At 57.3% G+C, this 57,671-nt stretch carries 47 protein-coding genes, 1 other RNA gene and 3 pseudogenes (1 of these 51 only partly in view); 28 read left to right on the forward strand and 23 right to left on the reverse strand.

What is annotated here, in order from left to right:
• A protein-coding gene (locus ACP7A4_RS20180) for a CPBP family intramembrane glutamic endopeptidase (RefSeq protein WP_059762902.1) crosses the window boundary here: on the forward strand, positions 1–249 show its end. Its footprint begins 543 nt before the window's first position; 249 of the gene's 792 nt are visible here — the last part of the coding sequence; the start codon falls outside the window, past its left edge; its stop codon occupies positions 247–249.
• Between the two features lie 113 nt (positions 250–362).
• Positions 363–1,928 (forward strand): methyl-accepting chemotaxis protein, encoded by a 1,566-nt coding sequence (locus ACP7A4_RS20185; RefSeq protein WP_059762903.1) that lies wholly within the window; start codon positions 363–365, stop codon positions 1,926–1,928.
• 1,342 nt (positions 1,929–3,270) lie between these two features.
• Here ACP7A4_RS20185 and ACP7A4_RS20190 read toward each other — a convergent pair.
• The gene (locus ACP7A4_RS20190; protein WP_426248047.1) at positions 3,271–3,957 is read right to left on the reverse strand and encodes an alpha/beta family hydrolase; all 687 of its coding nucleotides are present in this window, start codon (positions 3,955–3,957) and stop codon (positions 3,271–3,273) included.
• A 73-nt stretch (positions 3,958–4,030) separates the two neighbouring features.
• On the opposite strand from ACP7A4_RS20190, the gene ccoN (ACP7A4_RS20195) reads away from it, so the two are divergent.
• From ccoN (ACP7A4_RS20195) to hemN, 15 genes and pseudogenes are all read left to right on the forward strand, one after another.
• A complete protein-coding gene (gene ccoN / locus ACP7A4_RS20195) occupies positions 4,031–5,455 on the forward strand; it encodes a cytochrome-c oxidase, cbb3-type subunit I (protein ID WP_048399153.1) in 1,425 nt (474 codons plus the stop codon).
• 10 nt (positions 5,456–5,465) lie between these two features.
• The gene (gene ccoO / locus ACP7A4_RS20200; protein ID WP_048365640.1) at positions 5,466–6,074 is read left to right on the forward strand and encodes a cytochrome-c oxidase, cbb3-type subunit II; all 609 of its coding nucleotides are present in this window, start codon (positions 5,466–5,468) and stop codon (positions 6,072–6,074) included.
• Between the two features lie 15 nt (positions 6,075–6,089).
• The gene (locus tag ACP7A4_RS20205; RefSeq protein WP_426248048.1) at positions 6,090–6,281 is read left to right on the forward strand and encodes a cbb3-type cytochrome oxidase subunit 3; all 192 of its coding nucleotides are present in this window, start codon (positions 6,090–6,092) and stop codon (positions 6,279–6,281) included.
• Positions 6,278–7,216 carry a cytochrome-c oxidase, cbb3-type subunit III gene (ccoP, locus tag ACP7A4_RS20210; protein WP_048365638.1) on the forward strand — a complete coding sequence of 313 codons (939 nt, stop codon included), beginning with the start codon at positions 6,278–6,280 and terminating at the stop codon, positions 7,214–7,216. Before ACP7A4_RS20205 ends, ccoP (ACP7A4_RS20210) begins: the two co-directional genes overlap by 4 nt.
• 480 nt (positions 7,217–7,696) lie before the next feature.
• Positions 7,697–9,139, forward strand: coding sequence for a cytochrome-c oxidase, cbb3-type subunit I (gene ccoN, locus ACP7A4_RS20215; RefSeq protein ID WP_048365637.1), 1,443 nt, complete (start codon positions 7,697–7,699; stop codon positions 9,137–9,139).
• On the forward strand, positions 9,139–9,747 hold the full coding sequence (gene ccoO / locus ACP7A4_RS20220) for a cytochrome-c oxidase, cbb3-type subunit II (protein WP_048365636.1): 609 nt from the start codon (positions 9,139–9,141) through the stop codon (positions 9,745–9,747). Before ccoN (ACP7A4_RS20215) ends, ccoO (ACP7A4_RS20220) begins: the two co-directional genes overlap by 1 nt.
• A gap of 5 nt (positions 9,748–9,752) precedes the next feature.
• Positions 9,753–9,944, forward strand: a complete 192-nt coding sequence (locus ACP7A4_RS20225) for a cbb3-type cytochrome oxidase subunit 3 (protein ID WP_080960189.1) — start codon at positions 9,753–9,755, stop codon at positions 9,942–9,944.
• Positions 9,941–10,918 carry a cytochrome-c oxidase, cbb3-type subunit III gene (gene ccoP, locus ACP7A4_RS20230; RefSeq protein WP_059764045.1) on the forward strand — a complete coding sequence of 326 codons (978 nt, stop codon included), beginning with the start codon at positions 9,941–9,943 and terminating at the stop codon, positions 10,916–10,918. Before ACP7A4_RS20225 ends, ccoP (ACP7A4_RS20230) begins: the two co-directional genes overlap by 4 nt.
• 80 nt (positions 10,919–10,998) lie before the next feature.
• Positions 10,999–11,364: pseudogene (locus tag ACP7A4_RS20235) on the forward strand (type II toxin-antitoxin system VapC family toxin); the annotation flags it as partial.
• 218 nt (positions 11,365–11,582) lie between these two features.
• The gene (gene ccoG / locus ACP7A4_RS20240; protein WP_059764049.1) at positions 11,583–12,998 is read left to right on the forward strand and encodes a cytochrome c oxidase accessory protein CcoG; all 1,416 of its coding nucleotides are present in this window, start codon (positions 11,583–11,585) and stop codon (positions 12,996–12,998) included.
• Between the two features lie 12 nt (positions 12,999–13,010).
• Positions 13,011–13,550 carry a FixH family protein gene (locus ACP7A4_RS20245; RefSeq protein ID WP_048365633.1) on the forward strand — a complete coding sequence of 180 codons (540 nt, stop codon included), beginning with the start codon at positions 13,011–13,013 and terminating at the stop codon, positions 13,548–13,550.
• A gap of 105 nt (positions 13,551–13,655) precedes the next feature.
• Entirely contained in the window at positions 13,656–16,106 is a 2,451-nt protein-coding gene (locus ACP7A4_RS20250) for a heavy metal translocating P-type ATPase (protein WP_426248049.1), read from the forward strand.
• A gap of 20 nt (positions 16,107–16,126) precedes the next feature.
• A complete protein-coding gene (gene ccoS, locus ACP7A4_RS20255) occupies positions 16,127–16,357 on the forward strand; it encodes a cbb3-type cytochrome oxidase assembly protein CcoS (RefSeq protein WP_426248050.1) in 231 nt (76 codons plus the stop codon).
• The gene (locus ACP7A4_RS20260; protein ID WP_059764055.1) at positions 16,350–17,033 is read left to right on the forward strand and encodes a sulfite exporter TauE/SafE family protein; all 684 of its coding nucleotides are present in this window, start codon (positions 16,350–16,352) and stop codon (positions 17,031–17,033) included. Before ccoS ends, ACP7A4_RS20260 begins: the two co-directional genes overlap by 8 nt.
• Before the next feature lie 355 nt (positions 17,034–17,388).
• A complete protein-coding gene (hemN, locus tag ACP7A4_RS20265) occupies positions 17,389–18,771 on the forward strand; it encodes an oxygen-independent coproporphyrinogen III oxidase (protein WP_059764057.1) in 1,383 nt (460 codons plus the stop codon).
• Between the two features lie 3 nt (positions 18,772–18,774).
• On the opposite strand, the gene ACP7A4_RS20270 is transcribed toward hemN, so the two are convergent.
• A complete protein-coding gene (locus tag ACP7A4_RS20270; RefSeq protein WP_238938337.1) occupies positions 18,775–19,254 on the reverse strand; it encodes a hypothetical protein in 480 nt (159 codons plus the stop codon).
• 150 nt (positions 19,255–19,404) lie between these two features.
• On the opposite strand from ACP7A4_RS20270, the gene fnrA reads away from it, so the two are divergent.
• Positions 19,405–20,139: a Crp/Fnr family transcriptional regulator FnrA gene (gene fnrA / locus ACP7A4_RS20275; RefSeq protein ID WP_048365628.1), complete on the forward strand. Its 735-nt coding sequence runs from the start codon at positions 19,405–19,407 to the stop codon at positions 20,137–20,139.
• Positions 20,140–20,195: 56 nt separating this feature from the next.
• Entirely contained in the window at positions 20,196–20,741 is a 546-nt protein-coding gene (locus tag ACP7A4_RS20280; protein WP_059764059.1) for an adenine phosphoribosyltransferase, read from the forward strand.
• Positions 20,742–20,912: 171 nt separating this feature from the next.
• On the opposite strand, the gene recR is transcribed toward ACP7A4_RS20280, so the two are convergent.
• The 3 genes from recR to dnaX all read right to left on the reverse strand — a co-directional run bounded on the left by recR (position 20,913) and on the right by dnaX (position 24,222).
• Positions 20,913–21,515, reverse strand: a complete 603-nt coding sequence (recR, locus tag ACP7A4_RS20285) for a recombination mediator RecR (protein WP_048365626.1) — start codon at positions 21,513–21,515, stop codon at positions 20,913–20,915.
• A 252-nt stretch (positions 21,516–21,767) separates the two neighbouring features.
• Complete coding sequence (locus tag ACP7A4_RS20290; RefSeq protein WP_048365718.1) at positions 21,768–22,106, reverse strand: YbaB/EbfC family nucleoid-associated protein; 339 nt, start codon at positions 22,104–22,106, stop codon at positions 21,768–21,770.
• Between the two features lie 76 nt (positions 22,107–22,182).
• Positions 22,183–24,222: a DNA polymerase III subunit gamma/tau gene (dnaX, locus tag ACP7A4_RS20295; protein ID WP_426248051.1), complete on the reverse strand. Its 2,040-nt coding sequence runs from the start codon at positions 24,220–24,222 to the stop codon at positions 22,183–22,185.
• A gap of 142 nt (positions 24,223–24,364) precedes the next feature.
• Between dnaX and ACP7A4_RS20300 the strand changes: the two genes are divergently transcribed.
• A complete protein-coding gene (locus tag ACP7A4_RS20300; protein WP_426248052.1) occupies positions 24,365–25,108 on the forward strand; it encodes a substrate-binding periplasmic protein in 744 nt (247 codons plus the stop codon).
• A gap of 4 nt (positions 25,109–25,112) precedes the next feature.
• Here the strand turns inward: ACP7A4_RS20300 and ACP7A4_RS20305 are convergent, their stop codons facing one another.
• The 8 genes and pseudogenes from ACP7A4_RS20305 to ACP7A4_RS20340 all read right to left on the reverse strand — a co-directional run bounded on the left by ACP7A4_RS20305 (position 25,113) and on the right by ACP7A4_RS20340 (position 37,279).
• Positions 25,113–26,810, reverse strand: a complete 1,698-nt coding sequence (locus tag ACP7A4_RS20305) for a putative bifunctional diguanylate cyclase/phosphodiesterase (RefSeq protein ID WP_059764066.1) — start codon at positions 26,808–26,810, stop codon at positions 25,113–25,115.
• 22 nt (positions 26,811–26,832) lie between these two features.
• Positions 26,833–27,324 (reverse strand): annotated as a pseudogene (locus tag ACP7A4_RS20310) (methyl-accepting chemotaxis protein); the annotation flags it as partial.
• Between the two features lie 792 nt (positions 27,325–28,116).
• Positions 28,117–28,479: pseudogene (locus tag ACP7A4_RS20315) on the reverse strand (PAS domain-containing protein); the annotation flags it as partial.
• A gap of 756 nt (positions 28,480–29,235) precedes the next feature.
• Positions 29,236–29,332: signal recognition particle sRNA small type (gene ffs, locus ACP7A4_RS20320), an RNA gene on the reverse strand.
• A 195-nt stretch (positions 29,333–29,527) separates the two neighbouring features.
• Positions 29,528–31,885: an NAD-dependent DNA ligase LigA gene (ligA, locus tag ACP7A4_RS20325; RefSeq protein WP_059764069.1), complete on the reverse strand. Its 2,358-nt coding sequence runs from the start codon at positions 31,883–31,885 to the stop codon at positions 29,528–29,530.
• A 97-nt stretch (positions 31,886–31,982) separates the two neighbouring features.
• Entirely contained in the window at positions 31,983–32,870 is an 888-nt protein-coding gene (zipA, locus tag ACP7A4_RS20330; RefSeq protein ID WP_048365620.1) for a cell division protein ZipA, read from the reverse strand.
• Between the two features lie 258 nt (positions 32,871–33,128).
• Entirely contained in the window at positions 33,129–36,617 is a 3,489-nt protein-coding gene (gene smc / locus ACP7A4_RS20335; RefSeq protein ID WP_203302752.1) for a chromosome segregation protein SMC, read from the reverse strand.
• A 2-nt stretch (positions 36,618–36,619) separates the two neighbouring features.
• A complete protein-coding gene (locus ACP7A4_RS20340) occupies positions 36,620–37,279 on the reverse strand; it encodes a GntR family transcriptional regulator (protein ID WP_048365618.1) in 660 nt (219 codons plus the stop codon).
• A gap of 234 nt (positions 37,280–37,513) precedes the next feature.
• Here ACP7A4_RS20340 and xdhA point away from each other — a divergent pair, with 234 nt between their 5' ends.
• From xdhA to guaD, 4 genes are read left to right on the forward strand one after another with little or no spacing between them, the layout of a single operon-like run.
• Positions 37,514–38,968 (forward strand): xanthine dehydrogenase small subunit, encoded by a 1,455-nt coding sequence (gene xdhA, locus ACP7A4_RS20345; RefSeq protein ID WP_426248053.1) that lies wholly within the window; start codon positions 37,514–37,516, stop codon positions 38,966–38,968.
• Entirely contained in the window at positions 38,961–41,354 is a 2,394-nt protein-coding gene (xdhB, locus tag ACP7A4_RS20350) for a xanthine dehydrogenase molybdopterin binding subunit (RefSeq protein ID WP_426248055.1), read from the forward strand. The genes xdhA and xdhB overlap by 8 nt, the downstream gene beginning before the upstream one ends.
• Positions 41,347–42,189 (forward strand): xanthine dehydrogenase accessory protein XdhC, encoded by an 843-nt coding sequence (xdhC, locus tag ACP7A4_RS20355; RefSeq protein ID WP_426248056.1) that lies wholly within the window; start codon positions 41,347–41,349, stop codon positions 42,187–42,189. Before xdhB ends, xdhC begins: the two co-directional genes overlap by 8 nt.
• Positions 42,190–42,197: 8 nt before the next feature.
• A complete protein-coding gene (gene guaD, locus ACP7A4_RS20360; RefSeq protein WP_426248085.1) occupies positions 42,198–43,496 on the forward strand; it encodes a guanine deaminase in 1,299 nt (432 codons plus the stop codon).
• A 203-nt stretch (positions 43,497–43,699) separates the two neighbouring features.
• Here guaD and ACP7A4_RS20365 read toward each other — a convergent pair whose 3' ends face one another.
• On the reverse strand, positions 43,700–44,467 hold the full coding sequence (locus ACP7A4_RS20365; protein WP_059764082.1) for a GntR family transcriptional regulator: 768 nt from the start codon (positions 44,465–44,467) through the stop codon (positions 43,700–43,702).
• Between the two features lie 230 nt (positions 44,468–44,697).
• Here ACP7A4_RS20365 and ACP7A4_RS20370 point away from each other — a divergent pair, with 230 nt between their 5' ends.
• On the forward strand, positions 44,698–45,888 hold the full coding sequence (locus tag ACP7A4_RS20370; RefSeq protein WP_203302748.1) for a benzoate/H(+) symporter BenE family transporter: 1,191 nt from the start codon (positions 44,698–44,700) through the stop codon (positions 45,886–45,888).
• Positions 45,889–45,934: 46 nt separating this feature from the next.
• Here the strand turns inward: ACP7A4_RS20370 and ACP7A4_RS20375 are convergent, their stop codons facing one another.
• Positions 45,935–46,696 carry an SDR family oxidoreductase gene (locus ACP7A4_RS20375; protein WP_203302747.1) on the reverse strand — a complete coding sequence of 254 codons (762 nt, stop codon included), beginning with the start codon at positions 46,694–46,696 and terminating at the stop codon, positions 45,935–45,937.
• A 183-nt stretch (positions 46,697–46,879) separates the two neighbouring features.
• Between ACP7A4_RS20375 and ACP7A4_RS20380 the strand changes: the two genes are divergently transcribed.
• The gene (locus ACP7A4_RS20380; protein ID WP_426248057.1) at positions 46,880–47,884 is read left to right on the forward strand and encodes an NADP-dependent oxidoreductase; all 1,005 of its coding nucleotides are present in this window, start codon (positions 46,880–46,882) and stop codon (positions 47,882–47,884) included.
• 123 nt (positions 47,885–48,007) lie between these two features.
• Here the strand turns inward: ACP7A4_RS20380 and pyrF are convergent, their stop codons facing one another.
• Positions 48,008–48,706, reverse strand: coding sequence for an orotidine-5'-phosphate decarboxylase (gene pyrF, locus ACP7A4_RS20385; RefSeq protein ID WP_162207811.1), 699 nt, complete (start codon positions 48,704–48,706; stop codon positions 48,008–48,010).
• A 231-nt stretch (positions 48,707–48,937) separates the two neighbouring features.
• On the opposite strand from pyrF, the gene ACP7A4_RS20390 reads away from it, so the two are divergent.
• Together ACP7A4_RS20390 and ACP7A4_RS20395 are read left to right on the forward strand one after the other, a co-directional pair.
• The gene (locus ACP7A4_RS20390; RefSeq protein ID WP_082149311.1) at positions 48,938–49,105 is read left to right on the forward strand and encodes a DUF2897 family protein; all 168 of its coding nucleotides are present in this window, start codon (positions 48,938–48,940) and stop codon (positions 49,103–49,105) included.
• 127 nt (positions 49,106–49,232) lie between these two features.
• Positions 49,233–49,796, forward strand: a complete 564-nt coding sequence (locus tag ACP7A4_RS20395; RefSeq protein WP_203302745.1) for a TetR/AcrR family transcriptional regulator — start codon at positions 49,233–49,235, stop codon at positions 49,794–49,796.
• Between the two features lie 58 nt (positions 49,797–49,854).
• Here the strand turns inward: ACP7A4_RS20395 and ACP7A4_RS20400 are convergent, their stop codons facing one another.
• The 7 genes from ACP7A4_RS20400 to ACP7A4_RS20430 all read right to left on the reverse strand — a co-directional run bounded on the left by ACP7A4_RS20400 (position 49,855) and on the right by ACP7A4_RS20430 (position 57,655).
• Positions 49,855–50,187: a ComEA family DNA-binding protein gene (locus ACP7A4_RS20400; protein WP_059764092.1), complete on the reverse strand. Its 333-nt coding sequence runs from the start codon at positions 50,185–50,187 to the stop codon at positions 49,855–49,857.
• Positions 50,188–50,427: 240 nt separating this feature from the next.
• Positions 50,428–51,549, reverse strand: coding sequence for an acyltransferase family protein (locus ACP7A4_RS20405; protein ID WP_426248058.1), 1,122 nt, complete (start codon positions 51,547–51,549; stop codon positions 50,428–50,430).
• A gap of 133 nt (positions 51,550–51,682) precedes the next feature.
• On the reverse strand, positions 51,683–53,152 hold the full coding sequence (locus tag ACP7A4_RS20410) for a hypothetical protein (protein ID WP_426248059.1): 1,470 nt from the start codon (positions 53,150–53,152) through the stop codon (positions 51,683–51,685).
• 1 nt (position 53,153) lies between these two features.
• Positions 53,154–53,522 (reverse strand): GtrA family protein, encoded by a 369-nt coding sequence (locus ACP7A4_RS20415; protein WP_059764098.1) that lies wholly within the window; start codon positions 53,520–53,522, stop codon positions 53,154–53,156.
• Positions 53,523–53,543: 21 nt separating this feature from the next.
• Positions 53,544–54,509: a glycosyltransferase family 2 protein gene (locus ACP7A4_RS20420; protein ID WP_059764100.1), complete on the reverse strand. Its 966-nt coding sequence runs from the start codon at positions 54,507–54,509 to the stop codon at positions 53,544–53,546.
• A 35-nt stretch (positions 54,510–54,544) separates the two neighbouring features.
• Entirely contained in the window at positions 54,545–56,539 is a 1,995-nt protein-coding gene (locus ACP7A4_RS20425; protein WP_059764102.1) for a polysaccharide biosynthesis protein, read from the reverse strand.
• Between the two features lie 93 nt (positions 56,540–56,632).
• Positions 56,633–57,655, reverse strand: a complete 1,023-nt coding sequence (locus tag ACP7A4_RS20430; protein ID WP_426248060.1) for an MraY family glycosyltransferase — start codon at positions 57,653–57,655, stop codon at positions 56,633–56,635.
• Positions 57,656–57,671: the final 16 nt, after the last annotated feature.

The raw sequence follows: 57,671 nt of genomic DNA on the forward strand, positions 1-57,671 counted from the left end.
CAAGGCGGCCTGAGTCGCTGGCTCAAACAGGTGCCTTATGGGCAAGCACTGGCGCTCTTGATCGCCAGCGCACTATTTGGCCTGGCACATATTGCCGCAGGCGGGCAGTGGATGCTGTTGGCGGGAATCGCGGGCGTCGGCTATGGTTTGGCCTACCGTTTTGGGGGGCTCGGTGCGGCGATCGCCACCCATTTGGGGCTCAACGTGCTGCACTTTGTTTTTTTCACCTACCCGATGCTGATGCCATAGGCGTCAACCGGGCCTCGTAGTGGCGCTATGACAGCGCCTCGCGACTGAAATATTAATTAAACAATTCCCCCCATGGGCCGACACCCTGTCAAAGCCTTGCGGATTGAAACGACATGCGTAATAACCAGCCCATCACTCAACGCGAACGCACATTCCCCGCTCAACAACGGTTGATTTCCACGACCGATGCCAAAGGCGTCATTACCTATTGCAACGACGCCTTTGTCGAGATCAGCGGGTTCTCGCGTGAAGAGCTGATGCGCGCTCCGCACAACCTTGTGCGCCATCCCGACGTGCCGCCTGCGGTCTTCGACCACATGTGGACCACCCTGAAAAAGGGTTTGCCGTGGATGGGCATCGTCAAAAACCGCTGCAAGACGGGCGACCACTACTGGGTTAACGCCTACGTAACGCCGGTGTTCGACGGCGAGCGCGTGGTGGGCTACGAGTCGGTGCGCGTCAAACCGACCGCCGAACAAGTGCGTCGGGCCGAAGCCCTGTACTCGCGAATCAATCGTGGCAAAGCGGCCATCCCGCAGCGCGACAAGTGGCTGCCGGTCTTGCAAGACTGGCTGCCGTTTATTCTGGTTAGCCAGTTGAGCTTCATGATCGGCGCCCTGCTCACCTCCAGTTGGGGCTTTGCCCTGGCCGCCGTGTTGTCGATTCCGCTGGGCCTGCTGGGCCTGACCTGGCAGCAGCGCGGCATCAAGCGCTTGCTGCGTTTGGCCGAGCAAACCACGTCTGATCCGCTGATTGCGCAGATGTACACCGACAGCCGTGGCCCGCAAGCGCGTCTGGAAATGTCCATTCTGAGCCAGGAAGCTCGCCTCAAAACCTGCCTGACACGCCTGCAAGACACCGCCGAGCACTTGAGCGACCAGGCCCGTCAATCTGACGCACTGGCGCACCAAAGCTCCACCGGGCTTGAACGTCAACGTATGGAAACCGAGCAAGTGGCCACGGCCGTCAACCAAATGGCCGCGACCACGCAAGAAGTCGCCAGCCACGTACAACGCACCGCTGACGCCACCCAGGAAGCCAATCGCCTGACCAGCCGCGGCCGTGACATTGCCGGTGAAACCCGCGAAGCCATCGAGCGCTTGTCGGTGGTGGTCGGTGAGACCGGCGCCACAGTTACGCAACTGGCCAAAGACAGTGACGAAATCGGCGGCGTCGTCGATGTGATCAAAGGCATTGCCGACCAGACCAACCTGCTGGCGCTGAACGCCGCCATCGAAGCCGCCCGGGCGGGCGAGATGGGCCGTGGCTTTGCGGTGGTCGCCGATGAAGTCCGCCAACTGGCGCAACGCACCAGCACCTCGACCGGGCAAATTCACAGCCTGATCGCCAAGCTGCAACAGACCGCCGCCAGCGCCGTGCAAACCATGGACGCCGGGCACCGTCAGGCTGAAGAAGGCGTGGCGCGGGTACTGGAAGCTGACGAGGCGTTAGTGGGCATTAGCGAGGCCGTGGCCAACATCACCGACATGACCACGCAAATCGCGGCCGCGACCGAAGAACAAAGTTCAGTCGCCGAAGAGATCAGCCGCAACATCAGCACCATTGCTGACCTGGCTGACCAAACCTCCGATCAGGCCCAACGCTCGGCACAACTGAGTGAAGAACTGACCCAGACCGTCAATGTGCAGTATTCGCTGGTGGAGCGGTTTAACCGCTGATCCTGAGGCCGCTCGTCAGGCACTGCGCAGAAGCCGGTTTTACGATTGCTGCGCAACCGGACGCAGCCTCGCACTACTCGTCAGCGACTACAGGTTTTGCGTTCACAACGCACGAACGCCTGCGCAGGATTTATCGCTCTTGTAGCCGCTGCCGAAGGCTGCGTTCGGCGGCGTAGCCGTCGCAAGCCCTTCACCCCCGAGTGTCAGGCACTGCGCAGTGGCCGGACGCAGCCTCGCATTACTCGTCAGCGACTACAGGTTTTGCGTTCACAGCGCAAAAACGCCTGCGCAGGATTTATCGCTCTTGTAGCCGCTGCCGAAGGCTGCGTTCGGCGGCGTAGCCGTCGTAAGACCTTCACCCTCGAGTGTCAGGCACTGCGCAGTGACCGGTTTTACGATTGCTGCGCAACCGGACGCAGCCTCGCACTACTCGTCAGCGACTACAGGTTTTGCGTTCACAGCGCACGAACGCCTGCGCAGGATTTATCGCTCTTGTAGCCGCTGCCGAAGGCTGCGTAGCCGTCGCAAGACCTTTCACCCCCGAGTGTCAGGCACTGCGCAGAAGCCGGTTTTACGATTGCTGCGCAACCGGACGCAGCCTCGCACTACTCGTCAGCGACTACAGGTTTTGCGTTCACATCGCACGAACGCCTGCGCAGGATTTATCGCTCTTGTAGCCGCTGCCGAAGGCTGCGTTCGGCGGCGTAGCCGTCGCAAGACCTTCACCCTCGAGTGTCAGGCACTGCGCAGAAGCCGGTTTTACGATTGCTGCGCAACCGGACGCAGCCTCGCATTACTCGTCAGCGACTACAGGTTTTGCGTTCACAGCGCACGATCGCCTGCGCAGGATTTATCGCTCTTGTAGCCGCTGCCGAAGGCTGCGTTCGGCGGCGTAGCCGTCGTAAGACCTTCACCCTCGAGTGTCAGGCTCTGCGTAGAAGCCGGACGCAGCCTCGCATTACTCGTCAGCGACTACACGCTTTGCGTTCACAGCGCACGAACGCCTGCGCATGATTTATCGCTCTTGTAGCCGCTGCCGAAGGCTGCGTTCGGCGGCGTAGCCGTCGCAAGCCCTTCACCCTCGAGTGTCAGGCACTGCGCAGTAGCCGGACGCAGCCTCGCACTACTCGTCAGCGACTACAGGTTTTGCGTTCACAGCGCACAAACGCCTGCGCAGGATTTATCGCTCTTGTAGCCGCTGCCGAAGGCTGCGTTCGGCGGCGTAGCCGTCGCAAGACCCTTCACCCTCGAGTGTCAGGCACTGCGCAGTGGTCGGTTTTACGATCTACAGGTTTTGCGTTCACATCGTTCGAGCGCCTACGCATGATTTATCGCTGTTGTATCAAACATGGCTGCGCAACCAGCTCGCAATATGATCCGCAGCCGCATCCAGGTGCTGCTCATGGGTGAAGCCCGAGGCCTTGAGCGGCTTGAGGTCGTGATCGCCCGCCACCAACCACATCACGTCAATGCGCGGTGACAGTGTGTAAGCCTCCACGGCTTCACGGTTGCCCAACGCATCCCGTTCACCCTGCACGATCAACGTCGGGGTGTTTATATCGGCCAGATGCGCCACACGGGGCTTCTCGGGTTTACCCACGGCGTAGAACGGATAGCCCAAACACACCAAACCATCTGCGTGTAGCGCATCCGCCAGCAAACTGGCCATGCGCCCGCCCATGGATTTGCCGCCAATGGCCAATGGCCCAGCGACATGCCGTCGCACCTCTTCATATACCTCGCTCCAGCACTCAAGCAGTTTTATCTGCTGATTGGGAGGCCTTTTGCCACCATCGAGCCTGCGCTGAGCCATGTACGCAAACTCGAAGCGCAGGACGCTGACCCCGCGAGCAGCAAGGCGTTCAGCCATTTCGTTCATCCACACGCTGTCCATCGGCGCGCCTGCGCCATGCGCCAGGATCAAGGTCGCAGCAGGGGTGATTGGTGCGCAGTTCCACAGCCAACCTCGCTGCTGCACGCGCTGCGCCCATTGATCCCTGTCAATACCGACATCACCCGCTACGCCCATGCTTGCCTCGCTTTTAGTCTGCTTATAACTCCAGGCGCGCGTTTGTACGCGCCTGATCCGTGGATGGGGAACCATGAACACTTCTACAAGTACCGCCTACAACTACAAGGTGGTCCGCCAATTTGCCATTATGACGGTGGTTTGGGGCATCGTCGGTATGGGGCTCGGCGTTTTTCTCGCCGCGCAGTTGGTCTGGCCAGAACTTAACTTCAATCTGCCTTGGACAAGTTTCGGGCGCCTGCGCCCTCTGCACACCAACGCCGTGATCTTCGCTTTCGGCGGCTGCGCACTGTTCGCATCGTCGTTCTACTCGGTGCAACGCACCTGCCAGGCGACCCTGTTCGCACCTAAAATCGCCGCGTTCACCTTTTGGGGTTGGCAGTTGGTGATTTTGCTGGCCGCGATCAGCCTGCCGCTCGGTTACACCAGTTCCAAGGAATACGCCGAGCTGGAATGGCCGATCGACATTCTGATCACCATCGTCTGGGTCGCCTATGCCATCGTGTTCTTCGGCACGATCATGAAGCGCAAGACCAAGCACATCTACGTGGGCAACTGGTTCTTCGGCGCGTTTATCGTGACCGTGGCGATTTTGCACATCGTTAACAACCTGGAAATCCCGGTCAGCTTCACCAAGTCCTACTCACTTTACGGTGGCGCCACTGACGCCATGGTGCAGTGGTGGTACGGCCACAACGCCGTAGGCTTTTTCCTGACTGCTGGCTTCCTGGGGATGATGTACTACTTCGTGCCGAAACAGGCCGAACGTCCGATCTACTCCTATCGCCTGTCTATCGTGCACTTCTGGGCGCTGATCACTCTCTATATCTGGGCCGGTCCGCACCACTTGCACTACACCGCACTGCCGGACTGGGCACAGTCGCTGGGCATGGTGATGTCACTGATTCTGCTGGCACCCAGCTGGGGCGGCATGATCAACGGCATGATGACCCTGTCAGGTGCGTGGCATAAGTTGCGCAGCGACCCGATCCTGCGCTTTTTGGTGGTGTCACTGGCGTTCTACGGCATGTCGACCTTCGAAGGCCCGATGATGGCAATCAAGACCGTCAACGCCCTCTCCCACTACACCGACTGGACCATTGGTCACGTACACGCCGGTGCGCTGGGCTGGGTAGCGATGATTTCGATTGGCGCCCTGTACCACATGATCCCGAAAATTTTCGGCCGCCCGCAGATGTACAGCCTGGGCTTGATCAACGCGCACTTCTGGCTGGCAACCATCGGCACCGTGCTGTACATCGCCTCGATGTGGGTCAACGGCATCGCTCAAGGCCTGATGTGGCGCGCAGTCAACGAAGACGGCACGCTGACTTACTCCTTCGTCGAAACCCTGGTGGCCAGCCACCCAGGCTTTGTGGTGCGACTGATCGGTGGGGCAATTTTCCTCAGCGGCATGTTGCTGATGGCTTACAACACTTGGCGCACCGTGCGTAACGCCGAGCCCGCTGAAGTCGTAGCCGCCGCGCAGATGGCCTGAGGAGTTCGCCATGAAACATGAAGTCGTAGAGAAGAACATCGGCCTGATGCTGTTGCTGATGATTCTGTGTGTGAGTGTGGGCGGTCTGACGCAGATCGTGCCGCTGTTCTTTGAAGACGTGACCAACACCCCGGTGGAGGGCATGAAGCCTTACACCGCACTGCAACTGGAAGGGCGTGACATCTATATCCGTGAAGGCTGCGTGCAGTGTCACTCGCAGATGATTCGCCCTTTCCGTGCCGAAACCGAGCGTTATGGTCACTACTCGGTTGCCGGTGAGAGCGTCTGGGATCACCCGTTCCTGTGGGGCTCCAAGCGTACAGGCCCGGACCTTGCCCGCGTTGGCGGTCGTTACTCGGATGACTGGCACCGCGCGCACTTGTACAACCCGCGCAACGTAGTGCCTGAGTCGAAAATGCCCGCCTACCCTTGGCTGGTGGCCACGCCGGTAGACGACAGCCACACCCGCAAGAAGCTTGAAGTGATGCGCATGATGGGCGTGCCGTACACCGACGAAGACATCGCCGCAGCCAAGGACTCAGTCAAGGGCAAGACCGAAATGGACGCGTTGGTGGCTTACTTGCAGGGCCTGGGCACTGCCATCAAGAGCAAGAGGTGAGCCATGGTTTTGGAGATGAGTAGTGGAATGATTCGCGGCCTGGGCACTGTCGTCGTGGCCGTGGCGTTTATCGGTCTGGCGTTGTGGGTGTTCAGCCCGCGGCGCAAGGCCGAATTCGAAGACGCGACCTTACTGCCATTCAAGGACGATCCAGAAGCCATCAAACACGTCGAGCAAGAACAAGCGTCTAGGAGTAACAACGCATGACCACCTTCTGGAGTATCTATATCTGCGTGCTGACCATCGGCACGCTGATCGGCCTGACTTGGCTGCTGGTTGGTACGCGCAAGGGTGAAACCAAGAGCGAAACCGTCGAGACCATGGGGCACGCCTTTGATGGCATCGAGGAATACGACAACCCGCTGCCGCAGTGGTGGTTCATGTTGTTCGTTGCCACCCTGGTGTTTGGCGTGGGTTATCTGATCCTCTACCCCGGCCTGGGCAACTGGAAGGGCCTGCTGCCGGGTTATGAAGATGGCTGGACCGGGGTCAACGAATGGCAAAAAGAGATGGACAAGGCAGACGCCAAGTTCGGGCCTATTTTCGCCAAGTACGCCGCCATGCCTGTAGAGCAAGTGGCTCAGGACCCTAAAGCGTTGAAAATGGGCGGTCGCCTGTTTGCCTCAAACTGCTCGGTGTGCCACGGCTCGGATGCCAAGGGTGCCTTCGGCTTCCCCAACCTGGCTGATAACTCATGGCGCTGGGGCGGCGATGCCGACACCATCAAGGCCACTATCATGGGCGGACGCATGGCAGCCATGCCTGCCTGGGGTGAAGTGCTGGGTGAAGACGGGGTCAAGAACGTAGCGGCTTATGTACGTCACGACCTGGCTGGCCTGCCACTGCCGCAAGGTACTGCGGTCGATCTGGCCGCAGGCAAGCAAGCGTTCGACACCACTTGCGTGGCGTGCCACGGCGCAACGGGCAAAGGCACACCGATCATGGGTGCACCTGACCTGACGCAACCGGCCGCGTTCATCTATGGCACCAGCCTGGCGCAATTGCAGCAAACCATTCGTCACGGTCGTCAGGGCCACATGCCTGCGCAAAACGAATTGTTGGGCAATGACAAAGTGCAACTGCTGGCGGCATACGTGTTCAGCTTGTCGCACGGTAAGCAAGAGGAAAAATCAGCGGAATAATTTCCGGACATTTCCTGCCGCATCATTTTGGTGCGGCAGTTCCCGCCCCAAAGCGCGACCAAGTGTCGCACCCCTCCCCCCTCCCTCATTGCTCTCTCGCCATTCAGGACTAAGCTCTTAGTTCTGGGATTCGGCCTACGCCGTATTCAGGTCAAGTGAAAAAAATCGGTAAGTTGAAGGGCAGTGATACGGGCCACACTGGTGGGTTTATACCGGCTGTCATCGATTGCGGTCTTCGCCATGATGTCGCCGTGCCTTATCCCCACCCGGTTTTAACCGCCACCTTCCCCTTCGCCTGCGTGCGCCACGCGCTAAATTTTCGCGGTCGAATTTGACCCTACGATACGTGTGGAAAGGGCGCAGAATCAGCGTTGGAAAGCATTGACCGAGGTCATGCTGCGTTGCAATAACCCTACGCTTTATACATACTTGCGCCCGATTTTTACTCCTAATAAAACACCTAAACCGTGGAACCTTAGAATGAGCACAGCAATCAGTCCGACTGCTTATAACTATAAGGTAGTCCGCCAGTTCGCCATCATGACGGTGGTCTGGGGGATCCTTGGCATGGGGCTCGGGGTTTTCATCGCTTCACAACTTGTGTGGCCTGAATTAAACCTTGGCCTTGAGTGGACGACCTTCGGCCGTCTACGTCCTTTGCACACCAACCTGGTGATTTTCGCCTTCGGCGGTTGTGCATTGTTCGCCACCTCTTATTACGTCGTGCAGCGCACCTGCCAAACGCGCCTGATCTCCGACACCCTCGCGGCCTTCACCTTCTGGGGCTGGCAAGCGGTGATTGTCGGTGCCTTGATCACGCTGCCGCTGGGCTACACCACGACCAAAGAATACGCAGAGCTGGAATGGCCTTTGGCTATCCTGCTGGCCATCGTCTGGGTGGTCTACGGCATTGTGTTCTTCGGCACTATTACCAAGCGCAAAACCAAGCACATTTATGTGGGTAACTGGTTTTACGGTGCATTCATTGTCGTCACGGCCATGCTGCATATCGTCAACCACGCCTCCTTGCCTGTGAGTCTTTTCAAGTCCTACTCGGCATACGCCGGTGCGACTGACGCCATGATTCAGTGGTGGTATGGCCACAACGCCGTAGGTTTCTTCCTGACCACCGGCTTCCTGGGGATGATGTACTACTTCGTACCCAAGCAAGCTGAACGTCCGATCTACTCGTATCGTTTGTCGATCGTGCACTTCTGGGCACTGATTACCCTGTACATCTGGGCCGGTCCGCACCACTTGCACTACACCGCACTGCCAGACTGGGCGCAGTCGCTGGGCATGGCGATGTCGATCATCCTGCTGGCACCCAGCTGGGGCGGCATGATCAACGGCATGATGACCCTGTCGGGCGCCTGGCATAAGCTGCGCACCGACCCGATCCTGCGCTTCCTCGTGGTATCACTGGCGTTCTACGGCATGTCGACCTTCGAAGGCCCGATGATGGCCATCAAGACCGTCAACTCGCTGTCGCACTACACCGACTGGACCATCGGCCACGTTCACGCTGGCGCGCTGGGCTGGGTAGCGATGATTTCGATTGGCGCCCTGTACCACATGATTCCTCGCCTCTACGGGCAGAAAGCGATGTTCAGCACCAGCCTGATCAACACGCACTTCTGGCTCGCGACCATCGGCACCGTGCTGTACATCGCCTCGATGTGGGTCAACGGCATCACCCAGGGCCTGATGTGGCGCGCCATCAACGACGACGGCACGCTGACCTACTCGTTCGTCGAAGCGCTGCAAGCCAGCCACCCTGGCTTTATCGTTCGCGCCATCGGCGGTGCTTTCTTCGCCAGCGGCATGCTGTTCATGGCCTATAACGTGTTCCGTACCGTACGCGCCTCGAACCCGGTAGAAGCTGAAGCAGCGACCAAGATCGCTGTAGTTGGAGCCCACTGATGAAGCACGAAACAGTCGAGAAGAATATTGGCCTGATGGCCTTCTTCATGGTCATCGCCGTCAGTATTGGCGGCCTGACCCAAATCGTTCCGCTGTTCTTCCAGGACGTGACCAACACGCCCGTCGAAGGCATGAAGCCGCGCCCTGCCCTCGAGCTTGAAGGCCGTGACATCTACATCGCCAACGGCTGCGTTCAGTGCCACTCGCAGATGATTCGCCCGTTCCGTGCCGAAACCGAACGCTATGGCCACTACTCGGTAGCCGGTGAAAGCGTGTGGGATCACCCGTTCCTGTGGGGCTCCAAACGTACCGGCCCGGACTTGGCCCGTGTCGGCGGTCGTTACTCTGATGACTGGCAGCGTGCTCACCTGTACAACCCGCGCAACGTAGTGCCCGAGTCAGTCATGCCAGCCTACCCGTTCCTCGTTGAACGCAAGCTGGACGGCAAGGACACCGCGAAAAAAATGGAAGTCTTGCGCACGCTCGGCGTCCCTTACACCGACGAAGACATCGCCGGCGCCAAGGATGCAGTGAAAGGCAAAACCGAAATGGACGCACTGGTGGCTTACCTCCAGGGCTTGGGCACCATCATCAAAAGCAAACGGTGATCTAGATGGATATCGGGATGATTCGTGGCCTGGGCACTGTCGTCGTGATGGTGGCTTTTATCGGTTTGGCGCTGTGGGTGTTCAGCCCGCGACGCAAGTCAGAATTTGAAGACGCAACCTTATTGCCGTTCAAGGATGATCCCGAAGCCATCAAGCACGTCGAGCAAGAGCAAGCTTCTAGGAGTAACAAAGAATGACTACGTTCTGGAGTCTGTACGTCACAGTCCTCACTCTGGGTACCATCTTCGCCTTGACCTGGTTGTTGCTGGCCACCCGAAAGGGCCAACGCAGCGAGCAGACTGACGAGACAGTTGGGCACTCTTACGACGGGATTGAGGAGTACGACAACCCGATGCCGAAATGGTGGTTCATGTTGTTTGTGGGCACCGTGATTTTTGCCTTGGGCTACCTGGTACTTTACCCGGGGCTGGGTAACTGGAAAGGCCTGCTGCCGGGCTACCAGCACTTGGACACGCAAAAGGAAACACCGTTTGCCAATGGCCAGACGGGCTGGACCGGTGTTCACGAGTGGGAAAAGGAAATGGCCAAGGCGGACGCCAAGTTTGGTCCGATCTTCGCCAAATTCGCTGCCATGCCCATTGAAGAAGTGGCTAAAGATCCGCAAGCGCTGAAGATGGGTGGCCGCCTGTTCGCCTCCAACTGCTCGGTGTGCCACGGTTCTGACGCTAAAGGCGCTTACGGCTTCCCCAACCTGACCGACGCCGACTGGCGCTGGGGCGGTAGCCCGGAAGAAATCAAGACCACGATCATGGGCGGCCGTCATGCGGTCATGCCAGGCTGGTCTGAAGTCATTGGTGAACAAGGTGTCAGCGACGTAGCCGCTTACGTACTGACCCAACTGGATGGCCGTAAATTGCCAGAAGGCGCCAAAGCCGACCCGGCCAAAGGCAAGGAACTGTTTGCCACCAACTGCGCCGTGTGTCACGGCCCGGATGGCAAGGGCAATCCACTGATGGGCGCACCCAACCTGACTCATCCGGGCGCGTTCATTTATGGTTCCAGCTTTGCGCAATTGCAGCAGACCATCCGTTACGGCCGTCAGGGCCAGATGCCTGCTCAAGCCGACCTGCAAGGGAACGATAAGGTTCACCTGCTGGCCGCTTACGTTTACAGCTTGTCCCATGGTGAAGACGCCAAGGCAGCTGAATAACGCAGCCGTTTAAAGCCTGAAAAAACAGCCCCGTCAGCAATCGCTGGCGGGGCTGTTTTGTTTCAGTCGCGTTTTTTAAGCAAGCCGAGCCCGCTGTCGTGGCGTGGGCGCGCAGCATTACGGCTAATAAACTGTACATTTCAGCCATTACCCTGCTTGAGCTAGAAACCGCAATCCTGCGCCTTGAACGACGTGATCCTGCTCAGGCAGCCCCCTTGCGAAGCTGGCTTGAACACCATGTAGTCCCAGCCTTCGCCGGGCGCGTGCTGTCGATTGACGCGAGTGTTGCCAGACGCTGCGCCCGCTTGCATGTGCCCGACCGCTGCAATGAATGCGATGCCTTGATCGCAGCCACTGCACTGGTACACGGCATGACCGTGGTGACCCGCAACACTAAAGACTTTACCTTCAGTGGCGCCCCGGTTTTGAACCCTTGGGAGGCTTGATTCAGAGCACTGGCGCACCTCAGCCCTGGACTGAAGTCAATTGATCTGTGTCACGACTTGTTACAACTGCTATACCAACTTGTTGATTTTCGGAACGCGACCAAAGGTCGCACCCTTGAGCTAGAGTCACAGGCGTATCATTACGCCACTGCAACACCTTCTGACTGCGGCCGGCACGTACTGGTCGTGGCATTTTTCCACTGCCGTGGGACGCACTAATGAGCAATCAGATTCCTGTACACGACGTAACGCCACCTGCCAAGAAGGCACCTGAAAGCGTCAACCTCTACGCAGCCCGGGAAAAAATCTACACCCGCGCATTCACCGGTCTGTTTCGCAACCTGCGAATGGTGGGCGGCGCCGGGCTTTTTCTGTTGTATTTCGGCACCGTCTGGCTCAACTGGGGGGGCCATCAGGCCGTCTGGTGGAACCTGCCAGAGCGTAAATTCTTTATTTTTGGTGCGACCTTCTGGCCACAGGATTTCATCCTGCTGTCGGGCTTGCTGATCGTCGCCGCCTTTGGCCTGTTCTTCATTACCGTGTACGCAGGACGCGTGTGGTGCGGCTACACCTGCCCACAAAGCGTCTGGACCTGGGTGTACATGTGGTGCGAAAAGGTCACCGAGGGCGACCGCAACCAGCGCATCAAGCTCGACAAGGCGCCGATGAGCGCCAACAAATTTTTGCGTAAGTTCAGCAAGCACAGCCTGTGGTTGCTCATCGGTTTTGTGACCGGCATGACCTTTGTCGGCTACTTCTCACCCATCCGCGAACTGGTGATCGACTTCTTCACTGGCCAAGCCGATGGCTGGGCCTATTTCTGGGTCGGCTTTTTCACCCTCGCCACCTACGGCAACGCGGGTTGGCTGCGCGAGCAAGTGTGTATTTACATGTGCCCGTATGCGCGCTTCCAGAGCGTGATGTTCGACAAAGACACACTCATCGTTTCATACGACCCGCGTCGCGGCGAAGTGCGTGGCCCGCGCAAAAAAGATGCGGACTACAAAGCAATGGGGCTGGGCGACTGCATCGATTGCACCATGTGCGTGCAGGTCTGCCCGACCGGCATCGACATACGTGACGGCTTGCAGATCGAATGCATCGGCTGCGCCGCCTGTATCGATGCCTGCGACAGCATCATGGACAAGATGAACTACCCGCGTGGCCTCATCAGCTACACCACTGAGCACAACCTCTCCGGCCAGAAGACCCATAAGTTGCGGCCACGACTGATTGGCTATGCACTGGTGCTGCTGACCATGATGGGCCTGTTGGCAGCCGCGTTCTTCACTCGCAGCCTGGTGGGCTTCGATGTCAGCAAAGACCGCGTGCTGTACCGCGAGAACGCTGAAGGACGGATCGAAAACGTTTACAGCCTGAAAATCATGAACAAGGACCAACACGACCACACGTATGTGCTGGAGGCCGCCGGTCTGCCTGACCTCAAGCTGCAAGGCAAACGCGAGATCAAGGTCGCCGCGGGCGATATCGTCAGCTTGCCGGTTGAACTGTCGATTGCACCCGAAGCGCTACCGTCCAGCACCAACGAAGTGTTCTTCATCCTCAAAGATGCAGACAACAACGACATTAACGTTAAAGCCAAGAGCCGCTTCATCGGCCCACAAATCAGATAAGAGAGCCTTGCCATGCCAGCACCAAAACCCTACAGCCCTTGGTACAAACACCTGTGGCCGTGGATCATCATTGCCATTCTGGCGTGCTCGGTAACGCTGACCCTGTCGATGGTGACCATTGCGGTGAACAACCCCGACCACCTGGTCAACGACAACTATTACGAAGCGGGCAAAGGCATCAATCGCTCATTGGACCGTGAGCTGCTGGGCCAGAACCTGAACCTCAAAGCCAAGCTGCACCTGGACGGCATGACTGGCGAAGTGGTGCTCGTGCTTGAAGGCAACAGCCAGCCCAAAACCCTTGATTTGAGCCTGATCTCACCTACTCAGCCAGAAAAAGACCGCAAGATTGCAATGACCCAAAGCGAGTCGGAACCGGGCCGCTACATCGGCCAACTGGATGACAAGGTTGAAGGACGTCGCTTCGTTGAATTGCTGGGCGTTGAAGACGGCAAGACCTGGCGTCTGTTTGAAGAGGAAGAAGTCGGCCACGACAAAGACCTGCTATTGGGTGACGAGCCGCTTCAAGGCGCTGAAGACCACAAGAAGTAAACCCGTTGCGGCCACGCCCGCCCTTGCAGGGATACGCGAACCCTGCAAGGGCGGGCGTGCCCGCAATGACGTACTTTCAAGCGCATAACCTCGCGACAGACCGCCATGACCACTCCTGTTCCCTGCTATCACTGCGCCCTGCCCGTCCCGTCCGGCAGTCGATTCACTGCAATTGTGCTCGGTGAAACCCGCGAGTTCTGTTGTCCAGGCTGCCAGGCCGTGGCCCAAGCTATCGTCGCGGGCGGTCTTGAAAGCTATTACCAGCACCGCAGCGAAGCTTCAGCCAACCCCGACGCGCTGCCTGTGCAACTGCTCGAAGAACTGGCGCTGTACGACCGCGCCGACGTGCAAAAACCGTTTGTAAGGCACGACGGCGAGCAGGCCGAAACCACACTGTTGATAGAAGGCATCAGCTGCGCGGCGTGTGGCTGGCTGATCGAAAAACACCTGCGCCTTTTGCCAGCCGTCAGCGAGGCGCGGCTCAATCTGTCCAATCACCGCCTGCACGTGCGTTGGGCAGACAGCCAATTGCCCCTCAGTGAGCTGCTCAGCGAACTGCGGCACATCGGTTACGCCGCGCACCCGTATCAAGCTGACCGTGCTACCGAGCAACTGGCCAGTGAAAATCGCCTGGCCTTGCGCCAACTGGGTGTCGCCGGGCTGTTGTGGTTTCAAGCCATGATGGCAACGATGGCCACTTGGCCCGAATTCAATATCGACCTCAGCCCCGAGATGCACACCATCTTGCGCTGGGTCGCCCTGTTTCTGACCACGCCGATCGTGTTTTACAGTTGCGCGCCGTTCTTCAAAGGCGCCATGCGCGACCTGCGCACCCGGCATCTGACCATGGATGTCTCGGTGTCGCTGGCCATCGGCGGCGCTTACATCGCTGGCATCTGGACTGCGATTACCGGCATTGGCGAACTGTACTTCGATGCCGTGGGCATGTTTGCCCTGTTCCTGCTGGCCGGTCGCTACCTGGAACGCCGCGCCCGCGAGCGCACTGCCGCCGCCACCGCGCAATTGGTCAATCTGCTGCCCGCCTCTTGCCTGCGTTTAAGCGGCGACGGCCAAAGCGAACGCATCCTGCTGACCGAACTCAAGGTCGGCGATCACGTACTGGTTCACCCCGGCGCCATTCTGCCAGCCGATGGCAAGATTCTGGACGGCCAGTCCAGCATCGACGAGTCGCTGCTGACCGGCGAATACTTGCCACAGCCACGTATCATCGGCGATGCCGTGACGGCGGGCACGCTGAATGTCGACGGCGCTCTGACGATTGAAGTACTGGCCCTGGGCCAAGACACACGCCTGTCAGCCATCGTGCGCTTGCTGGACCGCGCGCAAAGCGAAAAGCCGCGCCTAGCCGAAGTCGCCGACAAGGCCGCGCAATGGTTCCTGCTGTTTTCGCTGATCGCAGCGGCGGCGATTGGTCTGCTGTGGTGGCAGCTGGACCCGTCTCGCGCCTTCTGGATTGTGCTGGCCATGCTGGTGGCAACCTGCCCCTGCGCACTGTCACTGGCCACCCCGACCGCACTCACGGCCGCCACAGGCACCCTGCACAAACTGGGCTTGCTGCTAACTCGCGGGCATGTGATTGAAGGGCTGAATCAAATCGATACGGTGATTTTCGACAAAACCGGCACCTTGACCGAAGGCCGTCTGGCCTTGCGCGCCATTCGCCCCTTACGCGACCTGGACAGCGATCACTGCCTGGGGCTGGCCGCCGCACTGGAAAACCGCTCCGAACACCCGATTGCTCGTGCGTTTGGCCGGGCACCGTTGGCCGCCTCAGATGTGCTCAGTACCGCCGGCCTTGGCCTTGAAGGGCGGGTGGGCGAGCAGCGCTTGCGCATCGGGCAAGCGGGTTTCGTGTGCGAGATCAGCCAAAGCCCAGTGCCTGACATGCCGCAAGAACCCGGCCAATGGTTGCTGCTGGGCGATGCGCACGGCCCGCTGGCCTGGTTCGTGCTGGATGACCGCTTGCGCGCCGATGCCCCGGCCTTGTTGGCGGCCTGCAAAGCACGCGGTTGGCGCACACTGCTGCTGTCGGGCGACACCTCGCCCATGGTCGCCAGCGTGGCCGCTGAACTGGGCATCGATGAAGCCAGGGGCGGCTTGCGCCCGGATGACAAATTGCACGTGCTGCAACAGCTGCATGCTCAGGGCCGCAAAGTATTGATGCTCGGCGACGGGGTGAACGACGTGCCCGTACTGGCGGCCGCAGACATCAGCGTGGCGATGGGGTCCGCCACCGACCTGGCCAAAACCAGCGCGGACGCGGTGTTGCTGTCAAACCGCCTGGAGGCTTTGGTGCAAGCATTCACCCTCGCGCGGCGTACACGTCGGGTTATTATCGAAAACCTGTTGTGGGCGGGCCTGTATAACGGGCTTATGCTGCCGTTTGCGGCACTGGGCTGGATCACACCGGTATGGGCGGCCGTCGGCATGTCCATCAGTTCACTGACCGTGGTGCTCAATGCCTTGCGCCTGACCCGCATGCCGAAGCCGGTCAGCCCCCAGCCCACCCTCGACACTCATCCGCTGCCGGCCTGAACCGGTCGTCTGGAGCTCATATGCCAGCGCTTTACGTCATGATTCCTGCGGCCTTGCTGATTGTCGCGATTGCCATCTACATCTTCTTCTGGGCCGTGGACAGCGGCCAGTACGATGACCTCGACAGCCCGGCGCACAGCATCCTGTTTGATGACCAGGACCCACAACACACTGCCGCCGTGGAAGAAGCCAAAGGTCAGCCCAGCGCGTCACTCAAAGAAGCCGACCACAAGACCCCTCCCCATGCTTGAGCTGGCACCGCTTCTGGCATCTGCGCTCATTCTGGGCCTGCTGGGTGGCGGCCATTGCCTGGGCATGTGCGGCGGACTGATGGGCGCACTGACGCTGGCCATTCCTAAAGAGCAACGCAGCCGACGCTTCAGGCTGCTATTGGCCTACAACGTGGGTCGAATCCTCAGCTATGCCGCGGCGGGTTTACTGCTCGGTTTAGCGGGATGGGCCGTTGCCAACAGCCCGGCGGCGCTGTTTATGCGCATCCTTGCCGGGGTATTGCTGATTTGCATGGGCTTGTACCTGGCAGGCTGGTGGAGCGGCCTGACGCGCATCGAAAGCCTGGGGCGCGGGCTGTGGCGACATATCCAGCCACTCGCGACACGCCTGCTGCCTGTGTCGAGTTTGCCGCGCGCCTTATTGCTGGGCGCGCTGTGGGGCTGGCTGCCGTGCGGCCTGGTTTACAGCACCCTGATCTGGTCGGCCAGCCAGGGCAGTGCGACCGACAGTGCGCTGCTGATGCTTGCGTTTGGCCTGGGCACCTGGCCGGTGTTGCTTGCCACCGGGCTGGCGGCTGAACGCGTCACGGCGCTGCTGCGCAAGCGCAGCGTGCGCATGGCTGGCGGGTTGCTGGTGATCCTGTTTGGTATTTGGACCCTGCCCGGCCCGCACCAGCATTGGCTGATGGGCCATTAAACCTGCGCGCGTGACGCAGGCCTGGTTCACCTCGACAAATGGTTTTACGACTGCTGTGCAGCCGGACGCAGCCTCGCGCTGCTCGTCAGCGGCTACAGGGTTTAGGCATGCGATTAACCCGGTTCGCGTAGCCGCTGGCAAAGGCGACGTCCGAGTGCGTAACCGTCGTAAACCCTATGACTGCGGTGGCTTGCAAGCACCGCATCGGATGGCTAAACGGGTGCTGCTCGTCAGCGGCTACAGGCACCCGCGAGAACCTGCCCGCCAAGCACAGCTCTTGATGCAAATCAAGATGCAACAGTGACCCACCCCCTAGACTCGCGTTCATTGCCAGCCATCCCGGGGGAATGCCCGCATGCTCGACGCCATTCGTTGGGACTCAGATTTAATTCGCCGTTACGACATGGCCGGACCGCGCTATACCTCGTATCCCACAGCGATGCAGTTCAACAGCCAGGTCAGCCCGTTTGATCTGCTGCACGCCTTGCGCGAAAGCCGCAAAGCGTTGCGCCCTGTGTCTTTGTACGTCCACGTGCCGTTCTGCGCGAACATTTGCTATTACTGCGCCTGCAACAAAGTCGTGACCAAGGACAGAGGCCGCGCACAACCTTATCTGCAACGTCTGGAGCAAGAAATACAACTCATTGCCTGCCACCTCGACCCCAAACAAAAGGTCGAACAGTTGCACTTCGGCGGCGGCACACCGACGTTTCTCAGCCATGACGAACTGCGCCAATTGATGGCCAAGCTGCGTCAGCATTTCAATTTGCACGACGATGATTCGGGTGATTACGGCATCGAAATTGACCCGCGCGAAGCCGACTGGTCGACCATGGGCCTGTTGCGTGAGCTGGGCTTCAACCGCGTGAGCATCGGCCTGCAAGACCTCGATCCGCAGGTACAGCGAGCCGTTAACCGCTTACAAAGCCTGGAAGAAACCCGCGCCGTGATTGATGCCGCGCGCACGCTGCAGTTTCGCTCGATCAATATCGACCTGATCTACGGCCTGCCCAAGCAAACACCTGAAGCCTTTGCCCGCACCGTGGATGAAGTCATCACCCTGCAACCAGACCGTTTGTCGGTGTTCAACTACGCGCACTTACCCGAGCGTTTCATGCCCCAACGGCGGATCGATGTCAGCGACCTGCCCACCCCCGCTGCCAAGTTGCAGATGCTGGAAAACACCATTGAGCAATTGCTCAAAGCGGGTTATCGCTACATCGGCATGGATCACTTTGCGCTGCCCGATGACGAACTGGCCATCGCTCAGGAAGAAGCCACCTTGCAGCGCAACTTCCAGGGCTACACCACCCACGGGCATTGCGATCTGGTTGGGCTGGGCGTCTCGGCCATCAGCCAGATCGGCGACCTGTACTGCCAGAACCACAGCGACATCACGCACTATCAAAACAGTTTGGCCAGCGCTCAGCTCGCCACCAGTCGTGGCTTGATCTGTAACCAGGATGACCGACTCCGACGCGAAGTCATTCAGCAAATCATTTGCAACCTGCACTTGCCGTTTGCGCGCATTGAGCAGGCATTCAATATCGACTTCAGAGGGTATTTTGCGGCCCAGTGGCCGGCCTTGGAAAAAATGGCAGCCGACGGCCTGATTGCTCTGGACAGTGACCAATTGACGGTACTGCCCGCTGGGCGGTTGTTGGTGCGCTCGGTGTGCATGGTGTTTGACGCCTACCTTGAGCAACAAAACCGCCAGCGTTTTTCGCGCGTGATTTAACCGCTACTTCGCCGCCAATGAAGAGGCTTTGACCGCGTCGTCCGCGCTCGAGTCCTTCATGGCTTCGTTCAGGCTTGAAATGGCCGTCATCAATGCGGCATTGAGCACAGAAATGGCTGATTGCAGCGCACTGGCCTGGGCATTGGCTTGCTCAGGGCTAAGGCTCTTGTTGGTCATTACTTGCTGCAACTGCGCCTGCTTCTCGGCGATCTGCTTTTTGAGTTCGCGAATCATCTTCAGAATTTTCTGCACCTGATCAGACAAGCCACTTTCTGCAATGTCATTGTCCTGGCTTTTCTGAGCGCTCGCGGTCTTCAGGGCGGCCCCCGAGATCGTCACTTTGACCCCTTCAACAGGCGCACCGGTGTCCGCATCCAGCTTGGGCGCTTTGTCGGCAGCAGGCGCCACTTCGCTAATCTTGGTCCGCTCGTAGACTGGCAACATGCCACTCTGGCTAACGGTAATTCCACCCATCGACGACATCTTCCCTGCTCCCGTGGTTAAGCGATAACAATTGTGTCGGCCAAATCCTGCATATCTTGAGCTCAACGCTCTGAAATGGCGCGCTGGCCTCGACTCCTTAGCTGGGGTACCCTTGCGTCTTATGTGTGTTTTCCCACAAGGATTTAAGAAATGTCCGAGCCAGTAAAACTGCGCGCTCATACCCAGGCTCACTGCAAGGATTGCAGCCTGGCCCCTCTTTGTTTGCCACTTTCGTTGAATCTGGAAGACATGGATGCGTTGGATGAGATCGTCAAGCGAGGCCGCCCGCTGAAAAAAGGCGAGTTCCTGTTTCGCCAGGGCGACACGTTTGGCTCGGTATACGCAGTACGTTCTGGCGCACTTAAAACCTTCAGCTTGAGCGACAGTGGCGAAGAGCAGATCACCGGTTTCCATTTGCCGAGTGAGCTGGTCGGCTTGTCGGGCATGGACACCGAAACGTATCCGGTCTCGGCGCAGGCACTGGAAACCACCTCGGTGTGCGAGATCCCTTTCGAGCGCCTGGACGAACTGGCGCTGCAACTGCCTCAGCTACGTCGCCAATTGATGCGTGTGATGAGCCGTGAAATCCGTGACGATCAGCAAATGATGCTGTTGCTGTCGAAAAAAACCGCTGATGAGCGCATTGCCACCTTTTTGGTGAATTTGTCGGCGCGCTTCCGTGCACGCGGCTTCTCAGCCAATCAGTTCCGCTTGAGCATGTCGCGTAACGAAATCGGCAATTACCTCGGTTTGGCGGTAGAAACCGTCTCGCGCGTCTTTACCCGCTTCCAGCAAAATGAACTGCTGGCCGCCGAAGGCAAAGAAATCCACATTCTTGATCCGATTCAACTGTGCGCCCTCGCTGGCGGCGCCATGGAAGTCTAAAACAGGCCAATAGCGACTATACTGGCGCGCTTAACGCATGCCAGGACATCTGCCTAATGGTCTTCAACGACTTTTGCCTCAAATCCCTGATTCGCCCGGTCATTGACTTCCCCAAGCCGGGCGTGATCTTTCGTGACATTACCCCGCTTTACCAATCGCCGCGCGCCATGCGCGTGATCGCCGACACCTTTATCGAACGCTATGTCGAAGCTGATTTCAGCCACATCGGAGCGATGGATGCGCGTGGCTTTTTGATTGGCTCGGTGCTGGCCCATCAGTTGAACAAGCCTCTGATTCTGTTTCGCAAGCAAGGCAAGCTGCCCGCCAACGTGCTAGCCGAAGGCTATCAAACGGAATATGGCGAAGCGTTTCTGGAAGTGCATGCCGACAGTTTGTGCGAAGGGGATTCGCTGCTGATCGTGGATGACCTGATTGCCACGGGCGGAACGTTGATCGCGGCGGCCACTCTGGCGCGACGCATGGGCGCGACGGTGTTCGAAGCGGCGGCCATTATCGACCTCCCGGAACTGGGCGGCTCTGAGCGCCTGAACGACATCGGCGTACCAACCTTCAGCCTGACCGCATTTTCACTGACGCAATAACGCCCTGAAACAAGCGCGTGATGACTTGCACCGTTGTCGGTATCGCACGCATAAACCTGTAGGCGCTGACGAGTAACACGAGGCTGCGATCGGCGATAAAGTCGTCGTAAAACCACTCAACGTGGTGCAGCAGACCAACGTTTACGATCGCCTCGCGCTGCGCCTCAGACGTTACAGGGCGATGGGTTTACGCCCGGCGAATGAGTGCGCCAGCGTCCCGCCATCCACCAGTTCCAGCTCGCCACCCAGCGGCACACCGTGTGCGATGCGCGATGCGATCAGGCCTTTGCTGCTCAACAGCTGGGCAATGTAGTGCGCGGTGGCTTCACCTTCGACGGTCGGGTTGGTGGCCAGAATCACTTCGGTAAAACTGCCCTGCCCGTCAATGCGTGCCATCAGTTGCGGGATGCCAATCGCCTCAGGCCCCAGGCCGTCAAGCGGCGACAAGTGCCCCTTGAGTACGAAATAACGCCCTCGATAACCGGTTTGTTCAACGGCATACACGTCCATCGGCCCTTCCACCACACACAGCAGCGTGTCGTCACGACGCACGTCGGCGCATTGCGGACATAAGTCATCTTCGGTCAGCGTGCGGCACAGTCGGCAGTGCCCAACACCCTCCATCGCCTGGCTCAGTGCCAGCGCCAAACGCGAGCCGCCACTGCGATCACGCTCCAGCAACTGCAAGGCCATGCGCTGCGCGGTCTTTTGACCAACCCCCGGCAAAGTGCGCAAGGCATCGATCAGTTGGCGAATCAGGGGGCTAAAGCTCATAAGGAAAAGTCCGACAAAACAACGAGAGGCGGTTTATACCCGCCGTATGGAACAGCGTCAAATCTTGTAGACACGCTGACGTGGGCAGCCAGGCTGTGCCCTCTGATGATCAGTACGAGGCTGCGATTGAAGCGGTTCAGCAAGTGTGCTGGCTCAGGTTTATGATCGCTTCGCAATCAGACGCCGCCTGCGGCTGCGGGTACGCGGGCAAAAAAAAGCCAGGCGCGATCGGCCTGGCTTTTTTAAAGGGCTTTAGAACGGCAGTTTCATGCCCGGTGGCAATTGCATGCCAGAGGTCACGCCGCTCATTTTGTCCTGGCTGTTGGCTTCGATCTTGCGAACAGCGTCGTTTACCGCTGCCGCGAACAAGTCTTCCAGCACTTCGCGATCATCGTCGCTCACGCCTTCGAGCAGGCTTGGGTCAATGCTCACGCGCTTGATGTCGTGACGACCGGTCATCACCACGCTCACCATGTCGCCACCGGCCTTGCCGGTGACTTCTGCGTTGGCCAACTCTTCCTGCATCTTGGCCATTTTTTCTTGCATCTGCTGCGCCTGCTTCATCAGGCCGGCCATGCCACCTTTCATCATGGGAATCACCTCAATCTGTATTTGCACAATGTACTCATGGCCCTATCGGCCACGAGCTGTAAGGGTTGACCCTGCGTCAAGAGGCCTGAGCCTCGATGACGTCGACAGGTTGGATCGTATCGTCACGCACCGAGGCGTCGAACTGTTTAATCATTTGCTGGACCAGCGGGTCCGCATAAATCGATTCTTCGGCCAGGCGCTGACGTTCGGCACGCAAACGTGAAGCGGCTTGCGCCGGGGTTTCTTGCTCAGGCTTGATCAGCTCGATGGTGACCTTGAGGGTGCGCTGCAAGTGCTGGTTCAGCGCGTCATTGAGCCGACGCTGCTGAGTCGCGTTAAACAGTGCGCTGTGTGCCGGGTCAAGGTGCAGCAGCCAGTCATCGCCCTCGACCGCGATCAGCGTGCAGTTGGCACCGATACTCGCCGTCATCCCCGATACCGGTAATTGGGGGAACAGGTTCAGCCATTCAAGGGCCAGGCCCGTCGCTGGCATGGAAGCAGGCAGCGGCTCAGGCTCTGGCGCAGGTTGCGCCGCATGCTCACTGGCCAACTCGTCGAGGTAGCTGTAAGCCGCCGAGTCCATGTCCGGTTCAATGTAATCTTCGTCCAGTGGCGGCTCGTCATCGCGGTCCATGCCCGACAACGCGGCGTCGACCTGCTCAGGTGTTGGCTGCGGCATCGGCGCCGCGCTCCACTCGGGAGCGTCCGGCACCACGCTGTCCGGAGTCGGCAACGGCATCGGCGGCAACTCTGGCTGCTCGCTGACGGTGTCCAGCACCGGCTCAGGGGGCGCCTCGTGCTCAATCACTGGCGCAGATGGTTCGTTCCAGGGCAAGTCGATTTCGGCAACCACAGGCGCCGCTGCCTCCACCACAGGGGCTGGCGTCGGTGCAGGTTGCGCAGCTGCCTCAGGTGCAGGCGCAGCGACTGGCGCAGTCGCAGTCGCAGTCGCCGCCACAGGTGAGGTGGAATCAACTGTGGCCTGGCTGATCCCCACTGGCTTTAGCGGCTGACTGGGCGCATCCGCGGTGCCTGCGGGGCGGAAAGCCAGCATGCGCAGCAGCACCATCTCAAAGCCACCTCGCGGGTCGGGCGCGAGTGGCAAGTCACGGCGGCCAATCAAGCCCATCTGATAATAAAATTGCACGTCTTCGGCGGGCAGAGCACTGGCCAGCGCCAACACCCGGTCGCGGTCGCCGTGGCCGTTGTCCAGGCCTTCAGGCAATGCCTGGGCAATGGCCACGCGATGGAACACGTTGAGGATTTCTGACAGCACGCCGTTCCAGTCAGGCCCCTGCTCGGCCAGGTGACGCACGGCTTCAAGCAGCGCGCGCGCATCGCCTTCGATCAAGGCGTGCAACAGGTCAAACACCTGGCCGTGATCCAGCGTGCCGAGCATGGCGCGCACATCGCCCGCCAGCACTTTGCCTTCGCCAAATGCGATGGCCTGATCGGTCAGGCTCATGGCATCGCGCATCGAGCCGTCGGCTGCACGGCCCAACAACCACAACGCGTCATCTTCAAAAGGGATGTTTTCGACACTGAGCACGTGGCTCAAATGCTCAACCACACGCTCAGGGGTCATGTTCTTGAGCGAGAACTGCAAGCAACGGGACAAAATGGTCGCTGGCAGCTTTTGCGGATCGGTGGTCGCCAGGATGAACTTGACGTAGGGCGGCGGCTCTTCAAGGGTTTTGAGCAACGCATTGAACGAGTGACTGGAGAGCATGTGCACTTCGTCGATCAGGTAGACCTTGAAGCGCCCACGGCTCGGCGCGTACTGCACGTTATCGAGCAGCTCACGGGTGTCTTCGACCTTGGTGCGGCTGGCGGCGTCGATCTCGATCAGGTCAACAAACCGGCCTTCGTCGATTTCGCGGCACACCGAACACTCGCCGCACGGGGTCGAGGTGATACCTGTTTCACAGTTCAGGCATTTGGCGATGATCCGCGCAATGGTGGTCTTGCCCACGCCACGGGTACCGGTAAACAGGTAGGCGTGATGCAAGCGCTGACTGTCCAGGGCATTGATCAGAGCCTTGAGCACATGGGTCTGGCCGACCATTTCGCGGAACGAGCGCGGACGCCATTTACGTGCAAGAACCTGATAACTCATTGATAACCGTCGCGTCTGAAAAGCAGAAGGCGCTAATGCTAGCGGAGCAAAGCCAAAATTGCATCCGGTGTGGCCGCCTATTCTGACTATGCTGCTCTCTAGCGGGCTATTTAGCTCTCTCAGGCCACCTGGCGGAGACTGTATGCGTTTGATCCTGTGTGCTTTGCTGCTCGCGGTGATGACCGGTCAAGCTCACTCGGCTGCCTTGCGCGTGGCGATAGCCGATAGCTGGGCCATGCCGATGATCGAGGTCACAGACGGCCAACCCACCTCAGGCATCCTCTATGACCTGATACTCAGCCTGGCACACCACCTCGGGCAACCCGCGCAGTTCCAAGTCCTGGCCCGAGCACGGGTGCAGAGCGCAATGGAGCATGGCGAAGTGGATATTCGCTGTTTTGTCGCACCCGCCTGGGTAGGCAACAGTGCCCGCAACTACCTGTGGAGCGAACCGCTTCTGGAGCAGCGCGATGTATTGGTCAGCACGCGCAAACACCTCAACCCGGTCAACGTGCAAACGCTGCCCCAGCAAGCGATCGGCACGGTGCTGAGCTACACCTACCCCTCATTGCAGCCTTTGTTTGACGCGGCAAAGCTGCACCGCGATGACGCCCGCAGCCAGGAGCAAGTCTTGCAAATGCTGATTGCCAGGCGTTTTGACTACGCCGTGAGCAATCAATGGGCGCTGGATTGGGTCAATAAAAGCCGCCAACAGACGGATCAACTGCACAGCGTGGCGCTGATCCAGGAACAACGGCTGAGCTGCATGGTGCGTAACGATCCGCACCTGGCAACCGGGCGGATCCTCGACACCTTGGTGAACATGCGCGATTCGGGCGAGATTGAGCGCATCATCGCCCGCTATACCACGCCCTCCGCGCCTTGAGGACTTAAGCGCAGGCCTGGTGCAACCAGGCGGTGGGCGGCTTGAAACTGGCCACCCAACTGGCTACGTCGCGAATCGGCATCGGCCGTGCAATGAAATAGCCCTGAGCCACTTCGCACCCCAGATGCATCAACAAACTGCCCTGCGCTTCGCTTTCAAGCCCTTCGGCGATGACTTTTCGCCCAAAGGCCCGCGCCAGTCCCACCACGGCAACGGTCAGCGCCAGATCGTCCTTGTCATGCAAAATATCGCGCACAAAAGACTTGTCGATTTTGATGGTTTGGGTCGGCAAACGCTTGAGGTAACTCAGAGACGAATAGCCGGTGCCAAAATCATCCAGTGAAAAACGCACGCCCAATGCCTGACACGCTTCGAGGCACTGACTGACATGCTGCATGTTTTCGATGGCCGTCGATTCGATGATTTCCAGGTCAAGCTTTTCGGGCGCGACATCCGCATGCCTGGCCAGCAACACTTTAAGCCGCTCGACAAAATCCGCCCGCTGGAAATGCCGGGCCGCGATATTGACGCTGATCGGCCAATGCGCGCCCTGGCCCTGCCATGCGTGCATTTGCTCAATGGCCTGGGCAATCACCCACTCACCGATGTCGATGATCAAATCGGTCTGCTCGATCACCGGTAAAAAATCTGCGGGTTGCACCAGGCCTTTTTTCGGGTGCTGCCAGCGCAACAACCCTTCAAAACCCACCACTTCACCGGTGCGCATATTGACCTTGGGCTGATAGTGCAAACACAACTCCCCCGCCGCCAGTGCCTGACGCACGCGCTCGACTTGCTGATGCGTCGCCTTGATCTCGCGCCCTTTGAGTACATCAAACAAATGGAAGCGGTTACGGCCACTTTGTTTGGCCACGTACATGGCTTGATCCGCGTGGCGCAGCAAGGTGCCCGCATCTTCATTGTCAGGGGGATAGAGGGTGACGCCGATACTTGCGCACACACTGAGGGTTTTGTCGCACACCGTGTAAGGCTGCGAGATGGCGGCCAGTACGCGTTGCATGGCGCCGCGCAGCTCATCGGCATCGCGTACATGGCGCAAAATCAGCACGAATTCGTCGCCTGCCAGCCGCGCGACAACGTCCTCGCCCCGCATGATGCCTTTCAACCGCTTGGCCACTTCGATCAACAACAAATCGCCACTGGCATGACCGTAGCCATCATTGACCGCCTTGAAGCCATCCAGGTCGAGCATGCACACCGCCAACGGGATGGCCTCGGCCCGAGAGAACTCCAGCGCGCGGTTCAACAGCTCCGACAGATACGCCCGGTTCGGCAACCCGGTGAGCACGTCGTGCCCCACCCGCCATTGCAGGGTGTGCAGTAATTGGCGCTTTTCGCTGACATCAAAGCGGATCGACAAATATTTGCGCACCTCGCCGGTGGACTCATCCACCAGCGGCACCATGGTGCTGTCCACCCAGTAAACGGTGCCATCCTTGCCCCGGTTACAAATTTCACCTTTCCACACCTGCCCCTGGGCAATAGTGCGCCACATGCCGATGAAGAACTCGGGCGGGTGAAAGCCCGAGTTCAGAATCCGGTGATTGGCACCCAGTAATTCTTCGCGCGGATAACCTGACACCTCACAAAACTGCTCGTTGACGTAGGTGATCCGGCCGTTCAGGTCGGTCTCGGAAAAAATCGCAGCAGCATCCACTGCCTTGCGGTACATATCGTCCATGATTCATTCACTGCCTTGCACATTACCGGTTGAAACGATCCACCAAGGCCCGCAGCCCCGAAGAAATTCGCTTGAGTTCACCGCCGCGAACCACTGCCGCATTGGCGTTTTGCGCGGTATTTTGCACGGTTTGCGCCACGTTGTTGATTTGGCGTGACACATCCTCGGCCACGTAGGACTGTTCTTGCGAAGCTGCCGCCATTTGTTGGCTCATGTCCGTGATGCGCTCTACCGCCTGACGGATGCCTTGCAACGCCTCTTGCGCTTGCAACACCTGACGCACCCCCTGTTCGGCCTCCTGAATACCCAGGCTGGCGATATTTACCGCCTCAACAGCACCCACTTGCAGGTTTTCGATGATGCCCTGGATCTGCTCGGTCGACTCGCGGGTCTTGCCTGCCAGCGCCCGCACTTCATCGGCGACCACCGCAAACCCGCGCCCTTGCTCACCGGCACGCGCGGCTTCGATGGCAGCGTTGAGTGCCAGCAGGTTGGTCTGGTCGGCAATCGCCCGAATCATGCCAGCGGCCGCCATGATTTCCTGGGTCTGCCCCGCCAGATTACCCACCGCAGCGTTGATCTGGTTCACCGTATTGGCCAGCAGCTGGATGGCATCACGCGTGGTACCGGCCACGTGACTGCCTTCTTCTGCCAACTGATTGGCGGTATTCGCTTCAGCCGCCGTGTGCTGCACATGCACAGCCACCTCGGATATGGACGCGGCCATTTCAGTCATGGCGGCGGCCGTCATGTCTGTCTCAGCCCGCTGTTGCAACAAGGCACTTTCGGTATCACTCGACAACTGGCTGGAGTCAGCGGCCGCTTCTGCCATTTGATTGGCCAGATCCAGCAAGCGGGTCAACGCGGTTTTTAAACGCGCTTCTTCGCTGATCAAAATCATGTGCAGTTGCGCAACGCCACCCTGCGAGTCGCTGTAAACCATCGCACTGACCGGGTCTGAAAACGCATCGGGCGAAGCATTAACGATGTGATTGAATTGCTGGCCGACGCGTGAATGACCCCAGATACCCACCCCCACAAACAGGGCGGCAGTGAGGCTCTGCGCGGCCAAAGCCGGGAGGACGTATGCACTGGCAATCGAAACAATTGCGGCGGTCACCGGCAGTAGCAGGACGCTGGCACTTTGAGTCGCGCGATGGAACCCGGACACGGCCGGCTTGCCCTCACGCAAGCGCGCATACAAGGCTTCGGCCCGCGCCACTTGCTCACGGGTAGGCTTGACCCGCACCGACTCATAGCCCACCACACGCCCGTCTTCAAGAATCGGCGTCACATAAGCGCTGACCCAATAGTAGTTGCCATTTTTACAGCGGTTCTTGACCACGCCCATCCAGCTTTTACCGGCCTTGAGGTAGCGCCACATCAATTCGAACACGGACGCGGGCATGTCCGGGTGTCGCACCAGATTGTGCGTGCTGCCAATCAACTCATCCTGTGCAAAGCCACTCATGGCTGCAAATTCGGCGTTGCAGTAGGTGATATGGCTATGAACATCAGTGGCGGATATCAGCCGTTGATGGTCCGGAAAAGTTTGTTCAACACCGCTCACGGGAAGGTTAATGCGCACGGTAAAACTCCACCTGTGGACAGCACGCTCGCACGCGCCGATATAAAAAAAGAACAACCCCAAGGCTCGCCGCAAACACACTTAATAGGCTCCAGAAAGCATTAAGCAGACGCACAACAGCACCCAACATCCTTGAACAGGCACGGGCTTGAAGAAGATCAAAAAGTAGCGCAATTCTACAAACTAATTTCAATTTTGCAAGTCATCAAACGACGCGACAAAACAACACACACCCCGCAAGACAACACCCTTAGTTAATCACACGGCTATTTTAAGCACAAAAAACGAAACACACTAAATGGACGCCTAATAGTAATAGACGAATACGCCTCATCCCTGCCGACCAAGGCTTACAGCGGTTTTAACCAAGGGGCTTGAGAGGCCCACGCATGCATATCGCACCGCCCCTTAACTTTAGGAATCGTCCTAAAGACAACTTCCTAAAAAGATCGGCACCCTAGTTCCATTTAATAAAAAAATACGACCTTATTAAAAATTAATAACCAATCAAACAGGTCAGGTAATACATTCAAATAACGCAGCAAAGTACCCCACACAACAACCTGCACGTCGAGGACTTACCCCACCTATACCCTGAGCGAATAAACAGCCTGCTGGTTAGAAATGTAGACGATATAAATGCATTCGAAAGACATATTCGATATATGAGATCAGGCCAGACACACCCATTTAGTTTCAAAGAGCAGACAGCACCCTTGTCACTCCAAAGGCTAAAACGCCCTGAAAAACGATCATCCACAGCAAAAAATCACGAAAAGTCCGATAGCTCGGTCGTGTTCTTACGAAGGAAAAAAGGAGATTTTGAAATGGAGGCAACCCCACCAGCCACACCCCGGCACACAATGTTCCCGCTGTGGCTGCTTCCTTCCGGATCTGACCAGGTTCACGGGTAATCGTTGCGGAGGGACCGATAGGGTCACCATAACAACGTTCGCCTAGCAGCGAACGGCGCCATTGTACCTGTCTGAGGAAAACTTACAACCGCCTATTCAAGAATAAAAAAATGAACAGGCTCAAGCACTTGGATTTTTCATCCTCACCCCGTAGCCGCTCGCGCAGATCGCGTCCGATTCCTGCGCTGTCGCACGCTACCTTCGCCAGCGCTGCGTCAGAGCGCGATGCCCTGCGCGCTCAAAAACGCGACAAACGCCTCCTCATCCAGCACCTTGAGGCCCAACTCATTGGCTTTGGTCAGCTTGGAGCCGGCACCCGGCCCCGCCACCACGCAGTGCGTCTTGCCCGACACCGAACCCGAGACTTTAGCGCCCAGGCTTTCGAGCTTGTCCTTGGCGACGTCGCGGCTCATCAACTCCAGCGAACCCGTCAATACCCACGTCTGACCCGCTAACGGCAACCCGGCGACGGTTTTTTTCTCACTGTGCCAATGCATGCCGAAATCACGCAGTTGCGCCTCGATCGCCAGTGCCACTTGGGCATTTTCAGGGTTGTCAAAAAACTCACGCACCGCCTTGGCCTGTTTTTCCGGCAAGGCTTGGCGCATATCCAGCCAGTCAGCATCAATCACGCCCTGGAGCGAGCCGAACTTGTCGGCGAGTTTTTGCGCACCACCCGGCCCAACAAACGGAATGTGCAGTTTGTCGATCAAACCACCCAACGTGGTGCTGGCTGCAAATTCGGCGCCCAGATCGCCTTGATCCTGCAACTCAAGCCCGCGCTCCAGCAGTTGGCTGATGACCTGCCGGTTATGCTCATCACTGAAGAAGCTGTGGATCTCGTGCGCCACCTCAAGACCGACATCCGGCAAATACGTGAGCACTTGCGGCAACGCACGCTGTACGCGCTCAAGCGAGGCCAGAGAGCGCGCCAACACCTTGGCCGTCTCTTCTCCTACATCTGGAATACCCAATGCATAGATAAAGCGAGCCAGCGTCGGACGCTTGCTGTCGGCAATCGCAGCCAACAGATTCTTGCTCGATAGCTCGGCAAAACCTTCAAGATCGACGATCTGTTCGAAACTCAGGATGTACAAGTCCGCTGGCGAGCGCACCAACCCCTCATCCACCAACTGCTCAACGCTTTTCTCACCCAGACCTTCGATGTCCATCGCTCTGCGCGAAACAAAGTGAATAATTGCCTGTTTGAGTTGCGCACCGCAGGCCAGACGCCCCACACACCGGTACACCGCGCCTTCGCTGACGGTTTCACGGCCCTTGCTGCGCTTGATCAGTTGTGTGCGCTCAACATGGGAACCGCAGACCGGGCAACTTTGGGGGATGTGCACAGGGCGAGCGTCGTCTGGACGGCGTTCGAGCACCACTTGCACCACTTGCGGAATCACATCCCCCGCACGACGAATGATCACGGTATCGCCAATCATCAGCCCCAAACGCGCCACTTCATCCATGTTGTGCAATGTCGCATTGGATACCGTCACGCCAGCCACCTTGACGGGCTTGAGGCGAGCGACGGGGGTCACTGCACCGGTACGGCCCACCTGAAACTCCACATCCAGCAATTGGGTCAGCTCTTCCATTGCCGGGAATTTGTGCGCAATCGCCCACCGCGGCTCACGCGCCCGAAAACCCAATTCGCGCTGCGAGGCCAAACTGTTGACCTTGAACACCACCCCGTCGATCTCGTAAGGCAGCGCCGCACGACGTTCGCCAATGTCGCGGTAGTAATCCAGACACTCGCCAATGCCCTTGGCCAGTTTCAGCTCATGACTAATGGGCATGCCCCATTGCTGTAGTTGCTTAAGGTTACCGATGTGGGTATCCGCAAACTCTTGCGAGACTTGCCCCAATCCATAACAGCAGAATTCAAGTGGGCGGCTGGCGGTGATCCTGGAGTCCAGTTGACGCAAGCTGCCGGCCGCCGCATTACGCGGGTTGGCGAACGTCTTGCCACCCGCTTGCAGTTGGGCTTCATTCAAACGGTCGAATCCGGCCTTGGACATGAACACTTCGCCACGCACTTCCAGCACTGCGGGCCAGCCGCTGCCGTGCAGCTTGAGCGGGATATTGCGCACGGTGCGCACATTGACGCTGATGTCTTCGCCCGTGGTGCCATCACCCCGCGTGGCACCGCGTACCAGATGCCCATCCTGGTAAAGCAGGCTCACCGCCAGGCCGTCCAGTTTGGGCTCACAGCTGTATTCAACCTCGGCGCCGCCACCCAGCAAATCAGCGGCAGGCAAATCCAGCCCTTCTTGCACGCGCCGGTCAAACTCGCGCATGTCCGATTCATCGAAGGCGTTACCCAAACTCAACATCGGCACTTCATGTCGCACTTGCGTAAAGGCCGACAACGCCGCACTGCCGACCCGCTGGGTCGGTGAATCAGGGGTGATCCACTGCGGATGCTCAGCTTCCAGCGCCTTGAGCTCGCGAAACAGGCGATCGTATTCAGCGTCCGGGATGCTTGGCTCGTCGAGGACGTGATAGCGATAGTTGTGCTGGTCCAGTTCAGCGCGCAGCGCCAGGATTCGAGTATGGGCGGCAGTCATGGGGTGTTCTCTCACAATGCAAAAGAGCAGCCGTGGCTGCTCTTGAGTTGATTCATTCGCGTTTGAGCGGGAGCAAAGAGGCTGACTCCCACAAGGTTTAGCGCTTTTGGGTCAGTGCGCGACGCTCGAACTCAACGATGCGCTGACGGTAGTGTTCGATGGTCTGCGCGGTCAACACGCTGCGCTGATCATCTTTAAGCTCGCCATTAAGCTCCTGCGACAGTTTGCGTGCAGCAGCGACCATCACATCAAACGCCTGCTTGGGATGACGCGGGCCTGGCAAGCCGAGGAAGAAACTGACGGCCGGGGTACTGAACAGATCAATGTCGTCCAGATCAAACACGCCCGGCTTGACGGCGTTAGCCATCGAGAACAGCACTTCGCCGTTACCGGCCATGCTTTCGTGGCGGTGGAAAATATCCATCTCGCCAAAACGCAGACCGCTTTCAAGAATGTTCTGCAACAGCGCAGGGCCTTTGAAGCCCGCCGGATCACGACTGATGACGCTGATGACCAGCACTTCTTCGGCAGCGGGTTGCGGCTCTTTGTCTTCAACCACCGCCGACATGGACGGGCTGGAGGTTGCACGACCACGGGCAGGCTTGGCTTCAGGCGCGAAGTCATCACGGGCACTCAGGCTCGGGCCGTCATCCTCAAGATCGAGGTTCAGGTTCAAGTCACCCTGGCTTGGCTCGCCACCCCGCTTGCCGCGCTTGGCACCCTTCTCACGCGCCGGCATGCTCACGGACGGCAAGTCATGTTCATCGAGTTGCGGCTCTTTATGGTTCGGGGTGTCCAGAACACGTGAAGGGCCCAGCAACTCGGCGCTGGTCTCCTCCTCGTCCGGCACATTGGAAAAGCTGCGGTCAAGGCGAAACTTAAGTTTGCCCTTGCCGCCGCGCATCCGGCGCCAGCCATCAAAAAGAATACCGGCGATGACCACTATGCCGATGACGATCAGCCACTCGCGCAGACCGATTTCCATGTAATCCCTTGCCCCTAAAAAATGATTCTATGAAGAAGAGCCTAAAGCCCTTTAAAACGTGGCGCCAACTCTATGTTCTGAATGGCGTTTTACCCACGTACAAAAAAATTAGACGCTAAATTAGCACGACCAAAGATAACTTTACACCGTCTGTCGCATTGAGCTATGCCAACAAAGCTACATGCGCACGATACAAATCACTCAAGCGCAAAGGAAAATTCCTACCAGCAGAAATTTTTGACCCTACTTGCTTATAGCTCAAGCTTCGACCATTGCCATTGCCTCCTCGACATCAACCGCGACCAGACGTGAACAGCCAGGCTCATGCATCGTCACCCCCATCAACTGATCGGCCATTTCCATGGCGATTTTGTTGTGGGTGATGTAGATGAATTGCACCGTCTGGGACATCTCTTTCACCAGACGGGCATAGCGCCCGACGTTCGCGTCATCCAGCGGCGCATCCACTTCATCGAGCATGCAAAACGGGGCCGGATTCAATTTAAAGATGGCAAAAACCAGCGCCAGCGCGGTCAATGCCTTCTCGCCACCCGACAGCAAATGGATGGTGCTGTTCTTTTTGCCTGGCGGGCGCGCCATGATCGTTACCCCTGTATCGAGTAAATCTTCGCCCGTCAGTTCCAAATAAGCGCTGCCTCCGCCGAAAACTTTTGGGAAAAGGGCCTGCAAACCGCCATTTATCTGATCAAAGGTGTCTTTGAAGCGGCTGCGGGTTTCTTTGTCGATCTTGCGAATGACGTTTTCCAGGGTTTCAAGCGCTTCGACCAAGTCCGCATCCTGTGCATCCAGATAACGTTTTCGCTCGGACTGCTGCTGGTACTCGTCGATGGCTGCAAGGTTGATCGCACCCAAGCGCTGGATTCGCGCTGCAATGCGTTCCAATTCTTCTTGCGCCTGCTGCTCATTGAGCTCGTTGCTTAACGTGGCCAACACGCCGTGCAAGTCATAGCCGTCAGCCAGCAACTGATCTTGCAACGCGGTACGCCGCACCGTCAGCGCCTGCCACTCCATGCGTTGTTGCTCAAGCTGACCACGGATCAGTTGCGACTGTTGCTCGGCCTGATTGCGGCGCTTCTCGGCATCGCGCAACTCACGATCGGCATCTTCAAGCGCGGTTTGGGCGACTTTAAGCTCTTCATCCACACTCAAACGCTTGTCGAGCAGTTCTTCGAGCTTGAGGCGCAGTTCTTCAAGCGGCGCTTCGCCCTCTTCCAGATTGAGGTTCAGTTGTTCACGTTTTTCGTTCAGGCGTTCGGACTGCAACTCCAGGCGCTCAAGGGCCTGGCGCGTGGAATCGTACTGAGCCTTGAGCGAACCCAGGCGCACCGCCAATTGGTGCGCGTGATCCTTGTGCTGGCGTGCATCCTGACGCACACGATCAAGACGCTCGCGCAGACTGTCACGCTGCGCCAGCAACAGCTCGCGCTGCTCGGTGTCTGTCGCCATAGCATCCAGCGCATCCTGCAAGTGCAGACGCGCCTCACCGACCTGTTCATGTTCAACGGTGCGCTGCTCACCCAGTTCAGTCAGCTCTTCATCCAGACGCCGACGGCGCAGGGTCAGTTGCTCGACCTTGGCTTTGCTGGCTGAGAGTTTGGCTTTGATCTCACCCTGCTGCCGAGCCTCGTCCTGCAAGCGACGGCGCACCTGCTCACGCGCCTCTTCCTGCGCCAGCTGTTGCTCACGCAACTGCTGCAAGTGCGCTTCGAGGGTTGCCAACGTGGCTTCGCGCTCATCGCGCTCAAGCTCAAGGCGCTGGATTTCCTGGCCACGGGCCAGCACGCCGCTCTCAGCTTCGCTGGCACGGCGAACACGCAGAAAATTGCGCCCCACCCAATAGCCGTCTCGGCTGATCAGGCTTTGCCCGTCTGCCAGTTGCGCACGCAGTGCCAGCGCCTGCTCAAGGGTCTCAACCGGCTTGACCTGCCCCAGCCAAGGCGCGAGGTCGAACGTCGACTCAACCTTGTCGAGCAAACTGCCCGCCATGCCCTGTGAGGGTGTGCCTGCACTGAACAAACGCAAGTCGCCTTGTGCGAACCCTGCCAGATCGAACCGCGCAAAGTCATCGACCAACACCGCTTGCAGATCAGCACCCAACACGGTTTCGACAGCCAGCTCCCAGCCCGCATCAACGCTCAGGCCTTCAGCCAGACGCGGCTGCTGACTGAGCTGGTGCTCGCGCAGCCATTGTGCGGTGCCCGTGCCCGGGTCCAGCGCGGCTTGCTGCAAGGCCTCAAGCGATGCCAAACGGCCATTGAGCCGCTGCAATTCACCCTGAGCCTGTTGCTGATTGTGTGTGGCTTGTTGCAGGTCGTGTCGCACCTGTTCCAGACGCTCAACCACTTGGTCCTCAGTGGCCTGCAACGTTTCGTGAGTCAATTCGCTGGTGGCCAGACACTCGCTCAGCTCCAGAATGGCAGCGTCTTCCGGGTCAGCCGCGAGCAAGGCGCGCTCTTCCCCCAAACGACGCTGACGTTCAGCCACCCGCTCCATGCTGGTTTCCAGTTGCGCAATGCGCGCTTGCAGCACTTGGGACTGGCGCTGCGGCTCGGCACTGCGCAGGTTGAAAGCATCCCACTGCTCTTGCCAGGCTTGCATGGTGACTTCGGACTCTTCGAGCGCGGCTCCGGCCTCTTCGGCGGCAGCGCTGGTCAGTTCCTGCTCGGGCTCAAGCATCGCCAGCTCTTCACCCAGCGTGGCCAGCAGCGTGCGGTCGTGACCCAAATGCGATTCAGTTTCGAGCCGCGAACGCTCAGCCTCACGCAAGTCGTCCTGCAACTGGCGCAAACGCTGCTGGCCGTGTTGAATGCTTTGCTCAACGCGGGCAATGTCACCGCCCACGGAATAGAAGCGCCCCTGCACCAAGTTGAAGCGCTCTGACAGATCATGGTGCCCGTCACGCAGGCGCTCGATACTCGCGTCCGCGTTGCGCTGATCGGCCACCAGGGCTTCGAAGCTGACTTCCTGATTGCCGATAATCGCTTCGCGCTGGCCAACTTGCTCGTTCAGTGCCTGCCAGCGCAGGGCTGACAGTTGCGCCTTGAGCTGACGCTCTTCGGCTTTATATTCCTGATACTTCTCGGCGGACTGGGCCTGGCGATGCAAGCGCTCAAGCTGACGCCCCAGCTCATCACGCAGATCGGTGAGACGCGCGAGGTTTTCATGGGTGCGACGGATACGGTTTTCGGTCTCGCGTCGGCGCTCCTTGTACTTGGAGATGCCTGCCGCCTCTTCGATGAAATTACGCAGGTCTTCGGGCTTGGACTCGATCAGTTTCGAGATCATGCCTTGCTCGATGATCGAGTAGCTGCGCGGCCCAAGGCCCGTGCCAAGGAAGATATCGGTGATGTCGCGACGCCGGCACTTGGTGCCATTGAGGTAGTAGGTGGTCTGGCTGTCGCGGGTCACTTTGCGGCGAATGGAAATCTCGGCGTAAGCCGCATATTCGCCCAGCAAGGTGGCGTCCGAGTTATCAAACACCAGCTCGATGCTGGCCTGACTCACGGGCTTGCGGGTCGTTGAGCCATTGAAGATGACGTCGGTCATCGACTCGCCACGCAGGTTTTTGGCTGAGCTTTCGCCCATTACCCAGCGTACGGCGTCGATGATGTTGGACTTGCCGCAACCATTAGGCCCCACCACCGCCGCCATATTGCTGGGGAAGTTAACCGTGGTCGGATCGACGAAAGACTTGAAACCCGCCAGTTTGATGCACTTGAGACGCACGCTCAGGCAACCGTCAAGGCAGACAACACCAGATCACAACTGCGCTGGGCATAGCTGCTCAGCACCACACGAATGCGCGGCAGGTCGCGGGCGACCACCGCGTCGAGCAACTGGGCGAACAAGGTGAGGAATTCATTCATCGCGGCCTTGCGCTGCTCCAGTGCCAGGTAATAGGCACGGCTCATGGCCGGGTGCAGATTTTCTACGGTTTCCTGCAAGTACGGATTGTTGGCGAAGGGATACGCCGCGCGCATCACATTGAAGCTGTCTTCGACAAACGCGCTGATGTCCTGGCGCTCAAGGCTGGCGCTCAAGCGCTGCTGAATTTGCAGGAACGGGCCCAAGTCAGCCTGAACGGCCCAACGCTGCGCCACTGCATTACCCAGCAAGATGTACAACTCACTCATCAACGTGCACAGGCTCTGCACCTTGTGCGCAGTCAGTTCGGTGACATGCGCACCGCGCCGCGGCAGGATGGCGATCAAGTGCCGACGCTCCAGGATCAACAATGCCTCACGCACAGAGCCGCGGCTGACATTGAGCGCCAGCGTCACCTTCTGTTCCTGAATGCGTTCCCCAGGCTTTAACTCGCCACGAATGATCCGTTCGGCGAGGTGATGAGCGATTTGCTCGGCGAGGCTGTCCGGCGCCTTGAACGTCATGTTTTACCTTCAAAATCTTTGATCAGTGCAAGCGGCGCAGTGTAGCGCACTTGCTACGTACTAGCGGAGTGCCCGGGACGCAGAATTTGGCACGATTTAAGCAAATAACTGGGTAATTACCCTCCCAAAACTGTCGTTTTGGTAGCCCGCACTCATTTTCTTGACCCGCGAGTCAGTTATGACTAAATTCAGCCCATCCCGCTCGATAACAATAATGATTTTGCGAGGCCTTCCGTGATCCAGTTCCTGATTAACCAGACGCTGCGTACCGAGCACGCGCTGAACCCCAACCTGACCGTGCTCAATTACCTGCGTGAGCACCTGCATAAACCCGGAACCAAGGAAGGCTGCGCCAGCGGCGACTGCGGTGCCTGCACCGTGGTAATCGGCCAATTGCACACCGATTCACACGGCACTAAGCGCTTGCGTTATCGCAGCATCAACGCTTGCCTGACGTTCATGTCGACCCTGCATGGCAAGCAACTGATCAGCGTCGAAGACCTCAAGCATCAAGGCGAACTGCACAGCGTGCAACGCGCCATGGTTGAGTGCCACGGCTCGCAATGCGGGTTTTGCACGCCAGGCTTTGTGATGTCGCTGTTCGCGCTGCAAAAAAACAGCACCGAACCCGACACTCATCAAGCCCACGAAGCGCTGGCCGGCAACCTGTGCCGCTGCACCGGTTATCGGCCGATTCTGGCCGCCGCCGAACGCGCCTGTTCGCAGCGCAGCAGCGACCAGTTTGATGCACGCGAGCGCGAGACCATCGCCGCCCTCAAAGCCATCACCCCCACCCGCACAGACGAACTCAACAGCGGCGACAAGCGCTGCCTGCTGCCATTAACCCTCAACGACCTGGCCGACCTGTATGACGCTTGCCCACAAGCGCGCTTGTTGGCAGGCGGCACAGACCTGGCCCTGGAGGTCACCCAGTTGCACCGTCCACTGGCGGTGATGATTTACGTCGGCAACGTGGCCGAAATGAAGCGCATTGAGTACATCGAAGACCGAATCGAAATCGGCGCCGCCGTTTCGCTGACCGACGCCTACACCACGCTCAACAGTGAATACCCCGACTTTGGCCAATTGCTGCAACGCTTCGCCTCGCTACAAATCCGCAATCAGGGCACCTTGGGCGGCAACATTGGCAACGCGTCCCCGATTGGCGACACCCCTCCGCTGCTGATTGCACTCGGCGCCCGCCTGGTTCTGCGCAAAGGCGAAGTGAGCCGCACCCTGGCGCTTGAGGACTACTTTATTGATTACCGCGTGACGGCGCGCCAAGAAGGCGAATTCATCGAAAAAATCATCATTCCCCGCGCATCCGTCGATGCCACCTTTCGCGCCTATAAAGTCTCCAAACGACTGGATGACGACATCAGCGCCGTCTGCGCCGCGTTCAACCTGCGCATCAGTCAGGGCGTGGTCAACGAAGCGCGGATCGCCTTCGGCGGCATGGCCGCGACGCCAAAGCGCGCCACGGCCTGTGAAGCCGTGCTCAATGGCGCTCACTGGAACAACGACAACCTTGAGCGCGCTTGCCTCGCATTGGCCGAAGACTTCGCCCCGCTGTCGGACTTTCGCGCCAGCAAGGAATACCGGCTGCTGAGCGCGCAAAACCTGCTGCGTAAATACTTCATCGAACTGCAAACCCCAGACCTTCAAACGCGGGTGACGGCTTATGTCTAACCATCACAAGATCGAGCCGTCCCAAGCCCAATTGCTGGCCCTGTTCGAGCAAGACCTGCAAACCGGTGTCGGACGCAGCGTCAAGCACGACAGTGCCCAAAAGCATGTGTGCGGCGAAGCGCAGTACATTGATGACCGTCTGGAATTCCCCAATCAACTGCATGTGTATGCCCGTCTTTCAGACCGCGCCCACGCCAAAATCATCCATGTCGACACCTCGCCATGCTACGCCATCGACGGCGTGCGCCTGGTGATCACCCACCACGACATTCCCGGCCTTAAAGACATCGGCCCGCTACTGCCCGGCGACCCGCTTTTAGCCATCGACACGGTGGAGTTCGTCGGGCAACCAATACTGGCCGTAGCGGCGTGTGACCTCGACACCGCCCGCACCGCCGCCATGGCCGCCATCATCGAATACGAAGACCTGGAGCCGGTATTGGACGTGGTCGAGGCCTTGCGCAAAAAACACTTTGTGCTCGACAGCCACACCCATCGGCGAGGCGATTCGGCAAACGCACTGGCACATGCCGAGCACCGCCTGCAAGGCACGTTGCACATTGGCGGACAAGAACACTTCTACCTCGAAACCCAGATTTCATCGGTCATGCCCTCCGAGGACGGCGGCATGATCGTGTATTGCTCAACGCAAAACCCCACTGAGGTCCAGAAATTAGTCGCGGAAGTCCTCGACGTGTCGATGAACAAAGTCGTCGTCGACATGCGCCGCATGGGCGGTGGTTTCGGCGGCAAAGAGACGCAAGCCGCCAGCCCCGCGTGCCTGTGCGCCGTGGTAGCGCGCATCACCGGCCAACCGGCGAAAATGCGCCTGCCCCGCGTCGAAGACATGCAGATGACCGGCAAGCGCCACCCCTTTTACGTCGAATACGATGTCGGCTTTGACGCACGCGGGCGCTTGCAAGGCATTCAATTGGAGCTGGCAGGCAATTGCGGCTATTCACCCGATTTGTCTGCCTCCATTGTCGACCGCGCAATGTTCCACGCCGACAACGCCTATTACCTGGGCGACGCCACGATCAATGGCCATCGCTGCAAGACCAACACCGCCTCCAACACCGCGTATCGCGGCTTTGGCGGCCCGCAAGGCATGGTGGCCATCGAGCAGGTCATGGACCATATCGCCCGCCATCTTGGGCTTGATCCGCTGGCCGTGCGCAAAATCAACTACTACGGCAAGACCGAACGCAACGAAACCCACTACTACCAGACCGTTGAGCACAACCTGCTGGATGAAATGACCGCCGACCTGGAAGCCAGCAGTCAGTACGCGCAACGGCGTGAAGCGATCAAGGCGTTCAATGCCAGCAGCCCGTACCTGAAAAAGGGCCTGGCGCTGACGCCGGTCAAATTCGGCATTTCGTTCACCGCCAGCTTTCTCAATCAGGCGGGTGCGTTGATCCATGTCTACACCGACGGCAGCATTCACTTGAATCACGGCGGCACCGAAATGGGCCAAGGCCTCAACACCAAGGTCGCGCAAGTGGTTGCCGAAGTGTTTCAAGTGGACATCAGCCGCGTACAGATCACCGCGACCAATACGGACAAAGTACCCAACACCTCGCCCACCGCAGCCTCCAGCGGCACTGATCTGAATGGCAAGGCCGCGCAGAATGCGGCTGAAATCATCAAGCAGCGTTTAATCGCCTTCGCTGCCGCCACGTACGCGGTCAGTGAGCAGGAGGTGATTTTCCATAACGGCCAGGTGCTTGTCGGCGAGCTGCTACTGAGTTTTGAGACGCTGATCCAACAGGCCTATTTCGGCCAGGTATCACTGTCGAGCACCGGCTACTACAAAACGCCAAAAATCTTTTACGACCGCAGCCAGGCACGTGGGCGCCCGTTTTATTACTACGCGTTTGGCGCGGCCTGTGCAGAAGTGATCGTCGACACGCTGACCGGCGAATACAAAATGTTGCGCACCGATATCCTGCATGACGTTGGCGCCTCATTGAACCCGGCCATCGACATCGGCCAGGTCGAAGGCGGCTACATTCAGGGCGCGGGCTGGTTGACCATGGAAGAGCTGGTGTGGAATGCCAAAGGCAAGTTGATGACCAACGGCCCCGCCAGCTACAAGATCCCCGCTGTTGCGGACATGCCCCTGGACTTGCGCGTGACACTGGTCGAGAACCGCAAAAACCCGGAAGACACGGTGTTCCACTCCAAAGCCGTGGGCGAGCCACCGTTCATGCTTGGTATTGCCGCGTGGTGCGCCATCAAGGACGCAGTGGCCAGCCTGGCCAACTACCGCGTGCAACCCGACATCGACGCACCGGCCACGCCGGAGCGTGTGCTCTGGGGCTGCGAGCAAATGCGCAAGCACACCCAACAAGCCCCTACGGCGCAGGATGAACAGCATGCATAACTGGATCAGTGCCCTGGCCGACTTACAGCTGCGCGGCGAACCGTGCATGCTCGTCACCATCATCGAAGAACAAGGTTCAACCCCGCGCAATGCCGGTTCGAAAATGGTCATCAGCGCCACGCAAACCTTCGACACCATCGGCGGTGGCCATCTGGAATACAAGGCGATGCAAATTGCCCGCGAGCGGCTGAACAACGGTCAGCCCGACACGCACCTGCAACGCTTCAGCCTCGGCGCCAGCCTGGGACAATGCTGCGGCGGCGTGGCGGTGTTGTTATTCGAGCCCATGGGCCAGGTGCAGGCGCAGATCGCTGTGTTTGGCGCAGGCCATGTGGCCCGGGCGCTGGTGCCACTGCTCGCCAGCTTGCCGTGTCGGGTACGCTGGATTGACTCGCGCGAGCAGGAGTTCCCAGCCGACATCCCGGTGGGGGTGCAAAAAATCATCACTGATGAACCGGTGGATGAGGTCAATGATCTGCCAGCGGGTTGCTACTGCATCGTCATGACGCATAATCACGCCCTGGATCTGGAACTCAGCGCAGCCCTGCTCAAACGCAATGACTTCACCTACTTCGGCTTGATTGGTTCCAAAACCAAACGCATGAAGTTCGAGCACCGCCTGCGCGACAGAGGCATCAGCGCCCCTCATTTGCAGCGTATGCGCTGCCCGATGGGCTTGAGCGAAGTCAAAGGCAAGTTGCCGATTGAAATCGCCATTTCCATCGCCGGCGAAATTATCGCCACCTACAACGCCCACTTCAGCCAACCGAGTGCCAGCGTCGAACCCATTAAAAGAGTGCTGCCGTCCTCGCGACGCAGCCAAGCCACGAACTGAGAAACATGATGACTTGTAAAGCCTACCGCGCCGCCATCCTGCACAGCATCGCCGACCCGGCCGAGGTCGGCATCGAAGCGTCCTATGAATATTTTGAGGACGGCTTGCTGATCGTTGACGACGGCCAGATCAAAGCCGTCGGCAACGCCCGCGAGTTGTTGCCCACCTTGCCGGCTGAGGTGGCCGTCACTGAATACACCGACGCCCTGATCACCCCCGGCTTTATCGACACCCACATCCACTTCCCGCAAACCGGCATGATTGGTTCTTACGGAGAACAGTTGCTCGACTGGCTCAACACCTACACCTTCCCGTGCGAAAGCCAGTTCGCAGACAAAGCCCACGCGCAAGAAGTGGCGGACGTGTTCCTCAAAGAGCTGTTGCGTAATGGCACCACCACCGCACTGGTGTTTGGCAGCGTGCACCCGCAATCCGTTGACGCACTGTTTGAAGCCGCACAGCGTCTGGACCTGCGCCTGATCGCGGGCAAAGTGATGATGGACCGCAATGCGCCGGACTATCTGACAGACACCGCAGAAACCGGCTACGCCCAGAGCAAGGAGCTGATCGAACGCTGGCACGGCAAGGGCCGTCTGCATTACGCCGTCACCCCGCGCTTCGCCCCGACCAGCACCCCGCAACAACTGACTTTGGCAGGCAAACTGCTCGCAGAATACCCGGACGTTTACCTGCACACCCACATCAGCGAGAACCTTCAGGAAATCGAATGGGTTAAATCGCTGTTCCCTGAACGCAAAGGTTATCTGGACGTGTACGACCACTACCAACTGCTGGGTGAGCGCTCTGTGTTTGCCCACGGCGTGCATTTATGTGACGAAGAATGCGCGCGGCTGGCCGAAACCGGCTCGGCAGTTGCGTTTTGCCCCACTTCAAACCTGTTTTTGGGCAGCGGCCTGTTCAACCTGCCAATGGCCGAAAAGCACAAACTTAACGTCGGCCTGGGCACCGACGTAGGCGCGGGCACCAGTTTCTCGCTGCTCAACACCCTGAACGAAGCCTACAAAGTCATGCAACTGCAAGGGCTGCGCCTTAACCCGTTCAAGTCGTTGTATTTGGCGACATTGGGCGGCGCGCGCGCGCTGCGCCTGGAAGACCGCATTGGCACCCTGCAACCGGGCACTGATGCAGACTTTTTGGTGCTGGACTACAACGCGACTCCGCTGCTGAGCTATCGCCTCAAGCAATCAAAAAACATCGCTGAAACGCTGTTCGTCCTGATGACGCTGGGCGACGACCGCACCGTGCAACAGACCTTTGCGGCCGGCAACCTGGTGCACCAGCGCTGAGCGAACACGCTACAGACAATGGCCGGGGTTGGCGTAGCAGTTGCCGAAGGCGACGTTCGAACGGTGGTGGATCTGCGCCACCGCGTTGAATGGTTTTTTCGACCGCTGCGCGCCCGGTCGCGGCCTCGTGTTACTCGTCAACGCCTACGGGTTTACACGCTCGATGCCTGAATGCAGTCGCTGCCCAAAGCAGCGACTGCAAATCAAAGCTTCACCGACGGCCGTGAGGGCTTGCCCTTGGTTTGCAGCAAATGCGAAAAGACCGCGTGCAAGTCGTCCGAGGCGCTCTCTTCGTCGAGGTTGAGCTTGCTGTCGATGTGATCCATGTGGTGCATCATCAGGCTCACCGCCAGCTCGGCATTGCGCGCCTCAATGGCATCAATCAACTGCATGTGCTCATCGTAAGAGCAATGCGAGCGGTTGCCGCTTTCATACTGGGCAATGATCAACGAGGTTTGCGACACCAGGCTGCGCTGAAAGCTGATCAGCGGAGTGTTCTTCGCCGCTTCTGCCAACTTGAGGTGAAACTCGCCAGACAAGCGAATACCTGCACCGCGATCACCCCGCGAGAAACTGTCACGCTCGTCTTGCACCATTTTGCGCAAATCGGCGAGGTCCTCGGCAGTGGCATGTACAACAGCCAGTTCGGTAATGGCCTTTTCAACCAGACGCCGCGCAAAAAACACCTGACGCGCTTCTTCAATGCTCGGGCTGGCCACCACTGCACCGCGATTGGGGCGCAGTAACACCACCCCTTCATGGGCCAGACGCGACAGCGCGCGACGAATAATGGTGCGGCTCACTCCAAAAATCTCACCCAGCGCTTCTTCGCTCAGCTTGGTGCCCGGCGCCAATCGCTGTTCGAGAATGGCCTCAAAAATATGCGCGTAAACGATATCGTCCTGAGTTCCGGTGCGACCGGCCTTACCTGCCCGGGTGGGTTTCTTGAGGGGCTGCAACTGTTCGTTCATGAGGTCTCGTGTGGGATAGCGGCGGCGGATGAGGTTTTACGTTAGTACGTAAACGGGCGCCGCTGGTAATGAATTAATACTTAAAAACAGCGCGCATTGTACACAACCCAGATTGCCAGTACGACTGTACGGCTCTTTGCTGCCACGGCTGTATTGCAATGACATGTAACCTTTGCGTTTAGGCTGGCGCCCTGCACCACCCTTATTTAAAGAACAAGGAATATAGCTTCATGACGGATGCCACTCATACGCGCTTACGGCCATTGGCAGACAGCTCCCCTTCGGCCGTGGTCGCAGGTTTTATTGCGATGATGACCGGCTACACCAGTACCCTGGTGCTGATGTTTCAGGCAGGCCAGGCGGCGGGCCTGACCAGCGGGCAAATATCGTCCTGGATCTGGGCGTTGTCCATCGGCATGGCCATTTGCAGCATTGGTTTGTCACTGCGTTATCGCACCCCGATCACCATCGCCTGGTCGACGCCAGGTGCTGCGTTGCTGATTACCAGTTTGGGCGGCGTCAGCTACCCCGACGCGATCGGTGGCTATATCACCTGTGCCGTGCTGGTGATTATTTGTGGCGTGACTGGCAGCTTCGACCGCCTGGTCAAACGCATTCCTGCATCACTCGCCTCGGCGCTGCTGGCGGGCATCCTGTTTAAAATTTGCAGCGAAATATTCGTCGCGGCCCAGCACCAGACCGCACTGGTACTGGGGATGTTTATCACCTACCTGATCGTCAAGCGCCTGTCCCCCCGCTATGCCGTGCTGGGGTCATTACTGGTGGGCACGTTGATCTGCGGGTTACTGGGGCTGTTGGACTTCAAGGATTTCGCCCTCGAAGTGGCGATCCCCGAGTGGACCACGCCGTCCTTTTCACTGGCCGCGACGATCAGTATCGGCATCCCGCTGTTTGTTGTGGCCATGACCTCGCAAAACATGCCCGGCGTTGCCGTACTGCGCGCAGACGGCTACACCGTGCCCGCGTCGCCGCTGATTACCACGACCGGTATCGCTTCATTACTGTTGGCGCCCTTCGGCTCACATGGCATCAACCTCGCGGCCATCAGCGCCGCCATCTGCACCGGTCCGCACGCCCACGAAGACCCCAAAAAGCGCTATACCGCCGCCGTGTGGTGCGGAATCTTCTACGGCATTGCCGGTATTTTCGGCGCAACGCTGGCCGGGCTGTTTGCGGCGTTTCCAAAAGAGTTGGTGCTGTCGATTGCCGCTCTGGCATTGTTCGGTTCAATCATGAACGGCCTGACCATCGCCATGAACGAATCCAAAGAGCGTGAAGCCGCACTGGTCACATTTATGGTCACCGCCTCGGGCATGACCCTGTTCTCGGTGGGTTCAGCGTTTTGGGGGATTGTCGCAGGGGTTTTGACGCTGATGATCCTGAGCTGGAAAACCCGATAAGCCACACGCGTGCAGGCGCAAGCGTGCTTGAGCCTGCAGCGGGTTATCAGATCGCCAGTGCTCCGCCATCCACCGCCAGTGCATGGCCCGTGGTAAAGGCCGCACCGTCAGAGCACAGATACAACACGGCACTGGCCACTTCCTCGGCAGTGCCAATGCGCCCCATCGGATGCACGGCCGCTGCATACTGCGCCTTGCGCGGATCTGCTTCGCCGGCACGGCGAAACATGTCGGTATCGATCACCCCAGGGCAGATGGCATTCACCCGGATGCTTTTTTTCGCGTACTCAATCGCCGCCGACTTGGTCAGGCCTATCACCGCATGTTTGGATGCCGAATAAATACTCATTTTCGGTGCCGCGCCCAAACCGGCCACTGACGCGGTGTTGACAATGACGCCGCCGCCCTGCGCCACCATCAAGGGCAACTGGTACTTCATGCACAGCCACACGCCTTTGACATTAACCCCCATGATCGCGTCGAACTCGTCCTGCGTGCCGTCAGCCAAACGGCCCTGCTCAATTTCGATGCCCGCATTATTGAACGCATAATCCAAACGCCCGTAGGTGTTAACGGTTTGCTCCATCAACTGTTTGACATCCGCTTCAAGGGTCACATTACAGCGCACAAACAGGGCGATGCCGCCAGCGGCCTGGATCTGCCTGACCGTCTCTTGCCCACCATGAACGTCTACATCGGCGGCCACTACACATAACCCTTCAGCGGCAAATGCCAGGGCTGTCGCTTTGCCGATGCCCGCCCCTGCACCCGTCACGACCGCTACGCGGCCCGCAAATGTCATGCTCATTATTTTTATCCTTATCGAAGTGCGCTGCGCATCGACAGCCCGAGAAGTATTTATCGCAGTGATAAAACCCTGCCCAGCAACATCATCCAAACTGATAAAAAAACATTCGTCATCACGCATTTACTTGCGGTCAAAGCCAAGAGCGTCTATCAACAGCCTTTGCCTTTTTGAAGACTCCTTGCCATGACTGACCTGACCAATCGCCAATTCCTGCTTGCTAAACGCCCCGTCGGTGCAGCAACTCGCGACACGTTTACCTATCAAGAAATCCCCGTGGGCCAGCCCGTCGAAGGCCATATCCTGGTCAAAAACGAGTATTTGTCCCTTGACCCCGCCATGCGCGGCTGGATGAACGAAGGCAAGTCGTACATTCCTCCCGTCGGTTTGGGCGAGGTCATGCGTGCGTTGGGCGTGGGCAAGGTGATTGCCTCCTCACACCCCGATTTCAGCGTAGGTGACTACGTCAATGGCGCGCTGGGCGTGCAGGATTATTTTCTGGGCGCACCTCGAGGCTTCTACAAAATCGACCCGACTCTGGTGCCACTGCCCGTGTATTTGTCCGCGCTGGGCATGACCGGCATGACCGCCTACTTTGCCCTGCTGGAAGTCGGCACCCCCAAAGAAGGCGACACGGTGGTGATCTCTGGCGCTGCGGGTGCCGTGGGCAGCATTGCCGGGCAAATCGCCAAACTCAAAGGCTGCCGTGTAGTAGGCATCGCTGGCGGCAAAGAGAAATGCAGCTACTTGATTGACGAGTTGGGGTTTGACGGGGTTATCGACTACAAAAACGAAGACGTGCTCGCAGGTCTGAAACGTGAATGCCCTAAAGGCGTCGATGTGTATTTCGACAACGTAGGCGGCGACATTCTGGATGCCGTACTCAGCCGTTTGAGCTTCAAGGCTCGCGTCGTTATCTGTGGTGCCATCAGCCAATACAACAACAAGGAGGCCGTAAAAGGGCCTTCGAACTACTTGTCGCTGTTGGTCAATCGCGCACGCATGGAGGGCTTTGTGGTGATGGACTATGCCGATCGCTATGGTGCAGCCGGGCAAGAAATGGCGGGATGGTTAGCCAAAGGCCAACTCAAAAGCAGAGAAGACATTGTCGAGGGACTGCAAACCTTCCCTGAAATGCTGATGAAGCTGTTTAACGGCGAAAACTTCGGCAAGCTCATATTGAAGGTCTGACACGCAACCTCGTGCTCTGAGAGTTGACGAGGTACGAGGCTGCGGTCCAGTGCTCAGCACGGCTCAACCCGAGTACAGCGGTATAGTTGTCACACCCGACTACACCGCTGCCCCAAAGCGGGTTTACGCCAACTCGGCGACCACCGCCGCCAATGCCTTGGCCGGATCTGCGGCCTGGCTGATCGGACGGCCGATCACCAAATAGTCAGAACCGGCATCCAGCGCCTGACGTGGCGTCAAGATGCGGCGCTGGTCGTCCAGCGCACTGCCCGCAGGCCGAATACCTGGCGTCACCAACTGCAATGACGGGTGAGCTGCCTTCAGCGCTTGCGCTTCGAGCGCCGAGCACACCAGACCGTCCATACCGGCTTTTTGTGCCAGAGCTGCCAGACGCAGCACTTGCTCTTGCGGCTCGATATCCAGGCCGATGCCCGCGAGGTCTTCACGCTCCATGCTGGTCAACACCGTGACCCCAATCAGCAACGGCTGAGGACCTGAACGCTTGTCCAGCACCTCACGGCAAGCAGCCATCATGCGCATGCCACCCGAGCAATGCACGTTGACCATCCAAACGCCCATTTCAGCAGCAGCTTTAACCGCCATCGCAGTGGTGTTTGGGATGTCATGGAATTTGAGGTCCAGAAATACCTCGAAGCCCTTGTCTCGCAATGTACCGACAATTTCAGAGGCGCAACTGGTGAACAATTCTTTGCCCACTTTGACGCGGCACAGCTTGGGGTCCAACTGATCAGCCAGTTTCAATGCGGCGTCACGCGTTGGGAAATCCAGGGCGACGATAATAGGAGTCTGGCAGTCGGACATTAGCGGGTTCTCAGGCAGGTCGAAATCGGCGCGCATTGTAGCGGAACCAGCCGCTTACCGGCACCCGATGATCGTAAATTCGCGATTTTAGTCATCGTCCAACAATTAAAGGGCATGGCGGGATAAGCGGCCTACAATTGAACCACTGACGCCTGACTGCACTCACATCTATCAATGGCGAGGCAATGAGCAACCTCTTGCTCGGCAGCGCGCCCATTCAAGGAGAGATTTATGCCCTGGTATGCCTGGTTAATTCTGATCGTTGCTATTGGTGCCATCGTAGGCGGGCTGATGACCCTGCGTGACACCGCCAACAAAGTCGAACTCACTGATGAACAGCGTAAACGCGTTGCCGAACGCAACGCAGAGATGGACGCCAAGGAATCAAAAGACAATTAAACGCTGAGTGACGGACAGTTTTAAACGTGTTCATAGCCAAACGCCTACACGTCTTTACATAAAATCGCCCATACAACCTGCGGAAACACAGGCATATGATGGCTGATTGAAATCAAGGACGCACGCCATGAGGTATTCCCAAGACCATAAGGCCCACACCCATCAGCGCATTATCGAAGAAGCCTCTATACGTTTTCGACGAGACGGCATCGGCGCAACGGGGTTACAGCCTCTTATGAAAGCATTGGGCCTGACTCATGGCGGCTTTTATGCGCACTTCTCCTCCAAAGACGAGCTGGTCGAAAAAGCCCTCCAGCACGCTGCCTCCGAGGTGGATGGTCGCTGTAACAAGCTGTTCAACACCACGGACCCGCTGCATACCTTTATCGACACTTACCTCTCCGAATGGCACCTCACCTCCCCCCACGAGGGCTGCCCGCTGCCAACCATGTCCATCGAAATGGCCCAGAACGGCAACCCTAGCGCGACCACCGACTACGTCATCAATGCCCGGCTCAAGCAAATCCAGGATGTATTGACCGGCCCTGACGCCGAAGATCAAAGCATTGTGCTGTTTGCCACCCTAGTGGGTGCGCTGGTTCTCTCCCGGGGCGCCGAGAACGACGACTTGAAAGAGAAGATTCTGGATGTAACGCGTAAAGCGTTGAAAGGTCCTGCTGCGCAGGCTTAAACAACAAAAAGCAAAAAGGCCAGTCACAGGCTGGCCTTCTGTCATACATCGATAGGGCTTAGTTAACCGCAACCTTGTCACGGTTCTTCTCGTAGATCGCCTTGCCTATTCCCTTGACCTCCAGCAACTCGTCCGCAGAAGCAAAATCACCATTCGCTTGCCGGTAGGCCACGATGGCTCTGGCTTTAGCGGCGCCAACACCCGACAGCTCACGCTGCAAGGTCGCTTCGTCTGCCGTATTCAAATTAATGGTCATCACTTGAACATCAGGTGCCACTTGAGCGGGTGTAACGACTGCGGCGGGCGGTGTGACTGGCGTATTGGCACCCGCCAACCCCGAAATACCCGACAACATGGCCATGACGAACAAAGGAACAAGTGCAATACGCATGAGTGACACTCCAAGACATCGTTAAATGGAAACAGCTTTCCTGAGCTGTATGCCAAACCTAGACGATGTCGAGAAAGAGTCAAAAATCAAGCAATTGCAGCATGTGTATTGAGCCTGACGAGCGCACTGCGAAACCGATGAAGCAGGTGCGAAACATGCCGGAAAACTGTGATTAGAGATACGAAACAGGCTCATATTTACCCGTGTTCTCACACGCGGTTAACAATGGCCGTCCCTCTTTCAAACCACAGTGGCTGGCTGAACACCTGTACGATTTACACCCCTCAAAAATACAACCTTGCGCACTTTTTCATTGAGTGGTTTTTCAACAAAGAAGTGAGTGAGCAACGCCACAAACTGACAGACGAAAAAGCTTATAACCAGCAAGCCTAACAAGCCAATTTTCGGATACAACGTGTATCGATCGATCACAAAGGTGATCCAGGGAAGGACTAACCAATGAGTTAAATAGAGGCTGTACGACGCATCACCCAGCACACTGAAAACCTTTGGCATTGAGTAGTGGGGCTCCAGGCTTATCGCTGCCCATACGATGAAAAATGCAAACGTACCCCAGACCAACACCCGGTTATAGGCGCCCCCAACACTGGACATCAGCGCATGAAGCTCTGTGTAGTAAAACACTGGGACAATCAACAGCATCAATGCTGCCGACAACCACTTATTCAAAAAATAGCCATTGAGGTAGCACCCATAAAGGATAAGACCGAACAAAAACTCGATCATCATGGGTGTGGCCAATAGCTTTAACGGCGGAAAATAGCTTGCAAACGTGGCCCCCGCAGAGCCAAGCAACAGTGCAGAACCCAGCAATAACAGTGCATAGGAGATGGCCACATGAAAAAAACTTTTAGCACCGAGCAGAAGCATAATAGCCACGGCGGTGTAAAACAAAAATTCAAGTTGCAGTGTCCAGCCGACATTCAGCGTGGGCGCTACAACGGCATGAGTGAAGGTTAAAGACTCAAACAACAACGTCCAGTCCAACTTAGCCAACCCATAGACATTGTTCACTTCAAAGTTTGGGGTTAACCCTGAATAGCGCACGATCAGGGCAGTCAAAATAACAAAGGCGGTCGCCACGAAATACAAGGGCCAGATACGAACTATTCGACGAATAAAGAAACTGACACCTCCCATTTTCGGGAGTTGACTTACGTTATGAGAAGCACCAAACAAGATGTAAGGAATAATGAATCCACTGATAATGAAAAATATATCCACACCAAAACCACCCAGATGAATGGTGTGTGATGACACACCAAAGGCATTGAGAGGTGCGTGAGCAAATATTACCAGCGACGCTGCTACAAACCGTAAAAACTGAATATTATTTATCACTTTTTATTCCGCACACAGTTAATTTTTTCGGACTCGCCAACTGCTCGCTCTCGCCCATCTTCAATGCAAACACCTGTCATGCCCTGCCCCTACTGCTCAGCCATTTCATTATTTTAATTTAGCGTTTCACAACTTACTTCACGGCCTGCTTGCTAAAGCGTTGGATCAACATCGCCACGAGGACAAAGACTAGAAGCAGTGCCGCTACAGATAAATACATGCTCGCCGACATCCAGGGCCCTTGTCGGCCGAAATAATATTGCCACTCACCACTTTGATAACTCAACCCTTGTGCAAGAGCCTGGGCATTGTTTGACTGAAGAAACATTAATGGCGTGATGAGCAAAGCCGCATAAATAACACTCCATATCCGCAGGCCAAACGAAAAACCTGACATGGCGAAGATAGCTGCACTGACTGGCAGCACCCCTATCCATTGCCTGCTTTCCGAGCCGAACAACAGAAAGGGTAAATAAGCAGCCAGTACGACAATCAGTGCCCGGGGCACATTACGCTCGCGCTTGATACTCCAGCGATAAAGGCTCCACAGGGACAACACAATCACCGGGCCGAACGCATAAAAGTGTGCAACCAGCGGTTTAAACGGCGCCGCTAGTGATTGAAATGTCATGAACTTGGTCAACGGCGGGCCTGCGAACCCTACAGACCAATCAAAACTTAAGTACACCCACACAAAGGTACTGGCAAGCACCACAAGACTCACGCACAACCACTTTATGTTCAATGCCGACCAGACAGAACGGTCGACGATCATCCTTGAGTAGATCCAGGCGACATACAAAACGCATAAAATAGCGGCGACATACGTCAGTGGTAGCCATTCAGTCAGCGCTGTTTGACCATTTTTATCTACGGCATGAACAGCAATTTTCTCAACAGAAAAGCGCAGTAAGTGTTTTAACAACAACGCAGCAGCAATGACCCCGGAGACTGCAAATATACGAACTGACAACACCTTGGCTGACTGACAACCTTCATCCTTGCTGGCGTGCTGAAAAGGGAAGCACAGTAATACAAGAGGCAATAAAAACAACCCGGGCAGTACCCAGACACTCAGCACACACAGACCTGACAGCCACACCCGAAGAGACTTTGACCACAGCCAAAGTGCTGTACAACTCAACGCAATTGCAGCGTGATCACTGAGAATTGGGTAATACACCGGCATGACCAATACGGGCCAGGTCAACATCAGCAAAGCTGTCGACATTAACGCCGACTTTCGTTCGCACCCTATATTCATCAAGGCTGAATAAAACAAAGCCAGCCCCATGGAAACAACGAACCCATTCACCAACATTTGAAAGGTCAAGAAGTACGTTGGCGACAACCCGAGTGCGGCACCGCCAATCAAAGGACCAAAGCCTGGCATCCGCATTAAACGATACGGATCGCCATGAATGGCCTCCCCTCGGGCAAGCCGCTCAATATAGTTCAAATAGATCGAACCATCCCATCCCGTCCCTGCATTGACCGCAATAGTACCGCACACCCAATACACCACAACAAACAGCAGAATAGCGAACAGCACAATCATAGATTGAGTGGTGTAGCGATGTGCAAAAAAACTTTCTTTACTCACGTCAAAACCGTCCAACGAATAAATACTTCGACAGAAAATAGGTACAGGGAATAGTCACGGCAACAGCAATTAACGGCGCTATCCATTGAGGCATGCCGAGGTATTCGACACTGCCCCATACCACACACACGCCCAACACATACTGCGCGGCATACACAAGTGGGAACAGCAGGATTGATGCTGCCCCTTGGGTTGCCTTAAACACAAAAAAACGCCCCATGACGTAGGCGAAAATGATCCCAAATACATAGGAGACGGTATAACTCAGCCTGAAATCAAGCACTTGCAATAAGGCAAGGTAAATACCGTATGAGAGCAGTGTTCCCATACCGCCCGATACCAGAAAACGGACAAATCTATGCTTGAACATTCAACGCTTCGCCTTAAACACTTATGTTTCTATTACCGAAACGGCTTCACCCGCTTTTGCACCCGCGTAGACAGAGCTGCACATCGGAATCGCAAGTGGACGATTCTTGGTGTTTTCATAAGTTCGCCAGGCGTACGAACCTACAATTCCCATCCCCAACAGGTTGAGGCATCCCAAAAACGTCAGCGTGATCATGATCATTGCATAGCCGGGCACTTCAATTGCGCCATGCAGCTTGGCAATTAGCGTCAACAGCCCAAACAGCGCTGCCACTCCTGCCCCCACAGCGCCTGCTCTCGTCAACCAACGAATCGGCAAGTCGGTGAATGAGAATACGCTGTCCATCAAATAATTAACTTTCTTGCGTAATGTCCATGCTGACTTGCCATGCTCACGTGTCTGTCGTGTGTAAGTGACTTGTTCTCGGCGGAACCCCAACCAAAAAATCTGGGCAATCAATGAACTGTGTCGCTCATCCAGTGTCAAAAGCGTGTCACGAAACGCTTTGTTGCAGGCGAACATATCAACCCCGCCGGGTGGGATTTCCGGGACAACAAAGCGTCGGTAAGCCCCCCAAAACAGTGAAGACGATAACTTGCTCAGCCACGGATCATTCCTGTTTTCGCGTACCCCCACCACCACGTCGGCTTGATCATTGAGCAACAGGCGATTCATTTCTATCACCAGTTCCGGCGGTTCCTGGAGGTCCGCAGCCATCACTGCAAATCGACTACCCGTGCCGTATTGCAAGCCGGTTCGGATGGCCATGAACGATCCGAAGTTTTTCGACAATAAAATCAGTTGCGAACCAAAACGTTGCGTGGAAAGCGTGTCGCGCAATATTTCATAACAACGATCCGGGCTGCCATCCACAACGAAAACAACCTCCAGCGCATCATTGAGTTGCTCACTCATAGAGGAGATGGCAGGTAGCAAACTGGGTAAATTGCTTTCGTTGCAATAGACAGGGATTACCAATGTCAGCACTTCAAATTCCTTGCGTAATACATAGCTCACACCGATCAGGGTTCTAAACGGCGCTGCTGATAGATCCAGTCCACAATTTCACCGTCCGGCGCATAACCACTCACGGTGTCGCGCAATAGTTGTCTCACGCGTGAATAATCATCCTGCTCAACGGCTTGCAGTAACTGCGACAAACGCTGCTTAAGCTCATCCCACGAAAGTAGATCTTCGGTGGCGCTCATGATCATCGGATGCTGGGTGGCCACAACGTTGTCACCAATCAATAACTCTTCGTAGAGCTTTTCACCAGGACGCAGCCCCGTGAATTCAATCTCGATATCGCCGTGCAGATTCTTGTCGGAACGTACGCTAAGACCGGAAAGATGGATCATCTTCTCAGCCAATTCAACGATGCGCACCGGCTCCCCCATGTCCAACACAAACACATCGCCGCCCAGGCCCATTGAGCCCGCTTGGATAACCAGTTGCGCCGCTTCCGGGATCGTCATGAAGTAGCGCGTGATTTTCGGATGCGTCACGGTTAACGGACCGCCCGCTTTGATCTGCTTGTGAAACAGCGGAATAACTGAGCCCGAAGACCCTAATACATTGCCGAAGCGCACCATGGTAAAGCGGGTTTTATTAACCCGAGATACATTCGCTTTATCGCCGAACAGTACTGGGGCCAATTCGCGACTGAGCGCCTGCAACGTCATTTCTGCCAGACGTTTGGTGCTACCCATAACATTGGTGGGCCGTACAGCCTTGTCGGTCGAGATCAACACAAAGTTCGCAACGCCTGCCTGCAACGCCGCCTGAGCGGTATTGAGCGTACCGATGACATTATTCAGCACGCCTTCGGCAATGTTGTGCTCAACCATCGGTACATGCTTGTAGGCAGCGGCGTGATACACCGTATCAACTCGCCAGGTTTGCATCACATCCAGCAATTTTTGCGGGTTGCGCACGGACCCCAAAATAGGCAAGACCCTCACCGACAAAGACTCGCGGGTTACACGCTGTTCAAGTTCCGAAAGAATGCTGTAAAGGTTGAATTCACTGTGCTCAAACAACAGCAACGTGGTTGGACGTAGTGCAAGAATCTGGCGACACAGTTCAGAACCAATCGAGCCGCCGGCACCGGTCACCAGAACACTTTGCCCCTTGATGCAATGCTCAAGAAGTTCACCTTGGGCAGGCACAGCATCACGACCCAGCAAGTCAGCAATGTCGACCTCCTGGATGTCATCTACTTTGACCCGGCCACTGGCCAGGTCCATGAAACCCGGAACACTTCTCACGTGCAGAGGAAAGCCTTCCAGCAACCCGAGGATTTCTCGACGACGCCCGCGCGAAGAAGACGGTATGGCCAGCAGCAACTCCTGAGCCCCCGTTCGGTCGATCATTTGCTGTATGTTTTTAGCCCGGTAAACCTGCAAACCAGAGATCACTCGGTCTGCGATGCTTTCATCATCATCAATAAAAGCCACAGGGCGCATGACTCGCCCCATCCGCAATGCCGCAACCAATTGATTGCCCGCCGCGCCTGCACCATAAATCACAACCCGGGGCAATCCGTCATCGCGATTGGTAAAAGGCACATGTTGTGCCGCTGCGAACCAGTCCCCGAGAAAGTATTGACGCATACCCAGGCGCAGCCCGCCCAACATGATCAGGCTCAGCCACCAGTAGTTGAAGATGATCGAACGCGGCACCACATTTTGATGGTTGCTGTACCAGTACACGACCACGGCCAAAATCAGCGATGAAAGGCTGACGGCTTTGATAATGGCGATCAACGCATCATTTCCGAAGTAACGCATTACCGCGCGGTACATGCCGAAACGAACAAACAGAGGTATCGCAATCACCGGCGCACAGACAAAAAGCCACGTGTGCATCACGATCGGATTGATCATCTCGTCAACGCCAAGGCGCACGACAAAAGCAAGCCACAGCGCGAGCCAGACTAATAAAACATCTGTGAATACCTGCAAAACGCGTTTGTGCCAGCGTGAGAGGTTGAGCAAATACGATCTGATTCTATCCATAACGCCTTCTAACACCTCTGTAACTCTTGATTGCGATAAGAGTAACTGTTAACTCATTGCGTCAATACCGCAATTTCCTTGTACGTACCGCTTTCAAGCCACAGGTTCAGCAGTGCCGGCCTTGAATTTATAGGCCAGAGCGATCAACGGGACATAAGCCAGCACTAGACACAGCGCACCATTCCAACCATAGACACCCACCCCCAAGGCAATCGGGAAAAGCCAAACAATATTGATGGCCGCAACGGTAAGGGTGACCGGCAAGTGACGACCCGCTGAGCGCGAGGCATATTGGTAACCATGCGTTCTATGCGCCTCATAGACTTTCTCTCCACGCAGCAGACGCCTGAAGAGTGTGAACGTTGCATCGACAATGAATACGCCGAGCAAAATGAGCCATACCCAAAGCAGTTGAGACTGCGCCCAGGCGGCCTGAAGCGACAACACACCGAGAATCAAACCGAGGAAACCACTGCCTGCATCGCCCATGAAAATGCGCGCAGGAGGGAAGTTCCACAAAAGAAACCCCGCCACAGCCGCCGCCAGCAAGAGAGGCGCTACGAGCAGATAACCCGCACTCCCTGCCAGCCAGTAAATAAGGGCAGCCCCCAAGCACGCGCAAATGGCCTCAATACTGGCAAGACCGTCGATACCGTCCATGAAGTTATAAAGATTGAGCATCCAGACTAAATAGAAAGCCCCGAGCACATACCCCGCCCAACTTAAGTTTATGGTCCAGCCAAACACCTCTATAGAAGGCAGCCCCCCAACCCAAAAGAGCGCCCACAATGCAGCACTGAAGTGCCCCAGCAGACGCCAACGCGCGGCAATATGGCCATGATCGTCCATGAAGCCAATAACTGCGACTAACGCTCCGGCCCCAAGAATGGACACTGCCGCGGCTTGATCAATAGCACCGTCGACATAGAGCAAAACAATAGCCAATAAATAAATGACCACAATGGCAACACCTCCCCCTCGCGGGGTCGGAATCACATGTGAGCTTCGCGCATTAGGAATATCGATGATGTTGCGGCGCAGCGCATATTGACGCAGCACCCAAGTCATCAACGCAGAACCCAATACAACGGCGATAAAAAATAAAGAAATATCCATCAAAACCTCTAGACAG

Origin of the sequence: Pseudomonas sp. TWR3-1-1, assembly GCF_049896545.1 — a bacterium.
GTDB lineage: Bacteria > Pseudomonadota > Gammaproteobacteria > Pseudomonadales > Pseudomonadaceae > Aquipseudomonas > Aquipseudomonas weihenstephanensis.

What these genes read in the sequence shown, in the direction of transcription:
- ACP7A4_RS20185 (WP_059762903.1), top strand. Translation starts at nt 363, where the DNA reads ATGCGTAATAACCAGCCCATCACTCAACGCGAACGCACATTCCCCGCT.
- ACP7A4_RS20190 (WP_426248047.1), bottom strand. Translation starts at nt 3,957, where the DNA reads ATGGGCGTAGCGGGTGATGTCGGTATTGACAGGGATCAATGGGCGCAG.
- ccoN (WP_048399153.1), top strand. Translation starts at nt 4,031, where the DNA reads ATGAACACTTCTACAAGTACCGCCTACAACTACAAGGTGGTCCGCCAA.
- ccoO (WP_048365640.1), top strand. Translation starts at nt 5,466, where the DNA reads ATGAAACATGAAGTCGTAGAGAAGAACATCGGCCTGATGCTGTTGCTG.
- ACP7A4_RS20205 (WP_426248048.1), top strand. Translation starts at nt 6,090, where the DNA reads ATGAGTAGTGGAATGATTCGCGGCCTGGGCACTGTCGTCGTGGCCGTG.
- ccoP (WP_048365638.1), top strand. Translation starts at nt 6,278, where the DNA reads ATGACCACCTTCTGGAGTATCTATATCTGCGTGCTGACCATCGGCACG.
- ccoN (WP_048365637.1), top strand. Translation starts at nt 7,697, where the DNA reads ATGAGCACAGCAATCAGTCCGACTGCTTATAACTATAAGGTAGTCCGC.
- ccoO (WP_048365636.1), top strand. Translation starts at nt 9,139, where the DNA reads ATGAAGCACGAAACAGTCGAGAAGAATATTGGCCTGATGGCCTTCTTC.
- ACP7A4_RS20225 (WP_080960189.1), top strand. Translation starts at nt 9,753, where the DNA reads ATGGATATCGGGATGATTCGTGGCCTGGGCACTGTCGTCGTGATGGTG.
- ccoP (WP_059764045.1), top strand. Translation starts at nt 9,941, where the DNA reads ATGACTACGTTCTGGAGTCTGTACGTCACAGTCCTCACTCTGGGTACC.
- ccoG (WP_059764049.1), top strand. Translation starts at nt 11,583, where the DNA reads ATGAGCAATCAGATTCCTGTACACGACGTAACGCCACCTGCCAAGAAG.
- ACP7A4_RS20245 (WP_048365633.1), top strand. Translation starts at nt 13,011, where the DNA reads ATGCCAGCACCAAAACCCTACAGCCCTTGGTACAAACACCTGTGGCCG.
- ACP7A4_RS20250 (WP_426248049.1), top strand. Translation starts at nt 13,656, where the DNA reads ATGACCACTCCTGTTCCCTGCTATCACTGCGCCCTGCCCGTCCCGTCC.
- ccoS (WP_426248050.1), top strand. Translation starts at nt 16,127, where the DNA reads ATGCCAGCGCTTTACGTCATGATTCCTGCGGCCTTGCTGATTGTCGCG.
- ACP7A4_RS20260 (WP_059764055.1), top strand. Translation starts at nt 16,350, where the DNA reads ATGCTTGAGCTGGCACCGCTTCTGGCATCTGCGCTCATTCTGGGCCTG.
- hemN (WP_059764057.1), top strand. Translation starts at nt 17,389, where the DNA reads ATGCTCGACGCCATTCGTTGGGACTCAGATTTAATTCGCCGTTACGAC.
- ACP7A4_RS20270 (WP_238938337.1), bottom strand. Translation starts at nt 19,254, where the DNA reads ATGTCGTCGATGGGTGGAATTACCGTTAGCCAGAGTGGCATGTTGCCA.
- fnrA (WP_048365628.1), top strand. Translation starts at nt 19,405, where the DNA reads ATGTCCGAGCCAGTAAAACTGCGCGCTCATACCCAGGCTCACTGCAAG.
- ACP7A4_RS20280 (WP_059764059.1), top strand. Translation starts at nt 20,196, where the DNA reads ATGGTCTTCAACGACTTTTGCCTCAAATCCCTGATTCGCCCGGTCATT.
- recR (WP_048365626.1), bottom strand. Translation starts at nt 21,515, where the DNA reads ATGAGCTTTAGCCCCCTGATTCGCCAACTGATCGATGCCTTGCGCACT.
- ACP7A4_RS20290 (WP_048365718.1), bottom strand. Translation starts at nt 22,106, where the DNA reads ATGATGAAAGGTGGCATGGCCGGCCTGATGAAGCAGGCGCAGCAGATG.
- dnaX (WP_426248051.1), bottom strand. Translation starts at nt 24,222, where the DNA reads ATGAGTTATCAGGTTCTTGCACGTAAATGGCGTCCGCGCTCGTTCCGC.
- ACP7A4_RS20300 (WP_426248052.1), top strand. Translation starts at nt 24,365, where the DNA reads ATGCGTTTGATCCTGTGTGCTTTGCTGCTCGCGGTGATGACCGGTCAA.
- ACP7A4_RS20305 (WP_059764066.1), bottom strand. Translation starts at nt 26,810, where the DNA reads ATGGACGATATGTACCGCAAGGCAGTGGATGCTGCTGCGATTTTTTCC.
- ligA (WP_059764069.1), bottom strand. Translation starts at nt 31,885, where the DNA reads ATGACTGCCGCCCATACTCGAATCCTGGCGCTGCGCGCTGAACTGGAC.
- zipA (WP_048365620.1), bottom strand. Translation starts at nt 32,870, where the DNA reads ATGGAAATCGGTCTGCGCGAGTGGCTGATCGTCATCGGCATAGTGGTC.
- ACP7A4_RS20340 (WP_048365618.1), bottom strand. Translation starts at nt 37,279, where the DNA reads ATGACGTTCAAGGCGCCGGACAGCCTCGCCGAGCAAATCGCTCATCAC.
- xdhB (WP_426248055.1), top strand. Translation starts at nt 38,961, where the DNA reads ATGTCTAACCATCACAAGATCGAGCCGTCCCAAGCCCAATTGCTGGCC.
- xdhC (WP_426248056.1), top strand. Translation starts at nt 41,347, where the DNA reads ATGCATAACTGGATCAGTGCCCTGGCCGACTTACAGCTGCGCGGCGAA.
- guaD (WP_426248085.1), top strand. Translation starts at nt 42,198, where the DNA reads ATGACTTGTAAAGCCTACCGCGCCGCCATCCTGCACAGCATCGCCGAC.
- ACP7A4_RS20365 (WP_059764082.1), bottom strand. Translation starts at nt 44,467, where the DNA reads ATGAACGAACAGTTGCAGCCCCTCAAGAAACCCACCCGGGCAGGTAAG.
- ACP7A4_RS20370 (WP_203302748.1), top strand. Translation starts at nt 44,698, where the DNA reads ATGACGGATGCCACTCATACGCGCTTACGGCCATTGGCAGACAGCTCC.
- ACP7A4_RS20375 (WP_203302747.1), bottom strand. Translation starts at nt 46,696, where the DNA reads ATGAGCATGACATTTGCGGGCCGCGTAGCGGTCGTGACGGGTGCAGGG.
- ACP7A4_RS20380 (WP_426248057.1), top strand. Translation starts at nt 46,880, where the DNA reads ATGACTGACCTGACCAATCGCCAATTCCTGCTTGCTAAACGCCCCGTC.
- pyrF (WP_162207811.1), bottom strand. Translation starts at nt 48,706, where the DNA reads ATGTCCGACTGCCAGACTCCTATTATCGTCGCCCTGGATTTCCCAACG.
- ACP7A4_RS20390 (WP_082149311.1), top strand. Translation starts at nt 48,938, where the DNA reads ATGCCCTGGTATGCCTGGTTAATTCTGATCGTTGCTATTGGTGCCATC.
- ACP7A4_RS20395 (WP_203302745.1), top strand. Translation starts at nt 49,233, where the DNA reads ATGAGGTATTCCCAAGACCATAAGGCCCACACCCATCAGCGCATTATC.
- ACP7A4_RS20400 (WP_059764092.1), bottom strand. Translation starts at nt 50,187, where the DNA reads ATGCGTATTGCACTTGTTCCTTTGTTCGTCATGGCCATGTTGTCGGGT.
- ACP7A4_RS20415 (WP_059764098.1), bottom strand. Translation starts at nt 53,522, where the DNA reads ATGTTCAAGCATAGATTTGTCCGTTTTCTGGTATCGGGCGGTATGGGA.
- ACP7A4_RS20425 (WP_059764102.1), bottom strand. Translation starts at nt 56,539, where the DNA reads ATGGATAGAATCAGATCGTATTTGCTCAACCTCTCACGCTGGCACAAA.
- ACP7A4_RS20430 (WP_426248060.1), bottom strand. Translation starts at nt 57,655, where the DNA reads ATGGATATTTCTTTATTTTTTATCGCCGTTGTATTGGGTTCTGCGTTG.